Source organism: Psychrobacter sp. 1U1, assembly GCF_051847535.1.
Taxonomy (GTDB): Bacteria; Pseudomonadota; Gammaproteobacteria; order Pseudomonadales; family Moraxellaceae; genus Psychrobacter; species Psychrobacter saeujeotis.
The window spans coordinates 173,015-230,685 of the sequence record NZ_JBPYDD010000002.1 but is presented as its reverse complement, the minus strand read 5'-3'; the positions used below and the strand labels follow the sequence as shown (position 1 = coordinate 230,685).

The following is a 57,671-nucleotide window of genomic DNA, read 5'->3' as shown; positions in this document are numbered from 1 at the left end:
TCGTTTAACCAATCATTGGCTTTTTTTTTAGCAGTGTCATCGTCGTTACGTGCAGAGTTACCGACAGATGGTTGCTCGCTGCTAGACGTGACGCCTAGATTGGCCAGCTCATCTGCTTTTTCGTTACCCGCGTGCCCAGCGTGACCTTTAACCCAGTGCCAATCAACATCGCGTGCTTGACAAAGCGTATCCAACTGTTGCCACAAGTCTTGATTGGCTACAGGCTTTTTGCTCGCAGTCTTCCAGCCACGCTTTTTCCATCCTTCAATCCATTGGGTGATACCGTTTTTGACATAGCTTGAGTCGGTCCAAATTTCAAGCTTTATATCTTGAGGACTGTGTTCCAAAGCTTTTATCGCACCCATTAGCTCCATACGATTATTGGTGGTTTCTTTATCACCACCGTACAAATCTTGCGTATGGCCATCGCTAAAAATAAGGTGCGCGCCCCAGCCACCAGCGCCAGGATTACCTTTACAAGCGCCATCTGTATAGGCGACCGTGGTATTTGCTTTTACCGCCAATGGATTGGTCGTATTTTGCTGGCTTATGGTAGATACATTTGCAGGTGTGCTGGCAGATGCAGTAGAAGGTGAGGATGATAGAGCAGGATTGTCTGACATAATGACCTAAAAGCTTAATGGATAATCAACTCATAATAAATAGCGACACTCTTAACTACATAAGACTCTTGTCGTAGAGGACGTTTAGTCGTTATCTGTGCCTATACTATCGTAGATTGATTATAATGTGATTGAATGACTGCGCTCAATTATAGCAAATACGGGGCTCATATGCGCCATCGCTTGCCGTAAAACTATGAAACTAAATATCAAAACAGTAAGAGGGTGGTTTTCTGTTAAAATGAGTAGGATAAGGACATGACATTACTTGTCAGCTAAAGCGGATTTATCTATATCACAGTCTCTTTTAACGTAGGATAATATTATCATGTTCAATCGCTCAAACGTTATGGGTCATAAGTTTAGGATGCTTGCCATCAGTGCTATGACCATTAGTGCATTGCTATTAGTAGGTTGCGATGGTACCAGTACGACTACAGAAACAGAGGCTGCAAAGACTGAGACGGATTTGTCCGTATTTGAAGGTTGCTATACGGTTAGCAATGATGAGCCTGCCCAGATTAAGGTCAGTCAGCAAGAAGGCAGGTGGGTCATGCAAATGAAAGAGCCTGCGACTGCCAAGCGGGTGTGGGACAAAGCCGAGCCACTAGAAGTTATAGAGAATAGCGAGATACCCAATTTTTTCTCCATTGACCCTGACAATGTTGACGCAGTCATCGGTCGTCCTGATAGAGTGCTGGTCATGGCACATGTCAAACCTGTTTATGCCAATATCGACCCTTTGCTTGATAGTGAGTATTTGTCTTATATCTATAAAGGAGCCAATACGATTTATCAGGTAGAGTGTGATGAAGTTAATACGGACATCTTGGCCAACCCACATGCCAATATTATTATTGATAATGTCGGGTCAAATAATAAAAGCCTTTAACCACAGGCAGTCTTCAATAAGAAATATAGCGTAGTCCAAGCAGAATATCTTGCCAGTCATTAAGCAATAGAGTTATATTATATGAATTTTTTGAGTTATGTCGTCTTGGGTGGATTGTCTTATGCCGCTGGCTGGGCGATACGTATATATATACTTGGTAAACAACCTAAGCCTGCGCAGCCCTATGGTTTAAAACATCCTGTCATCTTAGGGTATCTGGGCGCGTTTTTTATTATTATGCTTATTGTCTCTTGGTTGATTGGACGCTATCTACTTGGTCACGTCACGATTGACTTACCCTTTATCATTATTAACAGTCTGGTTGCGACATTCGTATACTCATTTGGTCTCAACCCAGAAAACGCCAATTATGAGGTACCTGATTGATGGTTAGTGATCATGCACTAATGATGGTTTACTAGCTTTAAACTTAATGCGCATAAAACACGGTCAGTGATGAACTCATTGACCGTGTTTTTATGATTACAGATAGTATTAACTACTGTTTTAACAATTACGATTTTGTCTTATCTTTTATATTTTTGTCTTTATTATCAGACGCTTTATCTTCAGACTTTGCCCCATCTTTAGACATTGATTGCTCGCTTTTCCAAGCTTTATATTTGTTCAAGTCTTTCTCCATCAGTCTTAAGCAAAACCCAATTACCAAGGCGTCATCAACTTGACCAATAAAAGGTATAAAATCTGGAATAATATCAATAGGGTTTAAGACGTATAACAATCCAACCACTGCTGCTGAAATAGTTTTATAAGGTATATTGCGATAGTTACCTTGGTAATAATCTTTTACCAAGCTCATCAGTAGCATCAAGTCTTTAGCATAACGCTCAAGACCGCGATCCTTGTCGACTTGATTCTTTATGCTGTCTTCTTTACTTAAGATGAGTTTAATATTGTCTAAAAGCGACTTATTATCCTTTTCTTTATCAGCCATACTAGCGTTCCTATCATTATTGATGAATTATTTCTTACTATTTACTATAACAAGAGTAATGGTAAGTACCAAACATGGTTGTTTAACGATTTGTTGTCGTTGTAATAAGCAATGGTTATAGGGTTATGCAACCATTGTCGCTATTAAAGCTGCCAAACCGCGATATTTATATAAAGTTAAGGTTAAAAACGTTGATAATTAAATCATTATTCTAAAACCATTATTCTAAAATAAGTTTTGAGGTAACAGCTTAGTATGCTTATGACAAATCCAACTCTTTTACAGCAAGCTGATATAACCACCGTAGCCAATAAGGAGCTTAGTCGTCGCCAATTCTTACGTCGACTAGGCGTGAGTACAGGTGCTGGACTACTTGCAACTCAGGGTATTGCTCAAGGATTGACGGTCAAAACGAGCGATAAAACGAGCGATAAAAACGACAGCATGCAGTTGACCAAAGATGATCTGCCAACGGCGCTGCCAGATGGTAATCAGTCAATAGCGTCCAAATCACGTTGTATCAATCCTACTATTGAGACACGTCTATTTGCCAGCTCCAACGTTGGCGGTAGTAACGAGCGTAACCAATTGGCATTAGAGCGTATGGCTTGCGCAGGTTTTGAAGTGCAGAATCCTACTATTACTGAGCGACAATATTTGCGCTTTGCGGGAACGGACACGCAGCGAGCCAGTGATCTGCAAAACATCGCGACTGGGGCGATTGCTGCACCCAAGCTGCTCATGGGTATACGCGGTGGCTATGGCGCAATGCGTCTGCTGCCGCTGATTGATTGGCAAACGCTGGGACGCATTATGAAAGAGCGGGGCACGATACTAACAGGCTTTAGTGATGTCACTGCCATTCAATGTGCACTGCTGGCGAAAGGGCAAATGAGTTCGCTCGCTGGCCCCATGCTCTATAGCGAATTTGGTAAAACGTCTCCTGATGAAGTCAGTTGTAGACAATTTGTAGAGGCACTGACGAATCCTAATCTGAACATTAGCATTCAAAATGCAGATTTGACCAGTAAGCAATTACCAGCGATTCTAGCGACTGATAAGACTCAAACAGTCACGGGAACGATTTGGGGCGGTAATCTGAGCGTGATCTCAGCGCTGGCAGGTAGCGAGTACTTGCCGCGTATTAAAGGCGGTATTGTATTCTTAGAAGATGTGGGGGAACAGGCTTATCGTATTGAGCGCATGCTCTATGATTTGTATTTGGCAGGGGTGTTCCAAAATCAGCAAGCAATCGTGTTTGGCTCATTGTCTGGTGCAGGTGAAGATAGCTACGATAAGCGTTACGATGTGGCGATGGTCATACGCCAATTGCATAAGCTGACTGGACTACCTATCTATAATGGCATGAGCTTTGGGCATATCAGTAAAAAACATAGTTTTCCACTCGGCGCGACTTGTCAGATTACACCAGCGACAAATAAAACTGACGGTTATACATTGAATTTTACGGATTATCCAACTATTGAGGCAAATAAGGTTAATGTCGAAGGATTGTGGCAGGTTATATAGTGTGATCGGGTGGTCTTTGATCAATAGATTAACATTTGCTTTACAGAAAGCATCACTTATATCTGTCAAGATTAATTATTCTCTTATTACAAGGATTTATGATGATGTCAAACGCAAAAAAAACAAATCTTTCAGCTCCTTCTATTCATTACAACACTACTTGCAGTTGTGAAAAATGTGGATGTACCAGTCCATCAACTTGTGAAAAGTGCAATATGTGCGAAAAATGCTGCCAGTGTAATTAAGCTTAATGAACAATAGTAGCGAGTGAGATTGCAGATTCGATTGTTACTAAAAGTAATAAGTGCTCAACAAGCGTATGCAACTGCCTTAACTCCATGAGTCGGGCGGTTTATTTTTTCTACTTAATAAAGATAACTATATAAGTTGCAAGATCATTTAGGGCGAGTAAAAACTCAATAAGCACACCTAGTGGTTTTTGTTAAACGATTAATGAAAACAAACAAAAATGATTGGTTAGTAATAGCAGATAATATTTAAATGATATATAAGATAGTACTTACCTTAAATTGATGGGTATTATAATAAGGAACATTAAAATGAAAAATTCAGTATTGAATAGAACCTTTCAAAATAAGCTATGGGTGGCAGTATTAGTAAGTCTTATCGGACTGAGCGCTTGTAGTAATGAAACAGAGGAAAAGGCCGATACTAATAATACAGAGTCTAGCGAAATGACGCCAGTTCAGACAGATAGCGATACTGAAACTAGTGTTAGTACTCCTACAACTGAAGCAGAAGGTACAGAAAGTGCAGACAGTACAGATGATGACGCGGGGGGTACAGCCTACTATTCTGGTGTAGACAGCGTGGAAAATGAGCAAAAGGCTGATGATACGGCTACTGTAAACGAAAATAACTCGAACTTAGATAAAACAGCAGCGGAAGGGCTACAGTAACAACTGAATGATATATAGCTTTGTCTATTGTCTTTATTAAAAGTAAGACCGCTAGCTATTTATCGCATCGGTTTACTGTGTATTTATATGTAGGTAATGTACACCAATGCACGGATTAGGATAGATAGAGCAGGACAGTATAGAACACCAGATACAACAAAGCCCCTGATATCAGGGGCTTTAGTTATTCTATAAGATAGTATAGAACTATGTAATGGTACCCGGAGCCGGACTTGAACCGGCACGCTCGTTAGAGCGAGGGATTTTAAATCCCTTGTGTCTACCAATTTCACCACCCGGGCAAAACTTGTTTTATCTAAAATGTAAGCTAGCTGATAGACCATCTAGTTACTAGATAAGTGGTCGCTATTATAAGCTGTTGTGCTAATAATGCAAGCCTAAATTAACGTAAAGTTAATAAATAATTGGAGGCTGGAGTCGGAATCGAACCGGCGTTAACGGAGTTGCAGTCCGCTGCATGACCACTCTGCCATCCAGCCAATCAAGGTGGACTATATTAGCAAAAATAATTTAAATTACAAGTCATTTTTTAGCTAAAAATAGGTTATTTACTAATGTAAGTCAATTTAATCGTTATTTAAAGATATTTGAGCGGTTATTACCTTATCAATAAGTGCTTAGTTGATGATAAGACAAGAATGCTGCAAAACCTTTTATGAGCGTTGCAGCTAAACTTGTCCGATAATCTGTCTATAAGATATCCTTGTTATTGCGTTTGGCTTTTTTGATGTCACGATAAGTCGCAGTACAAATCAAAACCAGTACACCAAGTGTAATTGCAGGCCAAATTAAAATATATAAGCCATAAATAAAGACGTTGTCCATGATATCTCCTTATAGTATTTATAAATATGGGGTTTAAGAGCAATCGACGATCAGCTATCTACCGACCATCGTTGTCTAACCATCATTACCTAAGATGATCTATACTTTCGCATTTGGTATTTTTGATACTTTAGCTTTTTTATCATAGTCACCAACACGCTTTTTAATCAGCTCAAAATCAAAACGTTCATTGCCCATTAGACTGACGATGACACAGACGATGGTACTAGCGCCATAAGCCGTTAGTGAGGCGAGTAGGACCATATATTGACGTAAGAAGCCAGTAGCGAAAATGAGCATCAGTACCAGCGTAATAGCTGCCGCTAACATACCGATTTTACGGCCTAAGAAGCCAAATACCATTAGTCCAATCACGACTGCGGCGCCAACACTTGCTAATACTTCAAAGAATAAAGCCGTGTAACCAATGATCGGCAAAAGCTCAAAGCGAGCTATACAGAAAAACAGCAAACCGATAATGACCGCAGAGGTGAAAGCGGTATTGGTCACACGATTCCAAAATACACTGGCTATCACAGGGAAGACAATTGCACCCCACAATGCACCTACGAATACCAACATCACTAAAATATCTAGCTTAAAGCTAGCAAAGATCAGACCAGCAGCAGTGGCAATAATCATGGTACTACGACCAACCAGCATCATAGTCTTAGGTTTGACTTTACCTCTAGCGATGTTCTTACCATATACATCTGCCATCATAATGGTCGATAATGCCGACAAGTCTGAATCAGCAGTCGATGACAATGAGCCGATGACCAAGATAAAGAACAAGGCGATAAAGACAGGATGCAAATAAGTACTGACCATTTGCGGGATCAGGTTGTTCATATTGCCGTCAAGTGGCTCAATACCAATGGTCAAGGCCATCAAACCAATCATACCAAGACCGATGACGATACCTGCATAGCCGACTGTGGCCGTGACAAACGTCGCTTTGATCTTGGTTTTATCAATCGCAAATAAGCGCTGCGTAATGGTTTGGTTACCAATAGCATAAGCCAATACGGCGACAAAATAAGGCGCACCTTGCTGAAAAAATGCCTCAGGCGAAAAGAAGTTCTGTTGCTCAAGCGTCAAGTTGGATAGTCCGCTGACCATAACTTCAGGCCCACCCATCGCAAATAATACTGCCGGAATAATAACGATACCAATGGCCATTAAAGCGACCAATTGGGCAAAGTCAGTGAAGACTGAGGCGCGAAACCCTGAAGTTAGGGTATAGCTCAGTACTCCGACACCCGCAATAATCACCCCTGTTTGGAACGATAACGGTGATAGTACCGATACCAACGCCCCAGCCGCAGTGAAATTGACCATCAAGCTAATTAAGCTGCCCATAAGGTTGGATATGGCTAAAATTAATTGGCTTGATGAGCCATGACGAGCGTGAATAAGTTCGCCTAAAGTATGTCCATCAGGAGCAAGCTCACGAAAGCGCATGCCAAAAGGGTAGATAAATAAAATCATTAGCGCGCCCCAAAAGCCATAATGTATCGGCCCTGAAACGCCATACTTATAGCCAGAAGTAGCGGCGGCATAAAACGATGCTGCCCAAATCCAAGTAGCAGTCATACTGGCTGCACCCATACCAAAACCGACACCATGGCCTGCGACCATAAAACCCGACGTCGTCTCTTTGTCTTTTTTAATCAACAATGACAATAAGTAAGTGCCGCCATAAAACGCTAACAACAATAAAATAATGGTTAACGATGAAAATTGGAACAATGACTCAGTTTTCAAATTCATACCTCGAGATTGTTTTAGATAAAAAAGTTGGTACTACAATTTATAGTCCCAACCAATTATGAATTGAGTAATCAGACTAATACTATGAATATCACAAAATCTGTTGTTTCATTAACAGTCAGTTAGCAAAACATGCGATGAGGATGCTACATACCAAGGATCAAACATCGGATAATATGATATATAGCAAACAGTAGCCCCCAAATGACTGGCGTCTAATAATGGGGTTGCCATCACGCTCATATAGTCGCATGTCATAGTAGATGTTACAGATGAGTACTTATCAACAAAGTACTAACGAACACGAAGTAATAACTACTACTTCGCATTAGATATAGACAGCTAAAGTCGGCACTCGTTTTTTATTCAAGATTTTTAGAAAAATCTAAACTTTCAAATATATGAATAACGATGTGAGAGCTCTGTAACTGCCATAAGCAAGTTGGCTAAATGAAACTCTGGCCAATAGCGCGTGAAAACATGTAAATAGCGTTTGACTCCGTTTGAGTCTATAACTGATGTTTTATACTATTCACAAATAAAACTTACCCATAAAACGACATCCGTGTTAAATATAAGTAACATTTACGTGTCACAAGAGTAACACTAATAAGCCTTCAATCTCAAGTTTAAGAGTGATCTTGGGCTTCAATGACTGGTGACTGCCAAGTTTTAGTCGTAAGTGATAATCTTATCTACGTTAATATGTCTTATAAGAACATATAAGAATTTGCAATATTTAAGAGGTAATCTTTATTGACGACTGGGCTTTTGGTCGCAAAATAGGTACAATATCTTGCTTAGTACGGTGTCTGCTCTTTAGAAAGTTTATCGGTAAAATTACTATCTTAATTATGCTAATAATATGTACAATTTGGTATATATATACTTATAGTAAGCTGCGGCTCGCTTATGTTTACTGAGCAAAATAATGGCCGACACTATGTCCTCTTTTTCTTATTGCTTTATTCATTGGAGTTACCATGTCAAATGCCTCGTCAATTGAAACGACGATGACGTCAGATAGCCAATCTGCCACCTTATTAGACGGCAAAGCACTTGCTAAGCAAATAGAGCAAGAACTGCGTACACGCGTAGATAATATCAAAGACAAGACTGGTCGTACGCCAAGTTTGGCAACGATATTGGTTGGTGATGATCCTGCTTCTGCCACTTATGTGCGTATGAAAGGTAACGCCTGTAAGCGCGTCGGTATGGACTCTATTCGAGTTGAGATGCCAAGTGCGACAACCACAGAGGAGCTTAAAGCCAAGATAGACGAGCTTAACAACAATCCAGATGTCCATGGCATATTGCTCCAGCATCCTGTCCCTGATCATGTTGATGAGCGTGCATGTTTTGAGCAGATTGATTTGGCAAAGGACGTTGATGGGGTGACGTGCTTGGGCTTTGGTCGTATGGCGATGCAGCAGTCTGCCTATGGTTCATGTACGCCGCAAGGCATCATGCATTTATTGGAACACTATAATATAGAGCTTGCAGGTTTGGAGGCAGTGGTCGTAGGACGTAGTGCCATCTTGGGTAAGCCAATGGCAATGATGCTATTAAATGCCAACTGTACAGTGACCATGTGTCATTCAAGAACGCAGGATTTGGCTGAGCATATTAAGCGTGCTGATATTGTCGTTGGGGCTGTAGGTGTGCCTGAGCTGATTAAAGCAGAGTGGATCAAAAAAGGGGCAGTAGTGGTCGATGCAGGCTTTCATCCAACCGACAATGGCGGCGTCGGCGATATTGAATTGAATGGCATAGAGAATATTGCTAGTGCTTATACGCCTGTTCCAGGTGGCGTAGGTCCAATGACTATTAACACATTGATTCGTCAAACAGTCGATGCAGCTGAAAAGTCAGCGGGTTTAGATGCTCATAAATAGACTGAACGATATGATAAAAAAGGCTGCTATCTAGTAGCCTTTTTTTATATCAACTTATCTTACAACCATTTTAGCCTTTTAAAATTATAATACAGATAACTACATAAGGCGATGATAAGTCCCATGATCACAAGGTATGAGTATTTCCAATGTAGCTCAGGCATAAAGTCAAAGTTCATCCCATAAATACCAGCAATGGCAGTCGGTACGGCTAAGATACCTGCCCAAGCAGCAAGCTTACGTACCACCTCGTTTTGTCCCATGTTCACCATCGCCATATAAGTATTCATCACCACACTTAGCATCTCGTTCAAACCATTAATAGCGTCTAAAGAGTGGAGTAGATGGTCATTAACATCACGAAAGTAAGGTTTTGCTGCTTGCGAAAACCCAGAGACCAACTCGCTTTTTTTATGGTTGATAAAAAAGCTACAGATGTCTTGTACGGGCAAAATAATCGCGCGCATATTTACCAGTTGCGACTTGAGCTCGTATAGGTTTTTTAATGTGCTTTTATTAAACTCATAACTAAAAACATAGCGCTCTTGCTCGCGCAAATAGCTGCCTAGGCGATCAGTGACTGGCATATAGTTATCGACAATAAAATCGAGAATAGCATGCAATACAAATATGGGCCCCATGCGTAGCTTTTCAGGGCGACGATTGCAGTGTTCACGTACAGGTGCATACGAGTTGGAAGGACCATTACGAATCGTAATCAGATAGTTTTTACCCATAAATATGGCAGTAGTACCATAGCGTATAATGTTGTCCTCTAATTTTGCAGTCCGCAATACTACAAATACCATGTCGTTGTCATAGTTTTCGACTTTGGCGCGCTGATGATCGGCAAACGCATCTTCAATCGCCAGCTCATGTAAGTCAAAAGCATTTTGGACTTTAATCATGGTTTCTAAACTGGGATCATACAATCCAAGCCAGATAAACTGACCACTATTGCTAAGCGCACGACTGACATCATTAAGCGCCACCTGGCTCAGCTGTTCGCCTGTCTTACGCGAATAAGCATAACAGTTGACCACTTCATCATCACTAGACAAATCAATGTCTTCATAGCGCTCAGAGTCAGGATCATACACCGTCATGGTCTCAATAGTGTCTTCAGCAGTAGCATCTACATCTCCGTAAATATAGCTGTCATAACTATTTAGATAGGGGTGATGGTCGCTGATATCAGAATATATACGACTAATATTAGAGTCAGGTGTAATGCGGGTGTTCGTCTTAATAGATAGATCGTCGTTGCGCTCCATACACCCTCCCTTGTTGCTTTTATAAAATCTAAATGGCTACTTTCTGTTCAAAATGGCCCAAATGAATTCAGCCTAGAAAAGTCCAACGATAAACCATGTCGATGTTATATCGCATAGCGTTTTAAAGTGTCAATATCGACCAGTGTTAATAAACTCTCATGACAACCTTCTAGCTTCAATTTTGGTGCGATATCGAAATCTAGTGCTTCAACCCAGCGTAGCGCACAGATACACCAATAATCACCAGGTTTTAGACCTGGAAAGTTGTATTCTGGCAAAGGCGTGATTAAGTCATTACCACGGCTTGATGAAAAGTTTAAAAACTCACTGGTCATCTTGGCACAAACGGTATGCTGACCAACATCATGATTGCCAGTATGACAAAAACCATTACGATAATAGCCAGTAATAGGATCAAAGCAGCAGCTGGCAAGAGCAGTACCTAATACATTGGTCTGGTTAATAGCAGGGTTAGGGTGGTAGTCAGATGACATAAGGTCTCCGAAATTAAGTGATTGTATAGAATGGGAGTTGATAAATTTTTACCGTAGTTTGTATATTGTTAGTCGTGGTTTTTGTAGGTAAACGAACTGGAATAAATTTGCTGTAATATCTGCAGTTTTAGCAAGCAAAAAATTATACCAGCTGTGCGTGGCTACTAATGTATCGACTTTATCTCGAGATAATTATAGCCTGTCTACTAATAGCCTAAAACATAGGCTAGTGTAACATGGGTCTATTAAAAAGATGTGAACCAAATCATTCATCACGACTTAATAGAGGATGAAAGCGATCATAAACGATCGTTTTGGCTAAGAATAAATCGCCATAATGCAATAATGTATTTATGACTAGATAGAACGTATTGATATGAATTGTGACTAGGCGAACCCCAGTTGCTATGCTAAACTAAAACATAAAGTGCGCTGATCATTTACTATAATTAGCGCATAAAGATACTCGTCTTATCATCCTAACTTATACTTATTACTCACCCTTTTGCGGTTACCTAGTTTGTTTATAAATAATTGGGTCAATGGTGTTGCGTGTTAAAAATGTGTCAAAAACATACAATATTCATCGTTGATGCAAATATAAATCAAACCTTACTATGCCGCGTTTTTTGGTAAGCAATACGCCAAACAAGGATTTATTGTGTCTGTCAGTTCTTATTCAGCGGTACCCGTCCAATCACGTTCTGAAAATAATTCCACCTCTCAGCATGCTGATGATAATAGCGTACCCAGTCATCTGTCTCATCTCAGTAATTTTCATCTCAGTAATTTTACCGCAGAAGTCGCTAATAACTGGCTACTACCTGATGGTGTGGTTGATGTATTATTTGAAGATGCGCAAAAGCAAGAAGTGCTGCGACATCAGTTGACTCAGCAGCTTATCACTCATGGCTATCAGCTGGTTAACCCGCCGATGATTGAGTTTACAGAGTCATTGTTAAGTGATGCCTCAGAGGATCTTAAGCGCCAAACCTTTAAAATCATCGATCAGCTTACGGGTCGTTTGATGGGAGTGCGCGCGGATATTACGCCGCAAATTTTGCGTATCGATGCCCATCATGGCGGGACAGGTATTGCGCGTTATTGCTATGCAGGTGATGTCATTCATACCTTACCCTCAGGATTGTTTGGATCGCGTACGCCACTGCAGTTAGGTGCTGAGATATTTGGTTGTGCATCGCTAAGTGCAGATTTTGAATTGATAGATGTGTTATTTACGATGGTCAATGACCTAAATATGAGTGCAGCTTTGCACATTGACTTGGGTCATGTGGCGATATTTAAACGGTTGGCTTTATTGGTTGAGCTATCAGATAGTGACACTAAGCAATTGATGCATTTATATGCCAACAAAAACTTACCAGAGTTAAAGCGCGTCTGCCAAACATTACCCATGGGTAGTGATTTTTATGCTTTAGCGCGCTTTGGTCACGACATGACACGGCTATTGGCGAAGCTGTCAGATACCGCACAACAAGATACCGAGATTGTTACCGCAGTCGATGAGTTACAGCGCTTAAAAACCCATCTGCAAGAGCAGTGGAATTGTAATGTCAGTATCGATGTCACTGAGCTGTCGGGCTATCACTATCATACTGGTATTGTATTTAATGGCTATATCAACAGTGAAACCCAACCATTAGTACGTGGTGGACGTTTCGATGGTATGCAAAGTGGTGGTCACCTAACAAATAGCCAGCCACGTGAAGCCACAGGTTTTAGTATGGATGTCAGTCGCTTGTTAGCACATGTCGAACTGGCTGCTCCAGTGGTAGTGGTCGTTGATTATGCTGCAATTAACAATATGGATAGCGAACAAAGACAGACGCTACGTCAACAAGTTGATAGCTTACGCCAGCAAGGTTACCGAGTCACTGTACCGCTGGATATGCATGACTGTCCTCAAGACGTCACGCATCGATTAAGTATCGTTGACAACCAGTGGCAATTAAGCGCTGTTGAATAAAGCTATTTTATTGAAAATAATTGTATTAAAAAATGGGTTTATCAAAAGACAGTATCGTCAAAAAGCATCATTTTTCGTTTAGTTTTAAATTGTTAGTTATCGTATGGCTGTTTGATAATGAACAAGCCATGCACCTTAATACATCATTGTAAGGATTAATTATGGGTAAGAATGTCGTAGTTTTAGGTAGCCAATGGGGTGATGAAGGTAAGGGTAAAATCGTTGATTTACTTACCGAAAAAGCCTCAGCAGTAGCACGTTTTCAAGGTGGCCATAATGCTGGTCATACGTTAGTTGTCGATGGCAAAACTACTGTCTTGCATCTTATTCCATCAGGTATTTTACGTGAAGGTGTAACCTGCTTTATTGGTAATGGCGTTGTACTAGCACCTGATGCTTTATTAAAAGAGATGAAAGCGCTTGAAAACAACAACGTGCCTGTACGTGAGCGCCTACGTATTTCACCTAACTGCCCACTTATCATGCCTTATCATGTGGCACTCGATCAAGCCCGTGAAGCAAAGCGCGGTACTGGTAAAATCGGTACAACAGGTCGCGGTATCGGTCCTGCTTACGAAGACAAAGTTGCGCGCCGTGCGATCAAGCTTGCTGATTTATTCCGTGAAGACCTAGAAGAAAAACTACGTAACCTAATCGAATATCATAACTTCCAGCTGACTCAGTATTATAAAGTCGACGCGATCGATTTTGATGAGACACTCAAGCTATGCCAAGAGTGGAAAGAAGAGATTAAAGGCATGGTAACTGATGTCACTGAAGACCTTAATCAGTTGCGTTTGGCTGGCAAGAATTTAATGTTTGAAGGTGCGCAAGGTACATTACTTGATATCGATCATGGTACTTATCCGTTTGTGACTAGCTCAAGTGTCACTGCGGGCGGCGTATCTACTGGTACTGGTATCGGTCCATTGTATTTAGACTATGTATTAGGTATCACTAAAGCCTACACCACACGTGTTGGTAGCGGTCCGTTCCCAACAGAATTATTTGACGATGTCGGTGCCCATTTGGCTAAAGTTGGTCATGAGTTTGGTGCAACCACTGGTCGTGCACGTCGCTGTGGTTGGTTTGATGCAGAAGCCCTACGCCGCGCCGTTGTACTGAACTCTATGTCAGGTATCTGCTTGACTAAGCTTGACGTATTAGATGGTCTAGAAGAGCTATTAATTGGTGTTGGTTATGAGCTACCAGAAACCGAATGCGCAGGCGCGCATGATGCTGAGTTTTATGAATCAGTAACACCAAAGTATGAGACGCTAGAAGGTTGGAGCGAATCTACTGTCGGTATTACCAACTATGATGACTTGCCAGAAAATGCTAAAAAATACATCAAGCGTATCGAAGCGTTGATTGGCTGCCCAGTTGATATCATCTCAACGGGTCCTGACCGCGAAGAGACCATCGTATTGCGTGATCCGTATGATGCGTAGATAAATAGAACAAACTATTGAATGACAAAACCCTAATGTTCAGCTAAGAGCTAGCATTAGGGTTTTTTATAAAAATTAATAATACTGGTAAATATACAATATATAGTATGTACCTTTTAACTTTTAGTAAGGCAAAATTTACGTTTAAGTAAGCTGGTATCATAATTAATCCTATCATTTATAGCGTCAATCATTATAATAGGCAACAATCACATGTCGAGGCTCAGATATACGAATTGGTAAATCTGAAATGCCTGAGTATTATAGTGATAATAAACGATTCAAACCCTTACCTTTATAATTCTATTAGGAGCTTCTCATGGCTAACGAACGTACTTTATCTATCATCAAACCTGACGCAGTTGGTAACAACAATATCGGCGAAATCTACAGCCGCTTTGAAAAAAACGGTCTAAAAATCGTTGCTGCAAAAATGTTGCAACTTGATGATGAAAAAGCAGGCGGCTTCTACGCTGAGCACGCTGAGCGTCCATTTTACAATGACCTAAAGTCATTCATGATGTCAGGTCCAGTGTTGGTATCAGTACTAGAAGGTGAGAATGCCATCGCTAAGCACCGCGAAATCATGGGTGCAACCAACCCAAAAGAAGCTGCTGAAGGTACTATCCGTGCTGACTTCGCTAGCAGCATTGACGAAAACGCGGTTCATGGTTCAGATTCAGCTGAGTCAGCCGCACGTGAAATCAGCTACTTCTTCAGCGATGATGAAGTTCGTACACGTACGCGCTAATAATTATTATTAATATCCGCTTATGATATTGAGCGTTAATCATTAGTATTGTAAGGACGGCTTATACTCAACTGGGTATAAGCCGTTTGCGCTATTACTGAACTTTTTTGTATTTTTTTGAATATGCTATTATTAACCAGTCTATGTTTAAGCTTATCGGTTGTTTTTGTTGAAATTTATTATTATGTCCCTCATTATTAATTTTCAATCATTTAATTAGCGTTATCAATCCCTTATCAGTACATTGTCGCTGTAGATAATCATTTGTATTTTATAACTGACAAAGTTTGCGCTCATAGCGGATTGCTCAATGTAGCATTTAATTGTATTACTACGCTCATGGCTTAGGCCAAAAGGTTACTTATTATGTCAACTATTCAAGCTCCTACTCAGCACGTGCCTACTAAGCTTACTAATAGCATTAAGTTGGTAGATGAAGCGCAGGCAAGAACTAATCTATTAGGTATGACGCAAGCACAGCTCGCTGATTACTTTAAGAGCATCGGTGAAAAACCATTTCGTGCCACTCAAGTGATTAAGTGGATTTATCAGCACGGGGTGACTGATTTTGAGCAGATGACCAATCTAAGTAAGTCGTTGCGCGACAAGTTGTCTATGCACGCCTGCGTAACCCCGCCAAAGGTTATTCATCGTCAATATAGTGATGATGGTACCCGTAAATGGGTGTTTGAGGTCACTGGGGGCTCATTGGTTGAGACGGTGCTAATCCCAGCAGATGATAGTAAAGCAAATGGCCGTAAAACGTTGTGTGTGTCTTCACAAGTCGGCTGTGCATTGGACTGTAGTTTTTGTAGTACAGGTAAACAAGGCTTTGAGCGTGATTTGAGCGTCGCTGAGATTATCGGGCAGTTGTGGGTCGCCAACGCTTCTTATATGGCAGACGAAAACGACAGCTTAGAAAACGTCGATCATAGCTTATGGGAGAACAACGTGACCAACGTTGTCATGATGGGCATGGGTGAGCCATTATTGAATTATAAACCAGTGGTCAGCTCGATGGAGCTTATGCTTAGTGATCATGCTTATGGTTTATCCAAACGCCGAGTCACTTTATCGACGTCAGGTGTGGTGCCAAAGATGTATCAGTTAGCGAAGGATATTGATGTGGCTTTAGCCATTTCACTGCATGCACCCAACAATGAATTGCGTAATGAGCTGGTACCAATTAATAAAAAATATCCATTAAACGAGCTGATCGCTGCGGCAAAAAATTACGTCTATGACGTCAATCCGCGCCACAAAAAACATGTCACGATTGAATATGTCATGTTAGATGGCGTCAATGACAGCAATGAGCACGCTGAGCAGTTGGTTGCGTTACTTGATGGTTTGCCAAGTAAAATAAACCTGATACCGTTCAATCCATTCCCGCATGCCCCTTATGATAAATCAAGTAATAATCGCATTCATGCGTTTAGTAATATTTTGAGCGAAGCAGGTTTTGTTTGCACCATTCGTCAAACGCGCGGTGATGATATTGATGCAGCCTGTGGTCAATTGGTTGGACAAGTCGCTGATCGAACTAGACGGTCAGCAGCATGGCAACAAAGCATTAAAGACCGCGATACTAAGGGTAACGCTGCTGTCTAATGAGTGATGGGGTGACAGCAATAGTGGCTCAGTCTAAGACAAGAAACAGATAGGGTTACGTTCCTATTGGTTTTAGTAAATAATATTTATAACCATAAAAATGCAGTCATGGTAACTAAATTGTACTTAAGGGGTTTAAATCCATTAAACTAATGGCTCATTGGAACTCTAGTATTAAATTTACAGTACTAAAACTCAGTTTTATAATGGCGGCTATGATAATGTTTGAATATTTTTGTCAATTTAAGACTCAGCGTAAAACATCTTTAATAATGAAGGAGTCCTCAGTAGCGAGTGCTTATCAAAAAACAAACTATACTATCTCTGGTAATCCTGAGTCTAGTAACCTAAAGTTTGGGAGCCTAAAAAATCGGCTGATAGCTAGTGCAATCGCTACCTTATTACTAGCGGGTTGCCAAAGTACACCAACAGATGGCTTAACTGGAAGTACGCGTTATCAAACGTCTACTCAGCCAAGCGATATTCGTAATCTTGACAAGCAGGAGATCGCTCGCGTACGTACATCGCTTGCCGCGCAATACATTCGTAAAAACGAGCTTGATACCGCGCAGCGTCAACTTGAAAAAGCTTTTGCTGCTGATAGCCGATACGCGCCAGCCTATGATATGATGGGCGTTTTGTTGCAACAAGAGGGCAGCCGCCTTAATCTTGAAAAGGCCGATCAATACTTTAAAAAAGCCATCTCGCTTGACAAGGATTTTGATCAAGTGCGTAACAACTACGGTGTCTATTTATCGCAGATGAAGCGTTATAGCGAGGCGGCAGAGCAGTTTGAGATTGCAGGTGCAGCACTTGGTTATGAAGGACGTATTGGTGCACTTGAGAACCTAGGGCGCACTTACCTACAGTTGAATAACCATCCAGCGGCGGCCAAAGCGTTTTTGCGAGCGTTAGATGGTAATCGTAATAGCTTGATCGCTCATATTGAGCTGGTCGATTTGTTGCTTGAGCAGCAGCGTGTACAGCAAGCACAACGGCTTTATGATGAAACCTTATTGCTCGTACAAGGTCAGGGTGTTAGTCCGCGATTGCTTTTACAAGGTATTAAGCTTGCCGCCGTTCAAAATGATAGAACCACGCGTCAACGATTAGCACAACAGCTATTATCTGCTTATCCATTAAGTGATGAAGCAAAACAACTTAAGACTTGGCTTAACAATCCAGAGGCATCATGGAAATGAACAACCCATCATCAAATCATCAGTCTAACGCTCAGGGATCATTTGGTGCCACGCTGCAGCAAGCCCGTAAAAGTAAGCAGATCAGTTTAAAAGAAGCCGCCAGTGAATTATTCATCTTAGAGCGTCATTTACAAGCACTAGAAGAAGAGGATTTTGCCGCTTTACCGCAAGTTACCTTTGCGCGTGGTTTTGTCATTAACTATGCAAAATTTTTGCAGTTGGATCCCACAAAAATCGCGACAAGCTTCGATGCAGCGTATCCAGATGAGATGAGAGCGCAGTCGGTGAGTAACATTGATACACCGCTGCGCCCGATGGGAACCTTACAACGTGATAGTCGTAGCCGCATCCGCTTTAACCCGTTGTTGATTCTTGCAATCATAGGGCTTATTGTATTGGCGGTGTTTTTATTTCGCATGGTCACTAATGCCAGTCAAGATAACGCTACATCTACCACAGCCGTCGAAGACTTGTCAGCATCAGAGCAAGCTCAAGGGGCAGCGGTTGATACTCAGTATGATAGTACTGGTTTAGATAGTGTGGGTGCGTCCGGTTCAGCACTTAATTTAGATAGTAATAGTGATATCAGTGCGGTCACATTGGACGTTGAGGTCATAGACACTACCAACGTAGATATTACGGATGCGTCTGGTAACAGTCTGATGTCAGGTAGCCAAACCAGTGGTAACTATAAACTGCTTGGTACGCCGCCATTTAACATCCAAATTGATAATATTGACAATGTAAAATTATTACTTAATCAAGAGTCGGTTGCGTTAAATGAGTATGCAACCGATAAACAAGCAAGCTTTGCGTTGGCGCCATAATGATTTGATCGTTACAGGCTTAACAGCTTGTCATAGTAATGTTATGGCCGCTTTAAGATTGCTTATATTTTTTATCTTTTGTTCTCATTAAAGGATTCTTTATGTCCACGTCATCGCCTATTACTCGCCGTCCTACCAAAAAGATCTATGTCGGTGATGTCGCGATTGGCGGCGATGCACCGATTAGTGTGCAAAGCATGACCAACACAGACACTTGTGATATAGCCGCAACAGTCGCTCAAATTGAACGCTGCGTTGATGCTGGTGCTGACTTCATGCGCGTCTCGACTCCAACGATGGAGACAGTTGAAGCGTTTGGTAAGATTCGTAAACTGGTGAGCGTACCTTTGGTTGCTGATGTGCATTTTGATCACAAGATTGCACTAGCAGTTGCTGAAGCAGGGGCGGACTGTCTGCGAATTAATCCAGGCAACATCGGTAGCGATGCTAAAGTGCGTGAAGTTGTGGCCTGTGCTAAACATCATAATATTCCAATTCGCATTGGGGTGAACGCCGGATCTTTAGAAAAGGACATTCAGCGTAAATATACTGAGCCGACGGGCGAGGCGATGCTTGAGTCAGCGATGCGTCATATCGATATATTAGAACGTTTAAACTTTGATCAATATAAAGTGTCTGTCAAAGCGAGTAATGTGTTTTTAACTTTGGATGCGTATCGCTTAATATCGGCACAAATTGACAATCCGCTACATCTTGGTGTCACTGAAGCTGGGGTATATCGTACTGGCGCCGTCAAATCTGCAATCGCGCTTGGCGGTTTATTATTAGATGGTATCGGTGATACCATTCGTATCTCTTTGGCAGCAGAACCAGAAGAAGAGATCAAAATCGGTTTTGATATCTTAAAATCACTCAATATTCGTTCTAATGGTGTAAACTTCATCGCATGCCCAAGCTGCTCTCGTCAAGAGTTTGACGTGATTAAGGTAATGACTGCGTTAGAAGCTCGTTTAGAAGATGTGCGTGAGCCCATGAATCTATCGGTGATTGGTTGTAAAGTGAACGGTCCAGGAGAGGCAAAAGAGTCTGACATCGGTATCGTAGGCGCAGCTCCCAAATCCCTGGTATACCGCATGGGTGAAAAAAGTCATCTTATCGATACCAATAATCTGGTTGATGAGATTGAGAGTATGGTACGTGCTCATGCAAGCGAGCTGGAAAAGTCACGTGAAAATGAAATTATTAGAGTTAAATAGATGATGCAACTATTCATCGCCCTGAGTCTGTGAGTAGTAAATCATTAGTAAGCATCTAAGTGCTAGTAGTAACGATAATAACAATAGAGACAGTCGTTATAATATTTGAGGATATGACCGAATCATGATCAAAGCTATTAAAGGGTTTAATGACATTCTGCCAGAACAGGCAGCAAAGTGGCTACAACTAGAAGCTGTATTGGCAGATGTATTGGCTCGTTACGGTTACGAAAATATTCGCCTGCCCATCGTTGAGCAGACTGATCTATTTGCTCGTGCTATTGGCGGTGCGACTGATATCGTTGAAAAAGAGATGTATAGCTTCGCTGATAAGTCTGAACCACCAACACCTCTGACCTTGCGTCCTGAAGGTACAGCAGGGGCAGTGCGTGCAGTGCTTGAGCATAACTTGCTACGCGGTGACACGCCAAAACTTTGGTATATCGGCCCTATGTTTCGTTATGAGCGCCCGCAAAAAGGACGCTACCGTCAGTTTCATCAGATAGGGGTAGAGAGCTTTGGTAGCGCGTCGCCAGATGCTGATGCTGAGCTGATTGCAATGACCCATCTAATGTGGCAAGAGCTGGGTCTCAAAGATGAGATGCGTCTGCAATTAAACAGCTTGGGTGAAATCGATGAGCGCCGTGCTTATCGAGATGCTCTAGTTGCCTACTTAACGGACAAGCAAGATCAGCTTGATGAAGACAGTAAGCGCCGTTTGACTACCAATCCGCTACGGATTTTGGACAGTAAAGAGCCAAGTACCCAAGCACTGCTTACTCATGCACCCAAGCTTGCTGACTTCTTAGGGACAGAAAGTAAGGTCCATTTTGAACAAGTTCAAGCGTATCTGACGACGCTTGGTATAGATTATGAAATCAATCCACACTTGGTTCGCGGTCTTGATTATTATAATAAAACGGTTTTTGAGTGGGTCACTGACAAGCTGGGTAGTCAAGCAACTGTCTGTGCTGGTGGGCGTTATGATGGTCTGATTGGACAGCTAAAGTCTGTCGGGGCACGTGACGACAAGCCAGTTAAGTCTGAGCCTGCTGTTGGTTTTGCAATGGGTCTTGAGCGCTTATTACTGCTTATTGAAGCGGTAGCTCCTATGCCAGATATGTCAGTCTGTGACGTCTTTGTCGTTGCGCAGCCAGAAGTCTACGGGTTTGGTATCAATTATGCGCAAAAGTTACGTTATAGCCGTCCAGATTTGCGAATTAAGATGGCGAGTGCAACCAGTATGAAAGCACAAATGAAAAAAGCAGATAAATCTGGTGCAGCTTTGACAGTTATAATTGCACAACAAGAGCTTGACGATAATACAATCAGTATTAAAGATATGCAGACGGGCGAACAGCAGTCAGTTGCTCAAGATTGGCTAGCGAGCACAAAGAACTTTACACGTCTGTAGTTATGTTAGTAGTAGCGTCTGGTAGAATGACCAACGCTCACTCGCTGCTCAGCAATTAGATTTTAGCAACTAGATTTTATCAGGTAAATAAACATGGCTCAAAATACCCAGTCGCCTAATACAGACAACTCTATGCAAGCGCTCAAGCAGTATGGTAGCTACATTCTGACAGCTATTTTATTGGCTTTAGCCGGTTATTTTGGCTGGACATATTGGCAAGAGAATCACGCACGGGTAGATACCGTGGCGGCTGATCAATATGCTGATATCCAAAGACTTAATGAAGAAGTAAGTCTGGCAGCACAGAACCCAGATCTAGAGGCTGAAGCATCCACGGCACTTGCTGCTAGTCGTGCCCAGCTAAATAAAGACATCGATGCATTAGTCAGTACGCATGGTAAGTCGGTTTACGCCTGGCAAGCTTTAATGATCAAAGCTCGCCAACAAGTCGATAGCGATGATTTCGCGGGTGCGACTGAGACCTTAGAAAAGGCATTGGCCATAGATCTAGGAGATGCAGGTTTAAATGCGATTACGCGTTTACGCTACGCTGAAACATTGTTGTCAGCAGGGGACACAGATGCTGCACTATCAGAAGCTAATAATGATATGCCAAGCTCATTTGAGGCAAGCCAACAAGAGTTACTAGGTGATATTTATTTAGCAAAAAATGATGAAGATGCTGCTATTAAAGCCTATACTAATGCTTGGAGCCTGATTGGTAAACGTCAAGAAACTAGAGCAGTATTGGCATTAAAAATGGAGAGTCTGGGTATTGTACCTGAACCCATCGATGAACCTGCTAGTCTTATTCAAGCAGCTGCCATACCAGAACCAACAGCAGCGCAAAATGCCAGTGCAGATATTCAGAGTAGCGTTAACAATAGTAACGATTCTGACCAAGCAGCGCAGTAAATCCGTATTATAATCAACAATAATGTATATCGTAGACAATGATAATGCTACTTATGACAGCTTTTTAAGCCAATAGCATAGTCCGTTGACCGATAGTTAATTTATTCGTAATGAGAGCAGACAATGACCCTATCTAATCGCTTCAGCAAAAAAACCAAAAATAAGACCATGAAGTCGACTGTCATGAACGTGGCGGCTTTGGCGCTGATGACGACTGCTGTTGTTGGTTGTAATCGCGGTATTAAGCCGGTGGTAAACGATCCAGTCGAATTGGTACAAATTGCACAACCTGTTAGCGTCCTGCAGCCAATATTTAGCGTCGACGTTGGTAACAAGAAAGTCAGTAAAAAAGACCCGCTTGCCTTACAAGTTGGTTATAGTAATGGGCAAACTGTTACAGCATCACGTGGTGGCGAGTTGACAGGTTTTGATAACGCAGGTCAGCGCTTATGGTCCATCAACGTTGATGAGCAAATTACTGGTGGTGTAACGATAGATTCATTAAGTCAGACTGCTATTGTGAGTACACGCAGTGGTTTGGTAATGGCTTTTGATAGAACAACTGGTGCTAAGCGTTGGCAAAAACAGCTGTCAGGTTCAGTGCTGACGCCTGCGCTGGTTAGCAACAATCGAGTCGTTTTATCTGCCAATGATGGCTTCTTACACGGTTTATCTTTACAAACAGGTCAGTCAATCTGGCAATTTGCCACTCAAGTACCAGCTATTAGCGTACGCGGTAGTGCAGCGCCAACACTATTAGATGACAAAACAGCATTACTTGCTACTGCTGATGGTCGCCTTCATGCTATTACGCTTGATAATGGCTTGCCGCAGTGGTCAAGACGTGTTGGTGTCGGTGCTGGCAGCAGCGAAGTTGAGCGCATGAGCGATGTTGACGGTATGCCTGTTGTCGACAATAATCAGCTATATGCGATCAGTTACAGCGGTCAATTGCTAGGGATTGATTTAACATCGCGCCAAGTCATGTTCGTGAATGAATTGGCAAGCTTAAAATCACTTGCCGTAAATGATCAGCAAATCATTGCCACCAGTTTAGAAGGTAAAGTTGTCGCTTACGACCGTAATAATGGTAATGTGTTGTGGGAGAGTGAAGCGCTTGCTTATCGTGACTTGACGAATCCTGTGATGATTGGCAATTACATCGCTGTTGGTGATCTTGAGGGCGTCGTGCATTTGTTTAATCCTGCAAACGGCGATATCGTAAGCCGAGTACAAACTAAGGGTGCGTTGACCGATCTACAAGTGCAGGGTAACCGCTTAATGACGCAAAGTACTTCTGGGCAAGTAGCCATATGGCAATTGGCTCGTTAAGTAGCAATATATGGTGCTACTTTGGCTGACTTTTATGCCATTAAAAGGCCTTATTAAATAATAATCTTTGATAAAGATATTAAGCAATAAGGCTATGCTATGACGTTTAAACGCTGCTTTGTCAGCGTTTAATGCCTTGTACAAATAGCGCGTTTAGCGTAATCTATGCGCCTTTATGATAAGGGCAATTATTTACAGTTAATGTGCTGTTTTTTCTATTAATCCATCATCTATCCCATTAAAAGACTATTATCTTTTATAATAGGTTCTTTGTCTTCATCATTCATTTAAGTTTGCGGTCATATGACACCTATTTGTTGTTATTACTGACCATTATTGAGAGTAACGCATGAGTATCAAGCCCGTGGTCGCGCTAATTGGTCGCCCCAATGTAGGTAAATCTACTTTATTTAATCAGTTTACTAAAAGTCGTCAGGCTTTGGTTGCGGATCTATCCGGTTTGACTCGTGATCGTCAATACGGTGATGCTACCTATGAGGGCAAATCGTTTATCGTAGTAGATACTGGCGGTATCGGTGAGGCCGATGATGGCAGAGGCGATATTGATGATTATATGTCTGAGCAGTCGCATACGGCAATTCATGAAGCTGACATCATCGTATTTGTGGTTGATGCACGTGCTGGTATGATCGGCGCTGATGCAGAAATTGGTAAGTTTTTACATACCCTAGGTAAGCCTGTATATGTTGTCGCCAACAAAGTCGATGGCACGCATGATTCGGCCTCTGCAGAATTTTATGCATTAGGGTTAGGCGAGCCTTATCCAATGGCTGCCAGTCATGGTCGCGGTGTCGGTAACTTACTAGAAGTTATCACTGCCGATATGCCAGAAGATGTCGATACAGGAGAGCCGGATGGTCTTAAACTGGCTATCATTGGGCGTCCAAACGTAGGTAAATCGACTTTGGTTAACCGTCTATTGGGTGAAGACCGAGTCGTCGTCTTTGATATGCCTGGTACCACACGTGATAGTATCTATATTCCTTATAAACGTGATGGCAAAAATTATGTATTGATTGATACTGCTGGTGTACGCCGCCGCGGCCGTATCGATGAAAAAGTAGAAAAATTCTCCGTCATCAAAACTTTGCAAGCGATTGAAGACTCTAATGTTACTGTCATCGTGATCGATGCACAAGAAGGTATCGTCGATCAAGACCTTCATATGATCGGTTATGCACTTGATGCAGGTCGAGCATTAGTCGTTGCGATTAATAAATGGGATGGGCTGACGCACGAACAAAAAGACTATATCAAAATTGAGATGGAGCGTCGTTTTAACTTTATACCCTACGTAAAAGTGCATTTAATCTCTGCGCTGCATGGTACTGGTGTCGGGAATCTGTATCCTTCTATTTTACGCGCCTATCAGTCCTCGATGTTTGAGGTATCTACCAACCGCTTAACACAAATATTGCAAGATGCAGTCATTGCAAACCCGCCACCAACTGTTGGTGGTCGCCGTATCAAACTGCGTTACGCTCACATTGGTGGTCATAACCCGCCCGTTATCGTTGTTCATGGTAATCAAACAGGGTCGTTGCCTAAAAGCTACCAGCGTTATCTTGAAAACCAGTTTCGCCAAGTGTTTAAGCTTGAAGGTACGCCGCTTAATGTCGTCTTTAAGCTCAATGAAAACCCTTATGCTAATAAGAGTGACACGCCAACTAAAGCCAAAGCTCAGCAATTGCTACAGCGTCAACGCAATCGTAAGCCAAAATATTCAAAAAGTCATAGAAAAACGGATAAAAAACAATAGTTGAGACCTTTAAAGACTTCTACAATGGAAGTCTTTAAATTAAATATCAAAAAACTACTGATAAATGCTGTTGGTTTTTTTATAAGGTTGCCGTTTATCGTAAAATAAACAAAATACATACTTATGAGGTATTATAAGTCAAAGCCATCATGAATTGATTGACATGAGTATAAGTTCTTCTAGAAACATACCCACGATTATTCGTTATTCTATCTTACAAGCTATCGTCGTGGCAGTTTTTGCAGGATTTTTATTGTCTTTTGTTTATACCTTTGTCCATAACTATCAACAAAAACGTTTACATGTTCAGCAGTTGGGCGAAATGTTGTCAAATAGTGCCTCAACCCCTGATGGCGCTAACTTGGTTGCTCGACAAGTGAGTATATTGCTGGACAATGATCCTAGCTTACAAAGCATCTTATTTTATTCAACTGATCAACCTATTGATTCATTGAGTCAAGGCAATATTAATAGTGTAGGTAATAATTGGTATAATGCTTGGTTTGCTGATACAGTCAGCTTCAACTATCCTGTTACCAGTCGTTACCTTACCGGCAGTAGTATCCAGCGCGCCAATTCTTCTCAACGTATTGCTAATACCTCACCTATTAGTGTTAGAGATACTCCAAAAATGACCACTCCGTTAGCCGCGCGCAATACATTGGTTGGCTATATTAATATTACGTTAGATATGAACCAACTACGTTGGTACTGGGTACGAATCAACCTGTTGTCATGGTTTGCAACTACCATTTTAGCGATTTTTGTTGTTTGGTATATTCTACGTAAACTCAACTGGCCAACCAAAGATATTGTCGAGCTTGCAAAGGTATGCGAGATAGCAGCTAATGACCCTGAGCTTGAACAGCTACCCACCATTCAACAGCGTTTTGAGTTTGAAGAGCTTATACGTATAAAAGAATCTTTTATCATTCTATTTGAGCGCTTAAGAGTGGCACAGCAAGATTACCTCGATTTAGCAGATTTTGAGCAGCAGCTTCATAATAAAGACTTGTCCCTTGACATGCAGCGATCAAACTTTCAAAACATGATTACTCATGAGCTAAAAACCTCCCTCAATGCCATTACAGGGGGGTTACAGCTGTTGGATAATCAGTATCTTAATGATGAACAAAAAGATACGTTGGCTATTATTCATAAGGGTAGTCATCATTTAGAGCTGACTCTTGAGCAAATCATACAGTTAAATAGAATAGAAAAAGGCCAAATGGTAGTCAGTTTAAGTGAATTTAACCCATTAAAGATGATTGCTGATCTGATAGAGAAGTTCGAGCCAGCTGTTAGACAAAAAAACCTAGAGCTTATTAGCCGTGTTCATCATGTTGAGTATACTCTAGAAGGAGACATAAGTAAGATTCAACAGATCTTGACCACATTAGTAGACAATGCGATAAAATTTACTCATACCGGACGAGTTATTATTGACTCTCAACTGACGCATTTTAATGAAAGTATTCGCTGGCAAGTTAAAGTTATTGATACAGGTATTGGCATTAGTACAAGTCATCTAGAGGATATATTTACCCCTTTCTTTCAAGTTGATTCGTCAGTTACTCGCGAGAACGAAGGCGTGGGAATAGGGCTGTCAGTCATCAAGCAAATTGGTCAGCTTTTGGGTGCATCAATCGAGGTGGATAGTGAGATTGGTGTAGGCAGTAAATTCATCGTTACAATGCCATTGCGTTATAAGAGTCAGACACAGTATGAATACCTCTTAAAGGACATTAATGTTGTGTACTATCATCATAATGAGATCAGCTCGATGGTAGAGATGCTGGGACGACTTGGCGCTAATGTCAGCTCTCAGCGTAATGGACAATCAATGATGGATTATATCTCAAAAGTGAAAGTAAACGTCATCATGTTTGCAGAAGAGGTATTGCCTGAACAAGTCGTTCAGTTGACCAAGCACATTCGAGAGCGAGAAACAACTTATCGCTCGCTATTGGTTTACTGGTACCCACTCCACAAAGAGCAATACGTAGAAAGCTTTGAATATGATCTAAAAGCTGCGGGTATAGACTATTGTCACAGTGCTGTACAAGATGCCAAACTGCTGACTGCTCTTTTGAAGAAATGGGTGGTATAACCTACTTACTACTATGAGAATGTTAATTAACAAGGTTTAATAGGTATTCGGTGTGACATGTTAAACCAATAGATATCACATAAATAAAAAAAGACGCCAAATGAGAGCGTCTTTTTTTATTTACTGCTCATCTAAGATGAGGGAGCAATTACTATTCTAGTAAGTTTAAAATAGGTTCTGTGCCCAGCGTACAACATGCTGCCACATCCGGTTCACAAAGCCTGACTGTTCGATATCAGTGGTGGCTACAATAGGCACTGAGGCCACTGCCTTGCCATCAATGACTGCCAACATTTTACCAATCTGTTGACCTTTTTTGACAGGCGCTTCTATACTTTCAGGGATATCAACGACTGTAGTAATCTTATTTTTTTGTGTTTTACTGGTTAAGACTTGTAGAGTGTCACCTGTTGTCAGCTCTATCTCATCTGCCTCTCCAAACCATACTGGTAACTTACTGACAAACTGATTAGACGGTGCTTTTGTCACTGTAGTAAAATGACCAAAGCCCCAATTAAGAAGCTCTCGCGATTGATCAGCCCGTGCTTGTGGACTTTCAGTCCCCATAATGACAGAAATCAGGCGCATATCATCACGATTACTTGAGGCGACCAAGCAGTAGCCTGCTGCATCAGTATGTCCAGTTTTTAGACCATCTACTGTAGGATCTGTGGCCAGTAGCGCGTTACGATTGCCTTGAGTAATACCGTTATAGGTAAACTCTTTTTCAGCATAGATATCATAGTATTCACCACTGTTTTTTACAATGGCGCGAGCAAGCTTTGCCAAATCAAGTGCTGAGGCTTGGTGCCCATCATCAGGCATACCTGTTGCATTCACAAAATTTGTGTTATCCATACCCAGCTTTTTAGCTTGCTCATTCATCAATATTGCAAATGAAGTCTCGCTACCTGCAATATGTTCGGCCATTGCTTTTGAGGCGTCGTTGCCTGATTGAATAATGATACCGCGTAGCATATCAATGACACTGGCAGTTTTATTTACTGGCACATACATACAAGACTGACTGCTACTACCACGGCACCATGCATTCTTGCTCATTAGCACTTGTTCATCTTCGGTCAAGTCACCTGAGCTTAGACGTTGCTCAATGATGTAGCTGGTCATCATTTTGGTTAGTGAGGCTGGCGGAAGAGGTTGGTTGGCATTTTTTTGCGCTAATATCTCACCAGTATTATAGTCCATCAATACATAGGCGGTATTGTCCATCTCTGGAGATTGAATAGCAGCATTGGCAATTACTGTACTCAAAGATAAGCTGACGCCAACGATTAGTTGTACCAGCTGTTTTTTTACATGCTTTACTGTCATAGATTGTTACACCACATCATGAAACCCAATGCGTCTACCGCCAGCTATACTCATAAAAGCATCTATAGATGACGATTGACATAAAATTAAGGCCTTATATTAGCAAAATGCTTACCAATGGGGAAACAATAAATACGATAAAAAAGACATTGACAATATGGAGGAAGCCAGCCTAAAAAAGGTTTGCCGTAGTCGCCATCAAGGCCATGCTACAGGTTTTGTTTATGACAAAAAAAAGAGTCTATTTAAGCAGTTTTGCATCATAGTAAAAGGTGCTCTTTTATTTGGTATCTATTATAGTACGCAAATAGTTTGCTCCTTTCACGCTTCGTTTTTAGGATGAAAGGAGCAAACTTAGGATATAAAAATTGTTTGGGCAGGAGGTGTTGGATACTGACTGATGCTTTTATATTTATATGGTTAATCGCTTAGTCAGAGTATGTTGTGACAAGTCAGCCGTTAGTATTGCGCGTTTGCTAAATCTTCACACAAGGCTTTATTTTCTTGTTTTGAGAACCCCAGTGTCCAGCTACGTATACTTTGTAAGATTTGACGATAATCTTGCTGCGTTGACAAATACTGTATTGCAGCCTTCGGATCTTCTAAAGACGGCATAAGCTCATGCAGTTGTATATTGTAAGATTTATAAAAACGTTGTCTTTGTCTTTTATTTAACATCGGTGGGCAAATTTCAGACAGTACCTGCATGACAGCAATTTCATGTTTAGTAATACTTACGCCAGACATATCTAGAGGAATGGTAGACACATTATTACTAGCTGCGTTGGATGTTTGAGCTAACAATGAAGCAGAAGCTATCAAGCCGATAATGCCAATCCTTGAAGCTGTTCTTGAAACTATTCTTGTCGTTATAGAAATTATAGATAATATCGATTGATTCTTCATTCGGTATCACACTCGCTTTACGTTATTTAATGGTGTTATGGTAATGGGAAAAAAAATAAAAGTCACATAAAATATTGACTTATGTGTAGATATATTGTGACCTAAAGTCGATCGTTAGCAACATATCAGTAGCATCTGTCCCTAAGTTACATAAGCCTTAATAGATAACAGTCTATTGTTGTTCATTGTTGCCTATTGTAACGAAAAAAATAGGTGAAGAGGTGACCAACTAGTGTTGATATACACATCCGCAAAAGCGAATTTTATAAGGTTAAAAATATCAATAGGTTTTTGCAAATGTAGCCACAACTGTTTGATTATACTTGATTTTAAGACAATGAGTGAAAGGTTTATTTGTGCCGATGCTTAGTTAGGGTATAATCTCTTTCTATATCGTATAATAGTTCGATGAATGTAGACTTACTTTATGCAACTACTACTACGCTTATAAATATATTTTAAACCATATTGTATTACCGCTAGGTTTTCGTTTTTTACCTTCTATATCTGCATTTATCTGCTAAATAAAGGCATACAAAAGTTATCTTTTTCCTCAAAATGCTGCTTTAAGATGCTTGTTCTTAAACGCTACTATCTATGAGATAGATGACTATAGGTTATTAGCAATCGGTTACGATATTTAAGTCTGTTGCCAGAAAATGAGATATCACTATATTGAGCTGCCATGAAGTTTTTGATTAGTAATGATGATGGAGTACATGCGCCAGGGTTGTTGGCGTTATACCAAGCCCTCTGCCAGATTGGAGACGTTGTGGTCGTTGCACCCCATGAAGAGCAGAGCGGTAGTGCCAGCTCGCTTCATATTTCTCAGCCCTTGTATCCTCATATATTACCATCAGGGTTCGTTGCGGTTAATGGTTCACCTGCTGACTGTGTCTATCTTGCGCTACACGAGCTTTATCCTAACACTCAGTTTGACTGCGTGATCACGGGTATTAATTCAGGCGCAAACCTAGGGCAAGACGTCTTGTTTTCGGGTACTTTTGGTGCGGCTTTGACCGCTCAGCTTTTTGGTATACCGGCGATTGCAACTTCATTGGTGGGTCATAGGATTAAAGGCAATGGACAGGATCAAACCAGCCATTATGAAATGGCCGCAACCGAGATCGTCAAAATATTGACCAAAACGCTTTTATTGGAGGAGCTCAAACGTTTGCCTTATCACGTACTCAATATTAATATTCCTAATGTAAATACGGCTGAGGGTATAAAAGGACGCAAAATCACACGCTTAGCTCATAGCCTAATAGAAAAACCTGTACATCATATGGTTGATCCACGCGGCCGCGATGCTTATTGGTTATGTTTAAAAAAATGCCAGAATTTGCCAACCACAGAGCATATGGACGCCAATATTAATACGCCTATTGATGACTCTATAAGTGGCAGTCCTGAGCGACTATGTCAGCCTAGAGCCGATAACAACGGTAACAACGATAATTTGGTGATTGATACAGATGAGCTGGCGGTAGCAGCAGGTTATATTAGTTTATCTCCAGTTCGCTTACATCATACACCAGCGTCTACCCTCAGTAAGTTTTCGACTTTGGCATTGTAATTCATCCTTGTAATTGAAGGGTGATGAAACAGACGCTATTTTTATAATTAAAGTCAAGTTCTATAAATAGGGTCGTATTATGGTTATAATAGCGGCGGCATAATTTTATAAACAGTAAAGATAACAACACGATAATCGTGAGCACTATATAATTGTGAGTACTACAAAGAACGTGAGCACTATAAAGAATAGGAAACCTTGTATGAAAAAGCTTATTTCTGGGTCGCAGCTAGCGACTGTAGCCTTAGTCGGAACACTAGCGGTTGCGATGACAGGCTGTGCAACTAAGCCGACCTATCAAAATTCTGCACGACCAGCCCCTAAGATTATTACCAATAGTCAAGGTGTCCCCAACTATCACCTTGTAAAACGTGGCGATACGGTTAGCCAGATTGCTTCACGTTATCGCTTAAATTATCGTCAAATCGGAGCGCTGAACGGCCTTGATAGCAAGTATACTATCTATAGTGGTCAATGGCTCAAGCTTTGGCACGGTGAACAAAGCGCACCCACACGTCCTGCTACTAACAACAATTACAATGTTGCCACTACGCCTACAACACCGCCGCCCACGACTGGATCGGCACCTGTTTATGAAGTGACGGCCAATTCGACAGCTGGCTACGAGTATCCTAGCCGCAATCAAGTCCTTCGTAATTTTGATGCTGCATCTGGCAACATGGGCATGTGGTTTGCCGGTAGAGAAGGTGATCCAGTGCTCGCCAGTCAAAGTGGAACGGTACTATACGCGGGCGATGGGCTAACCGAGTATGGCAATCTTATTATGATTCGTCATAGCGGTGATTACATTACCGCTTATGCGCATAATAGCCAATTACTGGTTAAAGAAGGCGAAGCGGTACAGCGTGGTCAACGTGTTGCCAGTATGGGTAGTAGTGGCCAGACTAATCAAGTAGCCCTGCAGTTTCAAGTACGTCTAAATGGTAACCCTATTGATCCGCGTGCTGTACTAGGACGTTAAATCATTGCTCAAATAAATGTCGTTTGGCTTAAGTCTTATTTGACTTAAGCTAACAAGGTACAACATAAGAGCTATCGGATACTTATAACCTGTCACTACTTTTCATATCGTTGCAAAGCCTTATGAAAAGTGGTGATAGGTTTTTTTATAGAGTGTCGAGATGATTTAGAGTTAATCTGTTAATTAAACTTTTTTTGTTTAGACAGCTTTTGACTGAAATTTAAGGCCATATTGTATAATGACTACTACGATTTTTGACACGCAAAGCTATAACTATCCGCAGAATTTTATGGAAATTAAGCCCAAGCTTGCGCGTCTTGAAAAGGCGATAAAAAAGCTAGAGGCTAATTTAATCAACGCTAGTGATGAGGCAAATGTTGAGCTGCTGAAGCAAAGATTGAATGGTGAGTTAGGCTTAAAAGTAGACTACGCTAGCGAGCTAAACTCCGACCAGTTGCTGGCAGCCACAACTGTTGAAGGGAAAGTGCTGGTCATCGCTGGTGCTGGCTCTGGCAAGACCAAGACTTTGACTTACCGCACCAGTTATTTGTTAGAAAATGGCGTGACGCCGAAAAGTATCTTGCTACTGACCTTTACTCGTAAAGCGGCGAATGAGATAAAAAGTCGCGCCAAAGTCTTATTGGCTGATACGTTATCAGACGATGACTTGGCAAAAGACACCCTACCGACCAGTAAGATGCTAAACGATATTACCAGTGGTACTTTTCACTCGTTTTGTAATATGCTGCTGCGTCAGTACTCAGGGCTGCTCGGTATCAATCCGCGCTTTACTATCTTGGATACAGGCGATAGCGAGGATGCCATCGATTTAATTCATAAAGAAAAAAAGTATCCTGCGCAGACCAAAAGCCAAGCCTTTCCGCGTAAAAAGACGCTGCAAAACATCATCTCCACTTCTAGAAATAGACGCATTCATATTCGCGACTTAATCGAAAGTAATTATCCTGATATCGCTGTACACATTCCCATTATCGAGCAGTTGGCAATTGATTTTCATGAGTATAAGCGTGCCAATCATCTTTATGATTTTGACGATATTATTAGCCAAGTCGTACGTCATTTAAAGACTAACGATACCTTTCGCCAAATGCTACAAAGTCAATATCGTTACATCATGGTTGATGAATATCAAGATACCAATATCCCACAAAAACAGCTGATAGATTTGATTTGTGAGCCTGAATCGGTATCACTGATGGTGGTCGGTGATGACAATCAAAGTATTTATGCGTTTCGCGGCGCAAACTATGAAAATATTCTACTGTTCGGTGAGACCTATCCAGATGCTAAGCTCATTAAGCTGGAACAAAACTATCGCAGTACGCCTGCTGTTTTAAATTATATCAATGCCTTGTCTGCGCAAATCACCTTGGGCTATCAAAAGCAGCTGTACTCTAGTGTATCGATAGAGGGATGCAAACCAGTCTTTAGCCGCCTGAGTGATGAAACCCGCGAGGCCAAGTATATCGCTGATAAAATCATAGAGCTAAAACCAGATCACGATTACAACGATTTTGCGGTACTGTGCCGCACGTCCTTTCAGTCCAACTATGTACAGTTAGAATTTATGGAACGCGGCATTCCATTTATCGTGGTAGGTGGTATTAAGTTCATTGAGAGACGGCACATCAAAGATGTGTTGGCCTTTGTCAAAATACTCTATAACCCAAATGACACCATTGCGTGGCATCGCATTTTGACCTTGTTTCAAGGAGTAGGGGCAGTCACCGCGACCAGGTTAACCCAAGCGATTAATGCCGATAGCAATTCTTTTGAGCCATTACTCACGCCAAAGTTTGCCAAAAAAAGTGAGCAACTTGAGCCTTTATATCACACTTTAACTAAGGCGAGTCAAGCAGAATCAGTCGAGACTATCATTGAACATGTTTTAGAGTTTTATGTCCCTATTCTAAAAACGTTAGAGGAAAACTGGCGTGAGCGCAATGAAGACTTTCGGGTGCTTAAAAACTTAGCAACAGAGTACAGCAGCCTTGACAGTTTCTTAGAAAATCTGGCGCTCGATCCACCCAATGACTCAGTAGCGACGACCAGTCAACCAGAAAAGGATGATAAAGACAAAGTGACGATTTCGACCATTCATAGTGCCAAAGGGCTAGAGTGGCCAGTGGTCTTTGTCAATTCATTAGTCGATGGTATTACGCCGCACCATCGCTCTTTGGCTGACTTTGAAGAGCTAGAAGAGGAACGTAAACTGTTCTATGTGGCTTGTAGTCGTGCTAAGAGCAGATTGTATCTGACTGCTCCAGATTATTTTGCCAGTTATTCAGGGTATTTTGACAAGCCATCACGATTTATCGCTGAGTTGTCTGCAGATGAGGTGGAGGTTAAGCGCTCAAGGAAGTCGTTAGAGATGCTGGCGAGTGATGATCCCGTGTGGTGGTGATTGTTAAAAGTTTTAAGACATTTAGTTTTATTCTAAAAATAAAATATACAAGTATCCCTTCAATACTAATACTTGACAATATTTCAGTACTCTCTATACTTTTCTCATTGGACGGTTTAATAACTTTTGTTGATAAACTGTTAGTTTTGCTCTTACTGTAGCAATGATGAGACTTTACTTATGCCCTCACAAACTGCACGTCTGCACCAGCTTAAGGTTGGCAGTAACATTTTAGCACCCACCTCCCTTTATCCAAGTGCCTTTTTTTGGACAAGTAGCCTCAATCAAAGCTCCCTTAGTCATATGCTCGTGTTCAGTTATGACTTTTTAGATTCAAACGCTTGTTTGTCCTTAATTAGTAAACCTATATGTTTAACCACGTTATCTGCAGCTCGAGAGCCTACTTGCCGTTGTGGACTCATTCAAACCGTCCGCTACCAGCACTCAGACGGCGCCATGCACTTTTACACCCTTGATATCGTCACCCCTGACTGGCAACTGACCCAGTCCATCCATACTCGCAGCTTTACCCATCAATCCACCCTCGATATCATCACCGCTATCTTGAATGATTATGACTTTGAATGGCAGCTCTCAGAGCAGCTACTCTCATCAGATACTCTAACTCGTCCGCTAGAAATGCGTAGTCAGTCAGATGTTAGCGATTATGACTTTATTAGCGGCTTGCTTGCCGATATTGGGGTAACCACCTATTGGGTATCAGGTGACTCAGTGGATGAGCTTGGCTATTGGTCTTTAGTCAGTGCGCTAGACGAGAATGCGTTATCACCACTTAATTATAGCTACGAGAAGTCCTCAGTACAGTCCGGTCAAGACAGTGTCGATACGCTACAGATGAGCGCCAAGCAATTAGGCACTCGCACCGTAGTGGTACGCGCAGATGGACTCGCTACTGATACTATCTATGAAGGCGTGGCAGATGACGACTCACCCTTAGCATTTGATGACACCGCGGTGCTATTTGGGGCACCATCTCGGGTATATAGCGATGAATCTGCTACCCGCTTAGCTGAGCAGTGGGTACGCGCCAATGGCTGCAATAGAGAATACTATAGTGCTACAGGTGCCATGCGTGGCATAAGTATCGGTAGCAGGGTTAGCATCAACAACCTACCTTCTATTGGCCATTTATCTACATACTGTACCAGCATGATCATCGTCGGTATCGAACCTAACAGTGACAGCGTCTCCTACCACAACCAAGTGCTGATAAAAGACTGGCTTACGCGCAGCGCAAAGCAAGTAACGCAAACAGCACTTAGCGCCATACCCGAGCATGGCTACGACATCGCCCGAGATACTGGCATTTGGGTAACCACCACCTTAATAGATGCTGCTATTCCTTACTGTCCCTATCCAAGCCAGCAGTCCTTTGTCAGTCATACCTACACAGGCCTGACCCAAGCTCGTACCGGCGATACCAGCACTTCATCCTCGCCAAGTTACGACTCTAGTGTCACCGATGACGGTCTACAACAAACCATCACTACCCCGGTCTGGGCAGGTATCAGCCCGCATGATGATGGGGTGACGCCGCCACTGCGCTCATTACAACTGTCCTCAGGCGCCACTCATGGTTGGCAGTTTGCCCCAAGGCTTGGACAATCCGTCCTTTTAAACTACTGGTATGGCGATATCGATAGTCCGGTGATCAGCCGCAGCCTTTATGACGGTATCGGTATGGGTGATCGTGATGATAACGACATCACTGCCCGTGATAGCGGACTATCCAACAGACATAACCTACAAGGCGGATCCTCGCCAAGATGGCATGGCTCAGGACTGGGACACTCGCAAATCTGCGATGATGATACTCATAGTGGCTGGCTATCCGGTATTGCTCAATACGGACTGACTTCTGACTCTGAGGTTGCACTAAGCTTTGATGATACCCCAAACCAACTTGGCATGCAGTGGGCGGTCAACACCGCTAGTCGTGCCAATGCGCAAAACCCAACCAGCACTTCTAGCGCCACCTTTGCTCCTGATGAGCACATCCTAGAATTAGGCGTGCTCCGTCATCGCTACAGCAATCATCAATCCAGCAATAGTGGACAGGGTATTAATCTCGCCACTGACCATGGACTACAAGCCACAGCGGATAGCGGAGTCTTGCTCTCCACCTTTGGTATTCGGCATACCCAATCCGAGCATGAGTCGGCTTGGGTGAATGATGCAGGACAACGACAGTTGAAACTGGGCAAAGAACTCACCGAGACCCTTCTCGATGCCAAGCAAGCACACTTGCAATCGACGAAAGCCATACAAAGTGCTACAGAGGTACTGACAAGGTTTAAAAATACGGCGCAAATGATGGATGAGAGCATGAACACTGAAGTACTTGGCGCACCCGATGTGATGCTGGTAAGCCGTGACAGTATTCTGGGATCAAGCAACAACACTCTAACCACAGCCGAGACCATCGTACGCCAATCAGGTAGCACGCAGTCGGATGTGGTGGCAGGTAACTATATGTTGACGGCAGATCGTATTGAGTCATTAGCAGGGGTGGGTGGTCAAGCTCAGCTATCGGGTCTACATGTCAGTGCCAACACAAAACCGCTAGCGATACAAGCACAAGGCGGTGAGCTGCAATTGCATAGCCAACAATCCATGACCATCGGTAGTGAGTCAGGACAAATCAATATCGCAAGTCCCAAGCGTATTAAGCTGCAAACCAGCGCAGGGGCATCACTGACCATTGATGAGAGCGGGATTAAGCTGGTGTGTCCGGGGGAGATTAAGGTTCTGGCGGTGAAGAAGAGTTTGGTGGGCGGGGCTAAAGTCAATGCGCCTGTGATTGCTTTACCAACATCTGGGTTGTTTAGTAAAGCATTTGATCTTAAAAAGCTGTTACCGCAAGATTTAATAGATCAAGGTATCAGCTATAAGCTTATTAATCACTCAAGAGGTACAGAGATTGAAGGTAAGCTTGATGAGGATGGTCAGACATTAAGAGTATTCGGTGATAAGACTGAGAAGGTTGAGTTAGAGCTGACTGATGCCATAACATTGGCATATGAGGATTTGGAATATGAAGACGAACTTGAAGAAGACGATGGTGATGAAAACGACTGTTGCTAAACAGTTCTTAATAGTCTTTTCTTGTGCTTTTCTAATTTTAGAAAGCAATGCTATAAACTCTAATTCAAAAGACGCTGAAGCCTTTTCTATTTATAGTAATTGCTCTGATAAAGATTGTATTATCTACTCAAATTATCTTGATAAAATTAAAGTATTCGATAGAGAGCCTGGTATACACCGGATTAAAAAAGTTAATGATAGTTTATATCAAATTATATATAGCTGTGGAAACCCATGTAGCAATAATGTTTTTATTAATAATAAAGGTTCAGAAGACTGGACTGATAAGCTCATCGCTCAAGGAGGAAGTTGCTTAATAGAATATAATATTGAAAATAGAAAATTTGTAGCAAGAGAAGTTTTTTCAAATAAATACAAGGTAATTTTAATGCTGGGTGATAGTGCATATGACTCTGCTATACCGATTTGGTTTTACAGCGAAAATAGTTATTTTGACAACGAAATATTAGTAATAAATGTCAAACAAAAATCAGGTTCTAATAAAAAATTCAAGTTTATTAAACCTTGTGATTTAAGCTAGTAAAGGAAATATATTAATGCCTTATAAGGAAGAACTTAAAATATACTGTAGTACTATTGCTGGTGAAGCTGGAGGTTCGAGCGATGAAGCAATTAAGGCAGTAGCTAGATCAATAATTACACGTATTAGATTTCGTGAATGGAGTTCTCGTACAAATGCTTTTGAAGTTATTAAATACTCAGGTTATGATGCTTATACCGATAGATCAAGTAGCCCTAATTATAAAGTTGTATACAACGCTATGAGTTCTGGAAAACTTGATAATCTAAGCAGAAGAATTATCAAGCTTGTAGAGCCTATATATAACCAAAGAATTCCAGATGAAACAGGTATGTTAAGCCTGTATTATAGCCCAAAAGCACAAACAGCATTACACAAAAAAAACCCAAACAAATATAAGGAAAGACCACCTTGGAATTTTAGTCAGTTAGAAAGAATTTATATTGATGATACTAGTAAAGACGACTTTAACTGGTATCGTTATAAAGGTGATGGATCCACTGTTAAAACCTTATTACTAAATATAGTAAATAGTCCATTATCAGGTAAAAAGATTACGGTCAAAGTAACAGATAGGTTCGGTAAGTATTTTGTAAAAGAATATGTAACTAATAACGAAGGTAAAATACCTGATATACATGCTAGAAAAAAATCAACTATTGAATTTTTTGTTGATGAAGCATCATGTAAGACTAAGATCACTACTGATGGTAAGCCTAAAAGGGTTACATTAAAAGATTATGAATGTAAATTTAATACAACAACGATACCTCATACAACTATTACGCCAACTTCACCTGTCACTAACTCAAGTCAACTAGAAAACATTGAAAGCGCTGAAGATAAAGAGCAAACTACAAAAACAGATAATTTATTAGACGAAGTCACCTTTAACATAAAACTAGTCGAAGGCGACACAGGAAAACCACTACCCAACACAACCTATCATCTTGAGTACAAGAACAACATCAAACCTCATAAGACCGACAGCTCAGGTATTGAATCAGGTATTAAAGCTGATGTTAATCAATCTATTGGCGTCTACCTTGATGACGATGAAGGCAAAAAGCAATCCATCTACAGCATGGCATTCCCAGTGACAGGCGACTTAAACGGACGTACTAAAGTACTCAAGGTCCCTGTCGTTTCTTTTAGCATCAAATTTGTCGACAACAGCAATCAACCTATACCGCATTACGAGTTTAAAACTCTATATCGTGGCAGACACTCTGCTCTAAAAAGAGCAAACAACCAAGGTATTAGCACTATAAAAGCCCTTGCTGGTCAAAAGCTCACTCTTATTGATGGACAAGGTAGAGCTCAAACAACCGCCATCGTTACCTATGGCTCTAAACAATGGACTATGATCATAGGCACAGACATCACCGAAGAAGATATCAGCGATACCTCAGATATCTTAAATCAAGAAGCATCGACTACTCCAAAGACCAGTGAACAAGATGACAGGCCAAAACCTCAAACAGAGCAAGACCCTGTCATCAAAGTAGAAAAACCAAAGATAACAGAGGTTGAAAAAAAGACACAGACAGGACCGACAGTTGAGGTTGCCTCAGATGAAGCTAGAATCACTATAAAGTTCGTTGACGAGGCGACAAATAAGCCATTATCAGGGCTTTCATATATTACTCAGTCTACTAAATATGGTAAGAACACTTCTGTGACAGGAAATGATGGTACTAGAGGTAGAACACATGATTCGCTAGTAGGTGTTGATATAACCATACTGGTGTATGAAGACGGTAAGGAAGTTGAGAAAGATGTCATTACAGCAAGTGCCGATCGAAATGATATTCCTTATGTTTATAAGGCTAGAAAGCCTAAAAACTACTTATACCCGTTGCCAATAAATGCAACTGCAGATTACAAATCAGGCATGAGATCTTTTGGAAGTAATCGTTCAAGCGGTAAACGCAAACATGCGGGAGCAGATTTATATGCGCCAACTGGAACAACTGTGAGAGCAATGGAGTCAGGTGTCGTATTAAGTACTGGTAGTTTTTATGCGGGCACCGATTTTGTGACTATTAAGCATCAAAACCATATTATTAGATATGGAGAATTGGCACCGGGTTCGATAAAAGTCAAAGCAGAAGATGAGGTAGCTAGAGGTCAGCCTATTGGTGCTGTTGGAAAGCTTAAAGGTATCAATGTTCCAAGCAATATGTTACATCTTGAAATGTATTCAGATGTTAGCGATACTTCTAATCTAACTATCAAAGGAGCTGCGGGTGGTAAATTCAAACGTAGAAGTGACCTAATCAATCCTAATTCTTTTTTAGACAACGCGGATAAATAACTATGAAAAACTTTTCTTTTTTTCTTTTTTCTACGTTAACACTGTCTTCTTGCTATAACAGTGGTACAACTACAGAACCAGCTAATCTAGGTACAAAAATAAATGAAATCGAAATAACATCAAAACTACCCGTTTCTAACTTTACATCGGTATGCTCACATGACGGAGTGAAGCCTATGAGTATTAGTAATAGCTTAACAGTTTGGGGCTTTGAGCCATTACTATCTGACAAGGAGCGAAAATGTGAAAAACTTGATCTTAATGACTTTGCGGCAATGAACTGTAAATATGATGAAGACTTAATACAAAATTCAGGTATTCATCTTTATAAGGGTTCTGAAGGTTGGTACAAATTTATATATGAAACCGCTGATATTTGTACTAATGCCTTAAATACTTATGCAGCACAAAGTGAAGAGCTTTAAATAGATCTAATAATAAATTGATACTATTTTCTACTCCAGCAGCCTTTTGACCTATGCTGTCAAATCCGTACAACTAAAATTGGAAGATTTTAATTACGCAGCTTGACAATAATAATCAAACCTCATCTGTCTTGGCGTCTTATAGCCCAAACCTGTCTGACCATGTATTGACTGATGTGATGGCCTTGCTCTGCAAGATGAGTGTGCAATCGCTCACAGCCGTAGCGCTGTTTAGTTTCATCATGAGCCACGCGAGCTGGCTTCTGCATCAAATATATATCTAATACTCCTATCATTCCTACCAATTTACCTCTCTTTAGACGCTCATAACCAAAAGTGTTTAGTGCCAAAAAAATCCGTCAAATATGGGTTTATTAATTATCAGGTTCGCGTTATTATCATCCCTAATTTGCAAGACTCTACTACCTATCAAGAAAGGATGTTCTATGCGCTATGAGGTTATTGTTATTGGTGCTGGTATGGTTGGCACATCGATTGCGTGGCACCTGCAAAATAATGGTTCGCAGGTATTATTGTTAGACAAGAAATTGCCAGGGTCAGAGACTTCATATGGCAATGCTGGTTTGATCCAGCGCGAAGCGATTCATACGCATCCTTTCCCGCGTCAGATCACTGAGATGATTAGAGTATTGCCTAACCAAGGTACTGACATTCGTTATCGTATACCAGCTATCTTACGTTATCATCAAGCGCTATTGCAGTATTGGAAATACTCTACGCCTGCATCAGTCAAAAAAATCGAGGGTGAATGGCAGACATTGATTGAGCATTGTACCAGTGAGCATCAGACTATGATTACAGCGTCTGGCGCTGATGAGCTGATTACTCGTGATGGTTGGTTACAGCTGCATCGTTCTGAAGACACCTTTAAAGAAGCGATTGCCTCAGCTGTTGATGCTCGCGCGCAAGGCGTTGAGCATGACGTACTAAACCTTGAAGAACTAAAAGCGATGGAGCCAAGTGCTAATTTTGAGGGTTTTGTCGGGGCAATTCATTGGAAAAACTCTTGGCAAGTATCTAACCCAAGCGCCTTGGTAAAAGCGTATGCAAAAAATTTCCAAGAGATGCAAGGTACGATCAAAGAGAGCGATGTAAAAGAAATCGTACAAGAGGGTGAAGGCTGGAAAGTGGTTACCGATAACGACACTTATTATAGTGATAAATTGGTCATTGCAGCTGGTCCTTGGTCAAATGATCTGATCAGACCGCTTGGTTACAACTTACCGTTGTTCCCGATGCGTGGCTATCATCAGCACTTTAAAGTGACGGACAAAAACACCATCAATCATAGTATGTTTGATATGGATAAAGGCTTTGTCATGGGGCCAATGCAGCAGGGTATTCGTATCACGACCGGTGCTGAGATGACTACCATGAATGCGCCAAAAAACTTTGGTCAATTGCAGACCGTCCTAAAATTCGCGCGCAAAATTCTACCGCTAGATGATGCTGTAGAAAGTGAAGCTTGGGCCGGCTCACGTCCTTGTATGCCTGATATGAAGCCGGTGATTGGTCCTGCGCCTAAGCACAACAGATTATGGTTTGCCTTTGGTCATAGCCATCAAGGCTTTACATTAGGGCCGATGACAGGACGCATTGTGGAAGAGATGATTCATGATAAGCCGGTACTGGTCGATGTAGCACCATTTAGCGCCCAGCGTTTTTCTAGCTAAACATTATTTTTTGAATGATGATTGTTGCAAATATTTGAATAAATTCAGTTCTATCATTAAGGATTAGTTACGATGAAAAAGTTACATAGCAGTCAGCGTATGAGTAAGATCGTTGTGCATAACCAAACGGTATATTTATGTGGTCAAGTAGGTAATAGCGATGACGATATCAAAGCGCAGACATTGACTTGTTTGGAGAAGATACAAGCATTGTTAGAGGAAGTGGGCAGTGATAAATCGAAACTGCTAACAGTGACGGTCTGGGTAAAAGATATGGCAGACTTTGCTGCGATGAATGAAGTATGGGATAAGTGGTTTGACGGTATACAGCCACCAGCTCGTGCTTGTGGTGAGTCTGCGTTGGCACGTCCTGAGCTATTGGTTGAGATGACTGCCATCGCTGCTGAGTAACTGTCTGTTTATAAAAATTGTATAGAACAAGGAGATAATATTGATATTGTCTCCTTTTTTTTGGTTTTTATACGCTACATATTTATAAAAAACGGTTTACCAGCAAAATTTTGATAAATACAAGTTTACAAAACTAAGGTGTTTACTTATCCAATAGCCTAAGCATCTGTTGCAAAAAAGTACTGACTTGTTTGTGTAGGTTTTGTCGATAAGCCCAGTGATGACTCACTTCATAGCTTGCCTCGTCAGGTAATAAAACTTTCATCAGCCCCATTCCCTCATAACGCTTTGCCAAATCATTTGGTAGGTAACCGACGTGATGACCTGCAAGAATCAGCTGCGCTGTCGCCTCCATATGATAAGTGGTGGCACTCAACGTCTTAGGCTGGATATGGTTAATGCTGTGCTCAGTAATGTAACCCCGTTTGATCCATGAGTAGTTTTGTTCTAGTTCATGAAAAGTCAGGCCTTTTGAGTCATCAAATAAGACGTGTTTGCGTCCACAGCAGACCACTTGTTTTTCAACAAAGGCATGTTGAAAAGTTAATAGAGGAGGAAAGCTACCAAAATAACCCACACCAATGTCGCTTTCGTTGCTCAAAAGCTTGTCTAACATGCTCTCTGGGCTTTGCACATCGATAGAGAAGTGGATCAGTGGATTTTTACTATAGCTTGCGGACAAGCATTGCTGTAACGCGTCATAAAAAAACGCTGGCATCTGATCAATGAGACACAAACGAATGTGACCCCCATGAACAGAGTCTAATTGACGAATATAATGCAATTGATGTTGAAAGCTGGCAACCGCTTCGGTAAAGCTCAAACAGGCTTCATAGACCGCTGCACCATCTTCTGTAAGCTTAAAGCCAGCTCGGCCGCGATGACAGAGCGTCATACCCAAACGATCTTCTAAATGAGTCAAATGACCGCTAATGACAGAAGGGGTAACATTTAAGCGAGTTTGTGCGGCTGTCACGCCTTGACACTCTACAATAGCCATAAAGCTACGTAAGGTTTTGATGTCGATTTTTATCAGCTCATCTAACATTAAGAATTATGCTCCAGTGCCTATTTCTTTCATTTTTTAATATAAAATACGGTTTTTGACTTTTGATAAACTTCTGATAATGACGAACAAATCAAGCTTACTACGGAAATTTAGAAGTTTACTTCTAAATTTTACCATGGTCTGTACTCTGATATTTAGGTATTGTCAAAGCATATAACAAATTGCCTACCGTAAATAAGATAAAACAAGGATGTGAATGATGAAATTCAATCAACCATTAAGCGGCAACGAGATGCCAAGATTTGGCGGTTTTGCTTCGATGATGCGTCTGCCTACTCAAGCTGATGCTCAAGGATTAGACGTTGCTTTTGTTGGCGTACCGTTAGATATTGGGGCGTCAAACCGCAGCGGTGCCAGACTTGGCCCAAGACAGATTCGCGATGAATCTCGTATGATTCGCCCTTATAACGTTGCCACTCGTGCAGCGCCCTTTGAGTCCTTGCAAGTCGCTGACATTGGCGATGTACCCATCAATACTTTTAACCTACTAAAAAGCGTCGATATTATCGAACAATTCTATACCGATAAAATCGTTAAACACGATGCTATCCCATTAACGTTAGGCGGCGATCATACCATTGCACTGCCTATCTTACGCGCGCTTGCCAAAAAACATGGTCCTGTCGGCATGGTGCATATCGATGCTCATGCGGATATCAATGATGATATGTTTGGTGAAAAAATCGCTCATGGTACTCCGTTCCGCCGCGCTGTTGAAGAAAACTTAATCGATGGCAATCGTGTGGTGCAAATTGGCTTGCGTGGTACTGGCTATAGCGCTGAAGAGTTCGATTGGTCAACTCAGCAAGGCTTTCGCGTGGTGCCAGCGGAGGAGTGCTGGTACAAGTCGCTTGCACCGCTCATGGCAGAAGTACGTGAAAAGCTTGGCGATGGTCCTGTTTACTTAAGTTTCGATATCGACGGCATTGATCCGGCGTTTGCGCCTGGTACAGGCACGGCTGAAATTGGCGGTTTGACGTCCACGCAAGGTATCGAGATTATCCGCGGTATGCGTGGCCTTGACGTGGTTGGTGGCGATTTAGTAGAAGTATCACCACCATATGATCCGTTTGGTAATACGTCTGTGTTAGCAGCGAACTTGCTGTTCGAGATGCTATGTATCTTGCCAGGTGTGCGCTATGACGACAAAGTCAAAGCAGTCTACTAATCGCAGCGTTTATCTCGATTGAACTGTCCTGCAAAGAACAGTTTGGACAAAATAGTCTCTATAACAAGCAGCCTTTATATATAAATAATATAAGGGTTGTTTCAAGATACAGATTTGATAATTTTGATAATTGCCTGAATATTCAGCGAACCTTTTTAGGATGATCGACCCATGACGCAATCAATGCAAGCGCCTTCTTCACTGCCAACAACCTCACCTCTGACATGCGGTGAGCTGTTGGTACAATGGTTAGAGTATTACGGAGTTGAAACCGTATTTGGTATCCCTGGTGTCCATACGGTAGAGCTATATCGTGGTTTGCCCAATACCGATATTCGCCATGTGACCCCGCGTCATGAGCAAGGCGCTGGGTTTATGGCCGACGGCTATTACCGCGCGTCTGGTAAAGTTGGCGTTTGCTTTATTATCACAGGCCCTGGCATGACCAATATCATGACTGCGATGGCACAAGCGTTAGCAGATTCTATCCCGATGTTGGTGATATCTAGTGTCAATAAAGTTGAGGACACAGGAAGCGGTGAAGGGCATTTGCATGAGTTGCACGATCAGCAAGGTATGGTCAGCAAGGTTGCGCTTATGAGTAAAACCATCTGGCAACCTGAGGCGCTACCCAAAGTCATCTCTGAAGCATTTGCCATGTTTAACGGCGCTCGTCCAGGCCCTGTCCATATTCAGCTGCCTATCGATGTAATCACCGCTGATGCCAGTCATGTTGCTAAGCCACCTAAAATAGATCAAAGTGCAAAAAACCAAGCTGATGCGATTTTAGCACTACCGCAGGTCACAAGACCGCTACCCAATCCTGCGCAGCTTGATTTGATCGTTGAGCAGCTAAACCGCGCAAAGAATCCAGTTGTATTGTACGGCGGTGGTTGCGTTGACGTCGATCACGATGCGCAAAAATTGGCAGAGCTGATAGATGCCCCGACATTTTTGACCATCAATGCCAAAGGTTTGCTGCCACCTGGTCACGCACTCAGTTTGGGTAGCAATCAGTCATTGGACGCTGGTCGCGCCGTGATTAGCGAGGCGGATTTGGTACTAGCGATCGGTACTGAGCTTGGTGAGACCGATTACGATGTATTCTTTAATGGTGAGTTCCAAATTAACGGCACACTCATTCGTATTGACTGCGATGCTCAGCAGTTGCAGCGTCCTTTTAGAGCGGATATCGCCGTATTGTCTGATGCACAGATGGCGATTAGTGGGCTATGTACACGTTTAGAAAATTACAATCTCGATCATAAGGCAGCAGCGCGCGTAGCCGAGGTGAAGCAGACGTTAATAGAAGCGATGACCCCAGACTTTGCTGGTCAAAATGCACTACTTAAGCTCATTCGTGATGAAGTGAAGGATGTCATCTTCGTTGGTGATTCAACGCAGCCTGTCTATAGTGGCAATCTTGGCTTTGAGGCGTTATCAACCCGTAAATGGTTTAATTCATCGACGGGATTTGGCACGTTGGGTTATGGTTTGCCTGCCGCAATTGGCGCAATGATTGGATCGAAAACGCCTGTCATTAGTCTTATTGGTGACGGTGGTATTCAGTTTACCATTGCTGAGCTTATCTGCGCCGCTGAGCTTGAGCTGCCATTGATTGTCCTACTGTGGAATAACCAAGGTTATGGTGAGATTCGTCGTTATATGGAAGAGGGTGGTTTGCCATTGATTGGGGTCAATATAAAAACACCTAATTTTGAGCATTTAGCCGCTGGATTTGGCGCAGGCTATCGCAGAATTAATGATAAACAACAACTGCTAGATGCTTTACAAACAGACACTCAAGGTAGCCAGCCTATCGTTTATGAAGTGGATGAAGCTGATGAATTTCTTATCAATATGGGTAAGACTTTTACTTGTTTTAGCTAATCAAAAGGTCACTACGCGTATAAGAAACTGGCATATAAAAAACTGGTCGCTCAGGGAAGAACGCCCATGCTATCAAACGTTAAAAAAGCGTCAGACGAAGGACTTGAGCGGTTAATGGGTTTGTTAACGGATCTAATTGCTACTGTCGGTGCGGCTAATGTAATGACCAAACCCAGTCAGCAACAGTCTTATCTACACGGTGCGACTGGAGATATCGCAGATGCCGTCAAGGCAGTAGTAACGCCAGATACCTTAGTAGCGCTTTGGCGCGTGATTAATATTTGTGCGGCAGCGGATGTGATTATTATTGCTCAAGCGGCCAATACGGGACTGACTGGCGGCTCAACCCCGTACGGTGACTATGATCGACCAGTCGTCTTGGTTTCGATGCAGTTATTGACCGGTAGCTACTTGCTTAACGATGCTAAAGAAGTGATTGCGTTACCAGCCACCACGCTTCAGCAGCTAGAAACGCAGCTTTCGCCATTAGGGCGTGAACCGCATTCGGTATTGGGCTCTAGTTGTGTTGGCGCGTCAGTGATTGGCGGTATTTGTAACAGCTCAGGCGGTATGTTGGTACAACGTGGGCCTGCTTATACTGAAATGGCATTGTTTGCTAGGCGTAATAATGATGGTGAGTTTGAGTTAATTAATCATTTAGGTATTGATTTAGGTGAGCATCCAGAGCAGCAGCTGCGCAATTTACAGTCTGGACAGTTTGACAAAAGCTTGAGCGCTTTAAGTGATACATCCATCAATAGAAGTAATGCAAACCATCACTATCAGCATAAAGTCCGTGACTACAAAGCCAGTACGCCTGCTCGTTTTAATAATGACCCTAACGGTCTATATGAAGCTGCTGGCTCAGCAGGTAAGGTCATTGTCTTCGCTGTTAGGGTCGCCACATTTGCTAAGCCGGCCCAAGAACAAACGTTTTATATCTCGACCGATAACGCGGATACCTTAACCATATTGCGTAAGCAATGGCTAAAAAGCGCGCTGAGTCTGCCTGTCTTGGCAGAGTATATGCACAAAGACTACAACGATATTACCCTGCGCTATGGCCGCGACACTTGTCTTAGTATGCGCAAGTTGCCAGCCAGCAAAATAGGGGTGCTATACCGATTACAAGCAAAGATCAGCTATTATCTAGATAAATGGCGACTGCCAAAAACGTTGCCTGATCGCGTGCTACAGATGGCAGCCATCTTTATGCCCGCCTCGTTACCAAAAAACTTAGCTGAGCAGTCACTTTCGTACCGTTATCACTTAATTATAAAAGTGGCGGATGATGATGATAAGAGTAATGACATTGCTGCTGCGACAGCATTTTTACGTGAGTATGTACAGCGACAACAAGGCAAATTGCATCTGTGTACAAAGGATGAAGCACAAGCATTATTGATGTTTCGTAGTGCCGCCACCGCTGCTATGTTTCGCTATCATAACCTCAATCACACAGCGTTCGGTGAGCTATTATCCACTGATATCGCTCTGCCTAGAAATGCGACAGATTGGGATGAGTCTTTGCCGACTCATTTACAACAGCAAGTAAGTAGAACTTTTTATTTGGGACATTTTTTTTGTCACGTTTTGCATCAGGATTATCTATTAAAGCCTGCGGTTGATGTAAAAGAGTTCAAAAAAGCGCTACTAGATTTTTACAATGAGCGCCATATCGAGTACCCTGCAGAGCACAATGTGGGCCACGTCTATACTGCAAAACCTGCACTACATTCTTTTTATAAAAAACTAGATCCGACCAATTCACTTAATCCGGGAATTGGTCGGACAGCAAAATGGAAAAATTGGCGAGTGTCGCCTATCATGGAGGAAACAAATGACGGTTAATATCAATAAGTCGCAGCAGCCTGTTTTAGGCAATGATGCTGTCGACTCAAAAACGCCGCAAGGAGAGCAATGGCGCGCGTCATTGTGGAAGTTTTTATTGTTTTCAGCGCTTGGTATTGCGCTATTTATTATTCCATTTCAATGGGATGGTAAAGTTACGATTTTACTTGGTGTATTAACCGATGCTTTGCAGGCGGCTTTAGGTAGTTATGTCGCTTATATTACCCTTGCGATAGTCACGACCTCTTTTATTGGCGCGCTTGCAGTCAAAGTATTGCGTCCTAATTTACACCCAGATTCTTTACTAAAAAAACTCTTCGATGTCGATTGGTTATGGCTTGTCGCACGTTTTTTAGGTACGCTATTTATCTGGATGATTTTTTTACAAGTAGGTCCAGAATTTATTATTAACCGGAATACTGGCGGCGTCATATTTGAAGATCTGGTCCCCATTTTGGTTCCTTTATTTTTCTTTGCCATTTTATCTTTACCGTTCTTGACTGACTTTGGCTTGATGGAGTTTTTGGGAACTTTGGCCAGTAAAGTATTTATTAAACTGTTCAAACTGCCAGGTCGTTCTGCAGTCGATGCAATGTCCTCATGGTTTGGTGCAGCCTCTATCGGTCTGCTAGTGACTATGCAAGAGTACGATAAGAGTTACTATAGTCAGCGTGAAGCAGCCATTATTGCCACGACTTTTTCGGTAACCTCTATTGCTTTTACTTATGTCGTTGCCAAGACCATTGGGGTAGATAATAATTTTGTCTTCTTTTATTTGACCATCGCTTTGACTGGTTTTATTGCTGCGATTATTATGCCGCGCATACCACCATTGTCACTAAAGCCTGACACCTACCATTCTGGTAAATGTTTGTTGAATGAAGACATTCCTGCGCAATATAGTATGCCGCAGTGGGCATTGAACCGCGCAGTGACTCGCGCACACTCTATGCCAGGCTTGGGTAGTGTATTTAAAAACAGCGTAAAAAACTTGTTTGATATCTATTTTGGACTTATCCCAATTATTTTTGCAATCGGTACTATTGGTCTAGGATTAGCTGAATATACGCCTGTGTTTGATTGGCTTGCCGCGCCATTGGTTCCTGTGCTCGATTTGTTACAAATTCCAGAGGCTGCCAAAGCAGCTCCTGCTATGATTATGGGTTTTGCTGATATGTACTTACCAGCGTTGGTCGGTAAGAGTATTGAGAGTGAAATGACACGCTTTGTCGTTGGCGCTGCCTCTATCACGCAGATTATTTACATGTCTGAAGTTGGTGCGCTGATTTTGAAATCAAACATTAAACTTAATGTTTTAGAGCTGTTTATGATTTTTATTATTCGTACGCTTATTAGCTTGGTGGTTATTACATCAGTGGCACATTTGCTGTACTAGTAATTTATTTATAGCAAACATAGAGCCGATTTGATGTCAGTCAGATCGGCTTTTTGCTATTCATATGTTTTCAAAAAACTCTCAAATCGCTAAGCGTGAAAACTTCTCTTGATATTCTTTTGGTGTCAGCTCGGTTGCGCGCTTAAAAAGTCGCGTGAATGATGAGATGTCATCGTAGCCAACTTGCTCAGTCAGCGATTTTATCGTCACATTCCCTGATTCCAACAACCGCTTTGCTTGCTCAATTCTGACTGCTTGAATGTATTCAATCGGGCGCATCGCGACGCAAGATTGAAAACGTCTGTTTAAGGTACGCGGGGTGACATTGACCATCGCTGCCAAATGGCTCACCTGTAAAGGTTGTTTAAAGTTTTCTTCGATAAATACTTGTACTTGCTTGACCAGCTGGTCTGCATGCGGCTTATGCAAAGTCACGTTAGTATAGCTGTTTTGATTGCCACGTTTGCTATCGATGATCTGAGTTTTGGCCACTTGAGTCGAAATCTCACGGCCGCAGTAACGCTCTATCAATAACAAGGCTAAGTCATAAAAGGCGCTACCGCCTGCGGCGCAAAAAATATGTCCCGATTGGGTTGTTGACTCGCTTTTTGACTGGATTTTTGATTGCGTAACAAACTGGTTTTCTTGCAAATCAACCAATGGAAAGTCTGTCTTAAACTTATTGGCATACCCCCAATGAGTGGTCGCGACTTTGCCATCGAGTAAGCCTGCCCTTGCCAAAAAAAACGCGCCGCTACAGTTACTGGCGATATCCGCCTTGGTCGTTGCAAGCCGCTTTATATGCACAATTAATTCACTGTTCTGATTCAGTACTTTATCGATCGAATCGCCAATGGTTGGAATTAATAATAAGTCGCACTCAATTACATCCTTAATATCGCAATGCGCTTGCATGATTAAGCGGTTGCTACATCTGATATCGACACCGCCTAAACTGGCTATCTGCACATCAAATCTTGGCTCTACCGTCTCATCCGCGAATCGTTGCCAGCTGACCCCAGTAAACGAAAATAAATCTAGGGCCCCAGCGAGCACGCTACCGAGCACACCATCGAAACCAACAATAATGACTTTAAAGGGTTTAGAGTAGGGCACAAGCATTTCCTTTCTTTATACTTATCAGAAATAAAATTTTCGACTGAATATTTCTCACAATTAATGTTGTGTATGTCTTATTTGACCATAATTATGTCATAAATGACAATACGGTACGGCGTTAAATTAGATTACTATCAATTAATTATCAAATTTAATAAGTTAACGAGAATACTATGGCAGCAGATACGCTTATCAATGACTTTGAATTACCGTTCCAATTATATGATGTATTGGGCACTGAAGACTTAACCAGACATCATAAATTTGCAGAACACAGCCGCGAAACCTTTGATGCGGTTTTGGGTACCGCCAATAAAATCGCCACCGATTTGTTTTTGCCGCATAACCATTTGGCAGATAAAAACGAACCACAGTTTGACGGCAAAAAAGTCAGCATGATAGACGATGTAAAAGTTGCCTTTGATGCGTTTCGTGAGTCAGGTTTTATCGCGGGTCGTTATAGCTTTGATGATGGTGGGATGCAATTACCCGAAACCGTCATGACAGCGGTGGCAGGCTATTTTATGGCAGCCAATCCATCGACGACTGCCTATCCGTTTTTGACCACGGCCGCGATTAATGTCATCTCACATTTTGCCAGTGATGAGATTAAAGATGCCTTTATGCCGCGTATGCTAACAGGTGAATTTACTGGCACTATGGCACTGACCGAGCCGCATGCTGGTTCATCGCTTGCTGATATCAAAACCACCGCTGTCAAGCAAGACGACGGTAGCTATCGAATCAAAGGTAGCAAGATTTATATCTCAGCGGGCGATCATGAGTTGTCTGACAATATCGTGCATTTGGTATTGGCCAAAGTACCGGGCGGTCCTGGTGGTGTCAAAGGTATCTCGTTATTTGCTGTACCCAAGTATCGCTTAAATGAAGATGCCTCGGTTGGTGAGCGTAATGATGTCCATCTAACCGGACTCATTCATAAACTTGGCTATCGAGGAGCGACTTCTACGGCGTTGAGCTTTGGCGATGCAGGCGAGTGCTATGGCTACCTTATTGGTGAAGAGCATTTTGGTCTGCGTTATATGTTTAAGATGATGAACGAAGCGCGTATCGCGGTTGGCTTTGGCGCGGCGATGATTGGCTATCGTGGTTATCAGTATTCGCTCGATTATGCCAAAGACAGAACGCAGGGCAGAATCGCACCGAATAATAAGCCTGAAGATGCAGCAACGGCGATTATTCAGCATGGTGACGTCAAACGCATGCTGCTTGCGCAAAAAGCTTACAGTGAGGGCGGCATTTCACTGTGCTTATACGGCTCGAACCTGATTGACCGTATCAATACCTGTGAAGATGATACGCTAAAAAACGAGCTATCAGAATTATTAGATTTATTAACGCCAGTACTCAAAGCATGGCCATCTGAGTATGGTCCAAAGGCCAATGATTTAGGTATTCAAGTATTGGGCGGCGCAGGTTATACGCGTGAATATCAGGCCGAGCAGTTTTGGCGTGACAACCGTCTCAATCCCATTCATGAAGGCACAAATGGCGTGCAAGCGTTAGATTTGTCATTCCGAAAGTTATGGCAAAATAAAGGGCTTGGTATTCAAATTCTAAAACGTGAAATCACTCAAGACTTGGAAAATATCAGTACACCGGAGACTGCCAAACTCGCCGGTAAATTGATGCCTTATATGAGTCACTTGCATGAGGTATTGGTGCATTTAAGCAAAATCCTGCAAACGGAAAAAGCCATCACGTTGACTGGTAATGCACAAGCATTGATGAATATCTTTGCCTCAATCGTGGTCAGTTGGATTTGGATTCGCCAAGCCAGCAAAGCTGAGCAACTACTAAGTACGACGCAAGATGTTGAGCAGCAGAATTTTTACAAAGGCAAAATCCAAGCAGCCAAATACTTTATCGATTGGGAATTACCCTTAATCAATCGCGATATTGAACTGTTAAATAAAGACAATGCCGTATGTACCGATATGCAAGCAGAATGGTTCTAACCAATGAAAGGTTAGTAGTATCATTTTGTAGAAACTTACACCAGATAAAATAATACACGTTTAAAGGAATAAAATATGACGCTAAATACAAATGGAATTGCCTCAGACGTAACTGGTAAACGCATTTTAATCACCGGCGGGGCTTCTGGTATCGGAGCCGCAAGTGCATTATTGTTAGCCAGTCGCGGGGCCAAAGTAGTCATTGGTGATCTAGCAGAAGAGATGGGTGCAGCTGTTGCTAAGCAAGGTCAGGACGCTGGCAATAGTATCGTCTTTAAAAAGGTCGATGTCACTAGTGGCGATGAAGTGCGTGCGCTATTTGCCTTTGCCATGGAAACGCTTGGTGGTCTCGATGTGGTAATAAACAATGCTGGTATCGATCATAAACCAGCACCCATGCATGAGCTAAGCGATGAAGATTTCGATCGTAATATCGCCGTCAACCTAAAAGGCGTTTGGCATTGTATGAGGGCCGCTGTTACTTGTATGGCACCCGATGGTGGCGGTCATGTGATTAATGTCGCGTCTATCGCAGGCCTGCGTTCTGCGCCGCTATTATCAGCTTATAGCGCTGCTAAGCATGGTGTCATGGGGCTAACCAAGTCTGCGGCTCATGAATATGCGCGCGTCAATATTCGTTTTAATGCGGTATGTCCGAGCTTTATCGATACGCCGATGGTGCGTAATACTATGGCAAATATGGATGAGCGTGCCCAACAAGCAACCATCAAAGCCAGCCCAATGCGCCGTTTAGGTGACGTCGATGAAGTGTCTGGTGCGATTGCATGGCTGGCTAGTGATGAAAGCAGCTTTATGAATGGTCATGCGTTTACCCTCGATGGCGGCATGTTGGCTTAATAATCAAATAACTGCTAAACCATTACGGCGTTAGCCTCGCTCGATGTACTATTTGTACTATCTACGCTCGGCTGCCTTGTAATGAGTTTGCAGTTTTTCGATTATAACTTATTAAGTATTTCCGATAAAAAATTGAAAAATGAATAGCTAATTCAAAATATAAGGAATAGTTGTAGGCTGGGTTTTTAACCCAGCTGTGAAAATTTATAAAAGTAAAACGCTGGGTTAAAAACCCAGCCTACGCCAAAAAACTAAAATAGTTGAAAATGAGATTTACTTTTAAGACTTTACAAATATAAAAGGAACACCTATGAAAGATTTATTTGATTTAACGGGCAAGATTGCCTTGGTTACTGGCGCTAGTCGTGGTATTGGTGAGTCTATCGCTCGTTTATTGGCATCTAGAGGCGCACATGTCATTGTCTCTAGCCGTAAGATTGATGCTTGCCAAGCCGTCGCTGATAGCATCAAAGATGATGGACATAAAGCCAGCGCCTTTGCCTGCCATGTCGGTGAGATGGAGCAGATTGATGCGATCTTTGAGCATATCAAAAGCGAATTTGGTCAAATTGATATCTTAGTGAATAACGCCGCGGCCAACCCTTATTATGGGCATATTTTAGATACCGATCTAGGCGCTTTTGATAAGACCGTCGAAGTCAATATTCGCGGTTATTTCTTTATGTCGACGGCGGCAGGCAAGATGATGCGCGAGCAGGGCGGCGGGGTGATTTTAAACACCGCATCGGTAAATGGCTTGGTGGCAGGTGATAAGCAAGGCATCTATTCAATCACTAAGGCTGCCGTGATTAGCATGACCAAAGCCTTTGCCAAAGAATGTGGCCCATTAAACATTCGCGTCAATGCTTTGTTGCCAGGTCTAACCGATACTAAGTTTGCCTCGGCTTTGACTACCAATGATAAAGTCTTAAAGATGGCGCTACATGCCATTCCACTAGGACGCGTCGCCGATCCAGACGAGATGGCAGGCACGGTATTGTATCTAGTGTCTGATGCGTCAAGCTATACGACGGGCGCTACGGTTGTAGTCGATGGTGGTATGCTTGCTTAATAGTAAATGAGTAGTTTGAAATAATAGAGCCAGCTCTTAAGGTAGAGAAACCGCATGATGCTAATATCATGCGGTTTTTTTATATTTATACTCTATATTCAGCTTATGCGATCTAAACTTATAAATAAATTAACTGTGAAGCTACGTTAATAAAAAATAGAGATGAGTTATTGTCCTGCAATATAACTGTTGTTATAGTAAATAACGGTTTGATCGTAAAATGAGTCGCTTGTAGCGTATTTACTAAGCTCTTTTATTGTCTACCGGTTACTACCAAGTACGAAATGGAATTCGTCTCAGAGTTAGTAGATGCTATCTCTATACCTCAATACGATAAGGAAGTCGTCAATGATACATGCTCATACCCCCATTCATAATAAGCAAAAATTCAATAACAAAACCAGTAAAAATCCCACTACTAGGGCATTAAAATCAACTTTTACTGCATTAGTGGCTAGTCTGGCGCTTGCATATAGCGCGCAAGCATTTGCTCATGGCGGCAAAGTCAATATGGTTCCGATCGAGGAGGCGATGAGTACAGCGGGTGCAGACGTTGAATATGATAGTTATGCTGAGATGTATACTATTACTAAGAACTCAACCCGCGTACAAATCAAACCCAACAGCAAAACTGCTATGGTGAACGGGCAGTCCTTAGCAATCACCAATCCGCTCATCATAAAAGATGGTCAAGCTTTAGTGCCTGATTCATTAGCAAATGAGATTTTACAATCAGGTTTGGATCAAACTTTTAAGATAGAGCAAAGCCCGCATCCACTCAATGTGTTAAGTGCTGAGGAGATCGAGCAAACTTTGGCTATTATCAAAAAAGCCAAGCCTACCGAGACCAATCTACGGTTTTCTGATATCCGCCTAAAACAACCTGATAAAGATGCAGTATGGCGTAATGTCACTGAAAACAAGCCTTACCAAGGTGATCGAGTGGCAACCTTTAGCATTTTAAAAGGCAATACGGTCATTGAAGGTGAAGCAAATTTAAACAAAAACGCCTTAACCAGTTGGAATGCGATAGAAGATACCTTTGGTATGGTGCTGGTAGATGATTTTTATGCCATACAAGACATCATCCAAAATAGCCCTGAATACAAAGTGGCGTTAAAAAAACATGGTATAGATGATGTGACTAAGGTTGTCGGAACGCCGCTGACCGTTGGATATTTCGGTGATCAGGACAATTTAGATCAGCAGCTGCGCGTCCTTAAAATCGTCTCTTATCTAGATGTGGGCGATGGCAACTACTGGGCGCATCCTATCGAAAACTTGGTGGCAGTGGTCGATTTAGATGAGAAAAAAATCATTAAAATAGAGGAAGGTAGTGTCATTCCCGTACCGATGACCCCGCGTCCAATCGATGGTCGTGATCAAGATATTGTCACTAGTAAGCCATTAAATATCATCGAACCAGAAGGCAAAAACTATACCATCACTGGCCGAGACGTTGAATGGCACAACTGGAAGTTTCATATTGGTTTAGACAGTCGAACAGGCCTACAGCTTAGTACGGTCACTTTTAATGATAAAGGCGTTGATCGCAAAATCATGTATCAAGGTAACTTGGGCGGTATGGTCGTGCCTTATGGCGATCCAGATATGGGCTGGTACTTTAAATCTTATCTTGATGCTGGTGAATACGGCATGGGAACTCTGACCTCGCCGCTAGAAAAGAACGTCGATGCACCAGAAAACGCGGTACTCCTTGACGCTGTGCTACCAGACTATCAAGGCAATCCTT

Annotated in this window: 45 protein-coding genes and 2 tRNA genes (2 of these 47 running past the window's edge); 34 read left to right on the top strand and 13 right to left on the bottom strand. The window is 42.0% G+C overall.

Annotated features, from left to right (window positions below):
• A protein-coding gene (gene dnaQ / locus ACS8FB_RS03295; RefSeq protein WP_439260986.1) for a DNA polymerase III subunit epsilon crosses the window boundary here: on the bottom strand, positions 1 to 623 show its 5' portion. It extends 982 nt beyond the left edge of the window; the window shows 623 of its 1,605 coding nt (coding positions 1–623); it begins with the start codon at positions 621 to 623; its stop codon lies beyond the left edge, outside the window.
• Between the two features lie 328 nt (positions 624 to 951).
• Between dnaQ and ACS8FB_RS03290 the strand changes: the two genes are divergently transcribed.
• Entirely contained in the window at positions 952 to 1,515 is a 564-nt protein-coding gene (locus ACS8FB_RS03290) for a hypothetical protein (protein ID WP_439260985.1), read from the top strand.
• An 81-nt stretch (positions 1,516 to 1,596) separates the two neighbouring features.
• Positions 1,597 to 1,902, top strand: a complete 306-nt coding sequence (locus ACS8FB_RS03285) for a hypothetical protein (protein WP_058369968.1) — start codon at positions 1,597 to 1,599, stop codon at positions 1,900 to 1,902.
• A 127-nt stretch (positions 1,903 to 2,029) separates the two neighbouring features.
• On the opposite strand, the gene ACS8FB_RS03280 is transcribed toward ACS8FB_RS03285, so the two are convergent.
• Positions 2,030 to 2,470: a YkvA family protein gene (locus ACS8FB_RS03280; protein WP_439260984.1), complete on the bottom strand. Its 441-nt coding sequence runs from the start codon at positions 2,468 to 2,470 to the stop codon at positions 2,030 to 2,032.
• 261 nt (positions 2,471 to 2,731) lie between these two features.
• Between ACS8FB_RS03280 and ACS8FB_RS03275 the strand changes: the two genes are divergently transcribed.
• Entirely contained in the window at positions 2,732 to 4,000 is a 1,269-nt protein-coding gene (locus ACS8FB_RS03275; protein WP_439260983.1) for an LD-carboxypeptidase, read from the top strand.
• Between the two features lie 560 nt (positions 4,001 to 4,560).
• Positions 4,561 to 4,920 carry a hypothetical protein gene (locus ACS8FB_RS03270; protein ID WP_439260982.1) on the top strand — a complete coding sequence of 120 codons (360 nt, stop codon included), beginning with the start codon at positions 4,561 to 4,563 and terminating at the stop codon, positions 4,918 to 4,920.
• A 215-nt stretch (positions 4,921 to 5,135) separates the two neighbouring features.
• On the opposite strand, the gene ACS8FB_RS03265 is transcribed toward ACS8FB_RS03270, so the two are convergent.
• From ACS8FB_RS03265 to ACS8FB_RS03250, 4 genes are all read right to left on the bottom strand, one after another.
• Positions 5,136 to 5,222: transfer RNA gene (locus tag ACS8FB_RS03265), tRNA-Leu, on the bottom strand.
• Between the two features lie 124 nt (positions 5,223 to 5,346).
• Positions 5,347 to 5,420 (bottom strand) — tRNA-Cys (locus ACS8FB_RS03260).
• Positions 5,421 to 5,631: 211 nt separating this feature from the next.
• Positions 5,632 to 5,766 carry a putative transporter small subunit gene (locus tag ACS8FB_RS03255; protein WP_299219501.1) on the bottom strand — a complete coding sequence of 45 codons (135 nt, stop codon included), beginning with the start codon at positions 5,764 to 5,766 and terminating at the stop codon, positions 5,632 to 5,634.
• 99 nt (positions 5,767 to 5,865) lie between these two features.
• Positions 5,866 to 7,539, bottom strand: a complete 1,674-nt coding sequence (locus ACS8FB_RS03250) for a sodium:solute symporter family protein (RefSeq protein WP_439260981.1) — start codon at positions 7,537 to 7,539, stop codon at positions 5,866 to 5,868.
• A gap of 1,013 nt (positions 7,540 to 8,552) precedes the next feature.
• On the opposite strand from ACS8FB_RS03250, the gene folD reads away from it, so the two are divergent.
• Positions 8,553 to 9,434, top strand: a complete 882-nt coding sequence (folD, locus tag ACS8FB_RS03245; RefSeq protein WP_439261295.1) for a bifunctional methylenetetrahydrofolate dehydrogenase/methenyltetrahydrofolate cyclohydrolase FolD — start codon at positions 8,553 to 8,555, stop codon at positions 9,432 to 9,434.
• Between the two features lie 59 nt (positions 9,435 to 9,493).
• Here the strand turns inward: folD and corA are convergent, their stop codons facing one another.
• Positions 9,494 to 10,708: a magnesium/cobalt transporter CorA gene (gene corA / locus ACS8FB_RS03240; protein WP_439260980.1), complete on the bottom strand. Its 1,215-nt coding sequence runs from the start codon at positions 10,706 to 10,708 to the stop codon at positions 9,494 to 9,496.
• 104 nt (positions 10,709 to 10,812) lie between these two features.
• Entirely contained in the window at positions 10,813 to 11,202 is a 390-nt protein-coding gene (locus ACS8FB_RS03235; RefSeq protein ID WP_299219506.1) for a DUF2237 family protein, read from the bottom strand.
• Between the two features lie 661 nt (positions 11,203 to 11,863).
• Here ACS8FB_RS03235 and ACS8FB_RS03230 point away from each other — a divergent pair.
• The 12 genes from ACS8FB_RS03230 to ACS8FB_RS03175 all read left to right on the top strand — a co-directional run bounded on the left by ACS8FB_RS03230 (position 11,864) and on the right by ACS8FB_RS03175 (position 27,799).
• Positions 11,864 to 13,189: an ATP phosphoribosyltransferase regulatory subunit gene (locus ACS8FB_RS03230; protein WP_439260979.1), complete on the top strand. Its 1,326-nt coding sequence runs from the start codon at positions 11,864 to 11,866 to the stop codon at positions 13,187 to 13,189.
• Between the two features lie 161 nt (positions 13,190 to 13,350).
• Positions 13,351 to 14,640: an adenylosuccinate synthase gene (locus ACS8FB_RS03225; RefSeq protein ID WP_299219509.1), complete on the top strand. Its 1,290-nt coding sequence runs from the start codon at positions 13,351 to 13,353 to the stop codon at positions 14,638 to 14,640.
• Between the two features lie 319 nt (positions 14,641 to 14,959).
• Entirely contained in the window at positions 14,960 to 15,391 is a 432-nt protein-coding gene (gene ndk, locus ACS8FB_RS03220) for a nucleoside-diphosphate kinase (RefSeq protein WP_439260978.1), read from the top strand.
• Positions 15,392 to 15,757: 366 nt separating this feature from the next.
• Complete coding sequence (gene rlmN / locus ACS8FB_RS03215; RefSeq protein ID WP_439260977.1) at positions 15,758 to 17,002, top strand: dual-specificity RNA methyltransferase RlmN; 1,245 nt, start codon at positions 15,758 to 15,760, stop codon at positions 17,000 to 17,002.
• A 272-nt stretch (positions 17,003 to 17,274) separates the two neighbouring features.
• A complete protein-coding gene (gene pilW, locus ACS8FB_RS03210; RefSeq protein ID WP_439260976.1) occupies positions 17,275 to 18,204 on the top strand; it encodes a type IV pilus biogenesis/stability protein PilW in 930 nt (309 codons plus the stop codon).
• Positions 18,195 to 19,031, top strand: a complete 837-nt coding sequence (locus ACS8FB_RS03205) for a helix-turn-helix domain-containing protein (RefSeq protein ID WP_439260975.1) — start codon at positions 18,195 to 18,197, stop codon at positions 19,029 to 19,031. The genes pilW and ACS8FB_RS03205 overlap by 10 nt, the downstream gene beginning before the upstream one ends.
• A gap of 101 nt (positions 19,032 to 19,132) precedes the next feature.
• Positions 19,133 to 20,248: a flavodoxin-dependent (E)-4-hydroxy-3-methylbut-2-enyl-diphosphate synthase gene (gene ispG, locus ACS8FB_RS03200; RefSeq protein ID WP_439260974.1), complete on the top strand. Its 1,116-nt coding sequence runs from the start codon at positions 19,133 to 19,135 to the stop codon at positions 20,246 to 20,248.
• 124 nt (positions 20,249 to 20,372) lie between these two features.
• Complete coding sequence (gene hisS, locus ACS8FB_RS03195) at positions 20,373 to 21,662, top strand: histidine--tRNA ligase (RefSeq protein WP_439260973.1); 1,290 nt, start codon at positions 20,373 to 20,375, stop codon at positions 21,660 to 21,662.
• A gap of 93 nt (positions 21,663 to 21,755) precedes the next feature.
• Positions 21,756 to 22,577: a YfgM family protein gene (locus ACS8FB_RS03190; RefSeq protein ID WP_439260972.1), complete on the top strand. Its 822-nt coding sequence runs from the start codon at positions 21,756 to 21,758 to the stop codon at positions 22,575 to 22,577.
• A gap of 123 nt (positions 22,578 to 22,700) precedes the next feature.
• Positions 22,701 to 23,909 (top strand): outer membrane protein assembly factor BamB, encoded by a 1,209-nt coding sequence (gene bamB, locus ACS8FB_RS03185; RefSeq protein ID WP_439260971.1) that lies wholly within the window; start codon positions 22,701 to 22,703, stop codon positions 23,907 to 23,909.
• Between the two features lie 349 nt (positions 23,910 to 24,258).
• Positions 24,259 to 25,689 carry a ribosome biogenesis GTPase Der gene (der, locus tag ACS8FB_RS03180; RefSeq protein ID WP_439260970.1) on the top strand — a complete coding sequence of 477 codons (1,431 nt, stop codon included), beginning with the start codon at positions 24,259 to 24,261 and terminating at the stop codon, positions 25,687 to 25,689.
• Between the two features lie 163 nt (positions 25,690 to 25,852).
• Positions 25,853 to 27,799 (top strand): sensor histidine kinase, encoded by a 1,947-nt coding sequence (locus tag ACS8FB_RS03175; RefSeq protein ID WP_439260969.1) that lies wholly within the window; start codon positions 25,853 to 25,855, stop codon positions 27,797 to 27,799.
• 165 nt (positions 27,800 to 27,964) lie between these two features.
• On the opposite strand, the gene ACS8FB_RS03170 is transcribed toward ACS8FB_RS03175, so the two are convergent.
• A complete protein-coding gene (locus tag ACS8FB_RS03170; RefSeq protein ID WP_439260968.1) occupies positions 27,965 to 29,131 on the bottom strand; it encodes a D-alanyl-D-alanine carboxypeptidase family protein in 1,167 nt (388 codons plus the stop codon).
• A gap of 459 nt (positions 29,132 to 29,590) precedes the next feature.
• Positions 29,591 to 30,037 (bottom strand): MCR_0457 family protein, encoded by a 447-nt coding sequence (locus ACS8FB_RS03165; RefSeq protein WP_299219533.1) that lies wholly within the window; start codon positions 30,035 to 30,037, stop codon positions 29,591 to 29,593.
• A 685-nt stretch (positions 30,038 to 30,722) separates the two neighbouring features.
• Here ACS8FB_RS03165 and surE point away from each other — a divergent pair.
• From surE to ACS8FB_RS03130, 7 genes are all read left to right on the top strand, one after another.
• Positions 30,723 to 31,616 (top strand): 5'/3'-nucleotidase SurE, encoded by an 894-nt coding sequence (gene surE, locus ACS8FB_RS03160; RefSeq protein WP_439260967.1) that lies wholly within the window; start codon positions 30,723 to 30,725, stop codon positions 31,614 to 31,616.
• 202 nt (positions 31,617 to 31,818) lie between these two features.
• Positions 31,819 to 32,598: a LysM peptidoglycan-binding domain-containing M23 family metallopeptidase gene (locus ACS8FB_RS03155; RefSeq protein ID WP_439260966.1), complete on the top strand. Its 780-nt coding sequence runs from the start codon at positions 31,819 to 31,821 to the stop codon at positions 32,596 to 32,598.
• A gap of 238 nt (positions 32,599 to 32,836) precedes the next feature.
• Positions 32,837 to 35,023 carry an ATP-dependent helicase gene (locus tag ACS8FB_RS03150; RefSeq protein ID WP_439260965.1) on the top strand — a complete coding sequence of 729 codons (2,187 nt, stop codon included), beginning with the start codon at positions 32,837 to 32,839 and terminating at the stop codon, positions 35,021 to 35,023.
• Positions 35,024 to 35,203: 180 nt separating this feature from the next.
• The gene (locus tag ACS8FB_RS03145; RefSeq protein ID WP_439260964.1) at positions 35,204 to 38,128 is read left to right on the top strand and encodes a contractile injection system protein, VgrG/Pvc8 family; all 2,925 of its coding nucleotides are present in this window, start codon (positions 35,204 to 35,206) and stop codon (positions 38,126 to 38,128) included.
• Positions 38,109 to 38,669 carry a hypothetical protein gene (locus tag ACS8FB_RS03140; RefSeq protein ID WP_439260963.1) on the top strand — a complete coding sequence of 187 codons (561 nt, stop codon included), beginning with the start codon at positions 38,109 to 38,111 and terminating at the stop codon, positions 38,667 to 38,669. Before ACS8FB_RS03145 ends, ACS8FB_RS03140 begins: the two co-directional genes overlap by 20 nt.
• Before the next feature lie 16 nt (positions 38,670 to 38,685).
• Complete coding sequence (locus ACS8FB_RS03135; RefSeq protein ID WP_439260962.1) at positions 38,686 to 40,986, top strand: M23 family metallopeptidase; 2,301 nt, start codon at positions 38,686 to 38,688, stop codon at positions 40,984 to 40,986.
• A gap of 2 nt (positions 40,987 to 40,988) precedes the next feature.
• The gene (locus ACS8FB_RS03130) at positions 40,989 to 41,411 is read left to right on the top strand and encodes a hypothetical protein (RefSeq protein WP_439260961.1); all 423 of its coding nucleotides are present in this window, start codon (positions 40,989 to 40,991) and stop codon (positions 41,409 to 41,411) included.
• Positions 41,412 to 41,533: 122 nt separating this feature from the next.
• Here ACS8FB_RS03130 and ACS8FB_RS03125 read toward each other — a convergent pair whose 3' ends face one another.
• Positions 41,534 to 41,761, bottom strand: coding sequence for a hypothetical protein (locus ACS8FB_RS03125; protein ID WP_439260960.1), 228 nt, complete (start codon positions 41,759 to 41,761; stop codon positions 41,534 to 41,536).
• Positions 41,762 to 41,857: 96 nt separating this feature from the next.
• Here ACS8FB_RS03125 and ACS8FB_RS03120 point away from each other — a divergent pair, with 96 nt between their 5' ends.
• Both ACS8FB_RS03120 and ACS8FB_RS03115 read left to right on the top strand, forming a co-directional pair.
• A complete protein-coding gene (locus ACS8FB_RS03120) occupies positions 41,858 to 43,105 on the top strand; it encodes an NAD(P)/FAD-dependent oxidoreductase (RefSeq protein ID WP_439260959.1) in 1,248 nt (415 codons plus the stop codon).
• A gap of 72 nt (positions 43,106 to 43,177) precedes the next feature.
• Complete coding sequence (locus tag ACS8FB_RS03115) at positions 43,178 to 43,516, top strand: RidA family protein (protein WP_299219550.1); 339 nt, start codon at positions 43,178 to 43,180, stop codon at positions 43,514 to 43,516.
• A 142-nt stretch (positions 43,517 to 43,658) separates the two neighbouring features.
• Here ACS8FB_RS03115 and ACS8FB_RS03110 read toward each other — a convergent pair whose 3' ends face one another.
• The gene (locus ACS8FB_RS03110) at positions 43,659 to 44,564 is read right to left on the bottom strand and encodes a LysR family transcriptional regulator (RefSeq protein WP_439260958.1); all 906 of its coding nucleotides are present in this window, start codon (positions 44,562 to 44,564) and stop codon (positions 43,659 to 43,661) included.
• Between the two features lie 220 nt (positions 44,565 to 44,784).
• Between ACS8FB_RS03110 and speB the strand changes: the two genes are divergently transcribed.
• The 4 genes from speB to ACS8FB_RS03090 all read left to right on the top strand — a co-directional run bounded on the left by speB (position 44,785) and on the right by ACS8FB_RS03090 (position 50,890).
• Positions 44,785 to 45,753 carry an agmatinase gene (speB, locus tag ACS8FB_RS03105; RefSeq protein WP_439261294.1) on the top strand — a complete coding sequence of 323 codons (969 nt, stop codon included), beginning with the start codon at positions 44,785 to 44,787 and terminating at the stop codon, positions 45,751 to 45,753.
• A gap of 171 nt (positions 45,754 to 45,924) precedes the next feature.
• Complete coding sequence (locus ACS8FB_RS03100; protein WP_439260957.1) at positions 45,925 to 47,643, top strand: 5-guanidino-2-oxopentanoate decarboxylase; 1,719 nt, start codon at positions 45,925 to 45,927, stop codon at positions 47,641 to 47,643.
• A gap of 66 nt (positions 47,644 to 47,709) precedes the next feature.
• Complete coding sequence (gene dld / locus ACS8FB_RS03095; RefSeq protein ID WP_439260956.1) at positions 47,710 to 49,494, top strand: D-lactate dehydrogenase; 1,785 nt, start codon at positions 47,710 to 47,712, stop codon at positions 49,492 to 49,494.
• Positions 49,484 to 50,890, top strand: a complete 1,407-nt coding sequence (locus ACS8FB_RS03090; RefSeq protein ID WP_439260955.1) for a YjiH family protein — start codon at positions 49,484 to 49,486, stop codon at positions 50,888 to 50,890. Before dld ends, ACS8FB_RS03090 begins: the two co-directional genes overlap by 11 nt.
• Positions 50,891 to 50,971: 81 nt before the next feature.
• Here the strand turns inward: ACS8FB_RS03090 and ACS8FB_RS03085 are convergent, their stop codons facing one another.
• Positions 50,972 to 52,012: a GlxA family transcriptional regulator gene (locus tag ACS8FB_RS03085; protein WP_439260954.1), complete on the bottom strand. Its 1,041-nt coding sequence runs from the start codon at positions 52,010 to 52,012 to the stop codon at positions 50,972 to 50,974.
• A 170-nt stretch (positions 52,013 to 52,182) separates the two neighbouring features.
• Between ACS8FB_RS03085 and ACS8FB_RS03080 the strand changes: the two genes are divergently transcribed.
• From ACS8FB_RS03080 to tynA, 4 genes are all read left to right on the top strand, one after another.
• Complete coding sequence (locus tag ACS8FB_RS03080) at positions 52,183 to 53,988, top strand: acyl-CoA dehydrogenase (RefSeq protein ID WP_439260953.1); 1,806 nt, start codon at positions 52,183 to 52,185, stop codon at positions 53,986 to 53,988.
• Positions 53,989 to 54,063: 75 nt separating this feature from the next.
• On the top strand, positions 54,064 to 54,846 hold the full coding sequence (locus tag ACS8FB_RS03075; RefSeq protein WP_290188699.1) for an SDR family NAD(P)-dependent oxidoreductase: 783 nt from the start codon (positions 54,064 to 54,066) through the stop codon (positions 54,844 to 54,846).
• Positions 54,847 to 55,156: 310 nt separating this feature from the next.
• A complete protein-coding gene (locus ACS8FB_RS03070; RefSeq protein WP_439260952.1) occupies positions 55,157 to 55,918 on the top strand; it encodes an SDR family oxidoreductase in 762 nt (253 codons plus the stop codon).
• 348 nt (positions 55,919 to 56,266) lie between these two features.
• Positions 56,267 to 57,671: the 5' portion of a primary-amine oxidase gene (tynA, locus tag ACS8FB_RS03065; RefSeq protein WP_439260951.1), read on the top strand. It continues 938 nt past the right edge of the window; only the first 1,405 of its 2,343 coding nucleotides appear in the window; it begins with the start codon at positions 56,267 to 56,269; its stop codon lies off the right edge, out of view.

What these genes read in the sequence shown, in the direction of transcription:
- ACS8FB_RS03290 (WP_439260985.1), top strand. Translation starts at nt 952, where the DNA reads ATGTTCAATCGCTCAAACGTTATGGGTCATAAGTTTAGGATGCTTGCC.
- ACS8FB_RS03285 (WP_058369968.1), top strand. Translation starts at nt 1,597, where the DNA reads ATGAATTTTTTGAGTTATGTCGTCTTGGGTGGATTGTCTTATGCCGCT.
- ACS8FB_RS03280 (WP_439260984.1), bottom strand. Translation starts at nt 2,470, where the DNA reads ATGGCTGATAAAGAAAAGGATAATAAGTCGCTTTTAGACAATATTAAA.
- ACS8FB_RS03275 (WP_439260983.1), top strand. Translation starts at nt 2,732, where the DNA reads ATGACAAATCCAACTCTTTTACAGCAAGCTGATATAACCACCGTAGCC.
- ACS8FB_RS03270 (WP_439260982.1), top strand. Translation starts at nt 4,561, where the DNA reads ATGAAAAATTCAGTATTGAATAGAACCTTTCAAAATAAGCTATGGGTG.
- ACS8FB_RS03255 (WP_299219501.1), bottom strand. Translation starts at nt 5,766, where the DNA reads ATGGACAACGTCTTTATTTATGGCTTATATATTTTAATTTGGCCTGCA.
- ACS8FB_RS03250 (WP_439260981.1), bottom strand. Translation starts at nt 7,539, where the DNA reads ATGAATTTGAAAACTGAGTCATTGTTCCAATTTTCATCGTTAACCATT.
- folD (WP_439261295.1), top strand. Translation starts at nt 8,553, where the DNA reads ATGACGTCAGATAGCCAATCTGCCACCTTATTAGACGGCAAAGCACTT.
- corA (WP_439260980.1), bottom strand. Translation starts at nt 10,708, where the DNA reads ATGGAGCGCAACGACGATCTATCTATTAAGACGAACACCCGCATTACA.
- ACS8FB_RS03235 (WP_299219506.1), bottom strand. Translation starts at nt 11,202, where the DNA reads ATGTCATCTGACTACCACCCTAACCCTGCTATTAACCAGACCAATGTA.
- ACS8FB_RS03225 (WP_299219509.1), top strand. Translation starts at nt 13,351, where the DNA reads ATGGGTAAGAATGTCGTAGTTTTAGGTAGCCAATGGGGTGATGAAGGT.
- ndk (WP_439260978.1), top strand. Translation starts at nt 14,960, where the DNA reads ATGGCTAACGAACGTACTTTATCTATCATCAAACCTGACGCAGTTGGT.
- rlmN (WP_439260977.1), top strand. Translation starts at nt 15,758, where the DNA reads ATGTCAACTATTCAAGCTCCTACTCAGCACGTGCCTACTAAGCTTACT.
- pilW (WP_439260976.1), top strand. Translation starts at nt 17,275, where the DNA reads ATGAAGGAGTCCTCAGTAGCGAGTGCTTATCAAAAAACAAACTATACT.
- ACS8FB_RS03205 (WP_439260975.1), top strand. Translation starts at nt 18,195, where the DNA reads ATGGAAATGAACAACCCATCATCAAATCATCAGTCTAACGCTCAGGGA.
- ispG (WP_439260974.1), top strand. Translation starts at nt 19,133, where the DNA reads ATGTCCACGTCATCGCCTATTACTCGCCGTCCTACCAAAAAGATCTAT.
- hisS (WP_439260973.1), top strand. Translation starts at nt 20,373, where the DNA reads ATGATCAAAGCTATTAAAGGGTTTAATGACATTCTGCCAGAACAGGCA.
- ACS8FB_RS03190 (WP_439260972.1), top strand. Translation starts at nt 21,756, where the DNA reads ATGGCTCAAAATACCCAGTCGCCTAATACAGACAACTCTATGCAAGCG.
- bamB (WP_439260971.1), top strand. Translation starts at nt 22,701, where the DNA reads ATGACCCTATCTAATCGCTTCAGCAAAAAAACCAAAAATAAGACCATG.
- der (WP_439260970.1), top strand. Translation starts at nt 24,259, where the DNA reads ATGAGTATCAAGCCCGTGGTCGCGCTAATTGGTCGCCCCAATGTAGGT.
- ACS8FB_RS03175 (WP_439260969.1), top strand. Translation starts at nt 25,853, where the DNA reads ATGAGTATAAGTTCTTCTAGAAACATACCCACGATTATTCGTTATTCT.
- ACS8FB_RS03170 (WP_439260968.1), bottom strand. Translation starts at nt 29,131, where the DNA reads ATGACAGTAAAGCATGTAAAAAAACAGCTGGTACAACTAATCGTTGGC.
- ACS8FB_RS03165 (WP_299219533.1), bottom strand. Translation starts at nt 30,037, where the DNA reads ATGAAGAATCAATCGATATTATCTATAATTTCTATAACGACAAGAATA.
- surE (WP_439260967.1), top strand. Translation starts at nt 30,723, where the DNA reads ATGAAGTTTTTGATTAGTAATGATGATGGAGTACATGCGCCAGGGTTG.
- ACS8FB_RS03155 (WP_439260966.1), top strand. Translation starts at nt 31,819, where the DNA reads ATGAAAAAGCTTATTTCTGGGTCGCAGCTAGCGACTGTAGCCTTAGTC.
- ACS8FB_RS03150 (WP_439260965.1), top strand. Translation starts at nt 32,837, where the DNA reads ATGACTACTACGATTTTTGACACGCAAAGCTATAACTATCCGCAGAAT.
- ACS8FB_RS03145 (WP_439260964.1), top strand. Translation starts at nt 35,204, where the DNA reads ATGCCCTCACAAACTGCACGTCTGCACCAGCTTAAGGTTGGCAGTAAC.
- ACS8FB_RS03140 (WP_439260963.1), top strand. Translation starts at nt 38,109, where the DNA reads ATGAAAACGACTGTTGCTAAACAGTTCTTAATAGTCTTTTCTTGTGCT.
- ACS8FB_RS03135 (WP_439260962.1), top strand. Translation starts at nt 38,686, where the DNA reads ATGCCTTATAAGGAAGAACTTAAAATATACTGTAGTACTATTGCTGGT.
- ACS8FB_RS03130 (WP_439260961.1), top strand. Translation starts at nt 40,989, where the DNA reads ATGAAAAACTTTTCTTTTTTTCTTTTTTCTACGTTAACACTGTCTTCT.
- ACS8FB_RS03120 (WP_439260959.1), top strand. Translation starts at nt 41,858, where the DNA reads ATGCGCTATGAGGTTATTGTTATTGGTGCTGGTATGGTTGGCACATCG.
- ACS8FB_RS03115 (WP_299219550.1), top strand. Translation starts at nt 43,178, where the DNA reads ATGAAAAAGTTACATAGCAGTCAGCGTATGAGTAAGATCGTTGTGCAT.
- ACS8FB_RS03110 (WP_439260958.1), bottom strand. Translation starts at nt 44,564, where the DNA reads ATGTTAGATGAGCTGATAAAAATCGACATCAAAACCTTACGTAGCTTT.
- speB (WP_439261294.1), top strand. Translation starts at nt 44,785, where the DNA reads ATGAAATTCAATCAACCATTAAGCGGCAACGAGATGCCAAGATTTGGC.
- ACS8FB_RS03100 (WP_439260957.1), top strand. Translation starts at nt 45,925, where the DNA reads ATGACGCAATCAATGCAAGCGCCTTCTTCACTGCCAACAACCTCACCT.
- dld (WP_439260956.1), top strand. Translation starts at nt 47,710, where the DNA reads ATGCTATCAAACGTTAAAAAAGCGTCAGACGAAGGACTTGAGCGGTTA.
- ACS8FB_RS03090 (WP_439260955.1), top strand. Translation starts at nt 49,484, where the DNA reads ATGACGGTTAATATCAATAAGTCGCAGCAGCCTGTTTTAGGCAATGAT.
- ACS8FB_RS03085 (WP_439260954.1), bottom strand. Translation starts at nt 52,012, where the DNA reads ATGCTTGTGCCCTACTCTAAACCCTTTAAAGTCATTATTGTTGGTTTC.
- ACS8FB_RS03080 (WP_439260953.1), top strand. Translation starts at nt 52,183, where the DNA reads ATGGCAGCAGATACGCTTATCAATGACTTTGAATTACCGTTCCAATTA.
- ACS8FB_RS03075 (WP_290188699.1), top strand. Translation starts at nt 54,064, where the DNA reads ATGACGCTAAATACAAATGGAATTGCCTCAGACGTAACTGGTAAACGC.
- ACS8FB_RS03070 (WP_439260952.1), top strand. Translation starts at nt 55,157, where the DNA reads ATGAAAGATTTATTTGATTTAACGGGCAAGATTGCCTTGGTTACTGGC.